This is a genomic window from Streptomyces sp. NPDC006332 (assembly GCF_040612855.1).
GTDB lineage: Bacteria > Actinomycetota > Actinomycetes > Streptomycetales > Streptomycetaceae > Streptomyces.
Window position 1 is genome coordinate 1 of the sequence record NZ_JBEXRA010000067.1, and the last position, 44,053, is coordinate 44,053.

Annotated in this window: 38 protein-coding genes, 7 tRNA genes and 1 pseudogene; 33 read left to right on the plus strand and 13 right to left on the minus strand. The window is 70.2% G+C overall.

Translation table 11 applies throughout. The features are described 5' to 3' along the window. Positions 1 to 118: 118 nt before the first annotated feature. From ABZ027_RS37675 to ABZ027_RS37695, 5 genes are all read right to left on the minus strand, one after another. Positions 119 to 190, minus strand: a tRNA-Val gene (locus tag ABZ027_RS37675). A gap of 54 nt (positions 191 to 244) precedes the next feature. Further along, positions 245 to 316 (minus strand) — tRNA-Val (locus ABZ027_RS37680). 18 nt (positions 317 to 334) lie between these two features. Beyond that, positions 335 to 406, minus strand: a tRNA-Val gene (locus ABZ027_RS37685). A gap of 1 nt (position 407) precedes the next feature. Continuing rightward, positions 408 to 481, minus strand: a tRNA-Cys gene (locus ABZ027_RS37690). A gap of 38 nt (positions 482 to 519) precedes the next feature. Further along, positions 520 to 592, minus strand: a tRNA-Gly gene (locus ABZ027_RS37695). Between the two features lie 178 nt (positions 593 to 770). Between ABZ027_RS37695 and ABZ027_RS37700 the strand changes: the two genes are divergently transcribed. The 3 genes from ABZ027_RS37700 (at position 771) to ABZ027_RS37710 (ending at position 3,534) form a co-directional block, all read left to right on the plus strand. Further along, positions 771 to 1,814 (plus strand): chorismate-binding protein, encoded by a 1,044-nt coding sequence (locus tag ABZ027_RS37700; RefSeq protein ID WP_356776569.1) that lies wholly within the window; start codon positions 771 to 773, stop codon positions 1,812 to 1,814. Continuing rightward, positions 1,811 to 2,632: an aminodeoxychorismate lyase gene (locus tag ABZ027_RS37705; RefSeq protein WP_356776571.1), complete on the plus strand. Its 822-nt coding sequence runs from the start codon at positions 1,811 to 1,813 to the stop codon at positions 2,630 to 2,632. The genes ABZ027_RS37700 and ABZ027_RS37705 overlap by 4 nt, the downstream gene beginning before the upstream one ends. Before the next feature lie 77 nt (positions 2,633 to 2,709). Continuing rightward, entirely contained in the window at positions 2,710 to 3,534 is an 825-nt protein-coding gene (locus ABZ027_RS37710) for a GNAT family N-acetyltransferase (protein ID WP_356776573.1), read from the plus strand. A gap of 3 nt (positions 3,535 to 3,537) precedes the next feature. Here ABZ027_RS37710 and ABZ027_RS37715 read toward each other — a convergent pair whose 3' ends face one another. Next, on the minus strand, positions 3,538 to 4,086 hold the full coding sequence (locus tag ABZ027_RS37715) for a DsbA family protein (protein WP_356776575.1): 549 nt from the start codon (positions 4,084 to 4,086) through the stop codon (positions 3,538 to 3,540). Positions 4,087 to 4,413: 327 nt separating this feature from the next. On the opposite strand from ABZ027_RS37715, the gene ABZ027_RS37720 reads away from it, so the two are divergent. Together ABZ027_RS37720 and ABZ027_RS37725 are read left to right on the plus strand one after the other, a co-directional pair. Further along, a complete protein-coding gene (locus ABZ027_RS37720; protein WP_356776577.1) occupies positions 4,414 to 4,863 on the plus strand; it encodes a hypothetical protein in 450 nt (149 codons plus the stop codon). 191 nt (positions 4,864 to 5,054) lie between these two features. Then, positions 5,055 to 5,207: a hypothetical protein gene (locus ABZ027_RS37725; RefSeq protein ID WP_020138043.1), complete on the plus strand. Its 153-nt coding sequence runs from the start codon at positions 5,055 to 5,057 to the stop codon at positions 5,205 to 5,207. Between the two features lie 117 nt (positions 5,208 to 5,324). On the opposite strand, the gene ABZ027_RS37730 is transcribed toward ABZ027_RS37725, so the two are convergent. Both ABZ027_RS37730 and ABZ027_RS37735 read right to left on the minus strand, forming a co-directional pair. Then, positions 5,325 to 5,885, minus strand: a complete 561-nt coding sequence (locus ABZ027_RS37730) for a CGNR zinc finger domain-containing protein (protein WP_356776579.1) — start codon at positions 5,883 to 5,885, stop codon at positions 5,325 to 5,327. A gap of 303 nt (positions 5,886 to 6,188) precedes the next feature. Further along, positions 6,189 to 6,602, minus strand: a complete 414-nt coding sequence (locus tag ABZ027_RS37735; protein ID WP_004002642.1) for an SsgA family sporulation/cell division regulator — start codon at positions 6,600 to 6,602, stop codon at positions 6,189 to 6,191. Positions 6,603 to 6,793: 191 nt separating this feature from the next. On the opposite strand from ABZ027_RS37735, the gene ABZ027_RS37740 reads away from it, so the two are divergent. The 7 genes from ABZ027_RS37740 (at position 6,794) to ABZ027_RS37770 (ending at position 14,534) form a co-directional block, all read left to right on the plus strand. Next, complete coding sequence (locus ABZ027_RS37740; protein WP_356776581.1) at positions 6,794 to 7,246, plus strand: TIGR02611 family protein; 453 nt, start codon at positions 6,794 to 6,796, stop codon at positions 7,244 to 7,246. A 77-nt stretch (positions 7,247 to 7,323) separates the two neighbouring features. Then, positions 7,324 to 7,395, plus strand: a tRNA-Val gene (locus ABZ027_RS37745). 508 nt (positions 7,396 to 7,903) lie between these two features. Further along, positions 7,904 to 9,193 (plus strand): extracellular solute-binding protein, encoded by a 1,290-nt coding sequence (locus ABZ027_RS37750; protein ID WP_356776583.1) that lies wholly within the window; start codon positions 7,904 to 7,906, stop codon positions 9,191 to 9,193. Further along, positions 9,193 to 10,194, plus strand: a complete 1,002-nt coding sequence (locus ABZ027_RS37755; protein ID WP_356776585.1) for a sugar ABC transporter permease — start codon at positions 9,193 to 9,195, stop codon at positions 10,192 to 10,194. The genes ABZ027_RS37750 and ABZ027_RS37755 overlap by 1 nt, the downstream gene beginning before the upstream one ends. After that, on the plus strand, positions 10,191 to 11,087 hold the full coding sequence (locus tag ABZ027_RS37760; protein ID WP_356776587.1) for a carbohydrate ABC transporter permease: 897 nt from the start codon (positions 10,191 to 10,193) through the stop codon (positions 11,085 to 11,087). Before ABZ027_RS37755 ends, ABZ027_RS37760 begins: the two co-directional genes overlap by 4 nt. A gap of 6 nt (positions 11,088 to 11,093) precedes the next feature. Continuing rightward, complete coding sequence (locus ABZ027_RS37765) at positions 11,094 to 11,693, plus strand: hypothetical protein (protein WP_356776589.1); 600 nt, start codon at positions 11,094 to 11,096, stop codon at positions 11,691 to 11,693. 105 nt (positions 11,694 to 11,798) lie between these two features. After that, positions 11,799 to 14,534 carry a Tat pathway signal sequence domain protein gene (locus ABZ027_RS37770; protein WP_356776591.1) on the plus strand — a complete coding sequence of 912 codons (2,736 nt, stop codon included), beginning with the start codon at positions 11,799 to 11,801 and terminating at the stop codon, positions 14,532 to 14,534. Between the two features lie 19 nt (positions 14,535 to 14,553). Here the strand turns inward: ABZ027_RS37770 and ABZ027_RS37775 are convergent. Continuing rightward, positions 14,554 to 16,940: pseudogene (locus ABZ027_RS37775) on the minus strand (hypothetical protein). 101 nt (positions 16,941 to 17,041) lie between these two features. Here ABZ027_RS37775 and ABZ027_RS37780 point away from each other — a divergent pair. Both ABZ027_RS37780 and ABZ027_RS37785 read left to right on the plus strand, forming a co-directional pair. Beyond that, on the plus strand, positions 17,042 to 17,488 hold the full coding sequence (locus ABZ027_RS37780; protein WP_356776593.1) for an SRPBCC family protein: 447 nt from the start codon (positions 17,042 to 17,044) through the stop codon (positions 17,486 to 17,488). 39 nt (positions 17,489 to 17,527) lie between these two features. Continuing rightward, positions 17,528 to 17,599 (plus strand) — tRNA-Val (locus ABZ027_RS37785). Positions 17,600 to 17,638: 39 nt separating this feature from the next. Here the strand turns inward: ABZ027_RS37785 and ABZ027_RS37790 are convergent. Further along, positions 17,639 to 18,364, minus strand: coding sequence for a 3'-5' exonuclease (locus ABZ027_RS37790; protein ID WP_356776595.1), 726 nt, complete (start codon positions 18,362 to 18,364; stop codon positions 17,639 to 17,641). Between the two features lie 191 nt (positions 18,365 to 18,555). Between ABZ027_RS37790 and ABZ027_RS37795 the strand changes: the two genes are divergently transcribed. The 3 genes from ABZ027_RS37795 (at position 18,556) to thrS (ending at position 22,466) form a co-directional block, all read left to right on the plus strand. Continuing rightward, positions 18,556 to 19,122, plus strand: coding sequence for a DUF4365 domain-containing protein (locus ABZ027_RS37795; RefSeq protein WP_356776597.1), 567 nt, complete (start codon positions 18,556 to 18,558; stop codon positions 19,120 to 19,122). Next, positions 19,119 to 20,399 carry a hypothetical protein gene (locus tag ABZ027_RS37800; RefSeq protein WP_356776599.1) on the plus strand — a complete coding sequence of 427 codons (1,281 nt, stop codon included), beginning with the start codon at positions 19,119 to 19,121 and terminating at the stop codon, positions 20,397 to 20,399. Before ABZ027_RS37795 ends, ABZ027_RS37800 begins: the two co-directional genes overlap by 4 nt. A 90-nt stretch (positions 20,400 to 20,489) precedes the next feature. Continuing rightward, on the plus strand, positions 20,490 to 22,466 hold the full coding sequence (gene thrS / locus ABZ027_RS37805; RefSeq protein ID WP_356776601.1) for a threonine--tRNA ligase: 1,977 nt from the start codon (positions 20,490 to 20,492) through the stop codon (positions 22,464 to 22,466). Positions 22,467 to 22,495: 29 nt separating this feature from the next. Here thrS and ABZ027_RS37810 read toward each other — a convergent pair whose 3' ends face one another. Next, positions 22,496 to 23,158, minus strand: coding sequence for an ion channel (locus ABZ027_RS37810; protein ID WP_356776603.1), 663 nt, complete (start codon positions 23,156 to 23,158; stop codon positions 22,496 to 22,498). Between the two features lie 66 nt (positions 23,159 to 23,224). Between ABZ027_RS37810 and ABZ027_RS37815 the strand changes: the two genes are divergently transcribed. Further along, on the plus strand, positions 23,225 to 23,785 hold the full coding sequence (locus ABZ027_RS37815) for an HIT domain-containing protein (RefSeq protein ID WP_356776605.1): 561 nt from the start codon (positions 23,225 to 23,227) through the stop codon (positions 23,783 to 23,785). 78 nt (positions 23,786 to 23,863) lie between these two features. Here ABZ027_RS37815 and ABZ027_RS37820 read toward each other — a convergent pair whose 3' ends face one another. Both ABZ027_RS37820 and ABZ027_RS37825 read right to left on the minus strand, forming a co-directional pair. Beyond that, positions 23,864 to 25,522, minus strand: coding sequence for a hypothetical protein (locus ABZ027_RS37820; protein ID WP_356776607.1), 1,659 nt, complete (start codon positions 25,520 to 25,522; stop codon positions 23,864 to 23,866). Between the two features lie 198 nt (positions 25,523 to 25,720). Then, the gene (locus tag ABZ027_RS37825; RefSeq protein WP_356776639.1) at positions 25,721 to 27,919 is read right to left on the minus strand and encodes an elongation factor G-like protein EF-G2; all 2,199 of its coding nucleotides are present in this window, start codon (positions 27,917 to 27,919) and stop codon (positions 25,721 to 25,723) included. 378 nt (positions 27,920 to 28,297) lie between these two features. Here ABZ027_RS37825 and pgsA point away from each other — a divergent pair, with 378 nt between their 5' ends. From pgsA to ABZ027_RS37900, 15 genes are all read left to right on the plus strand, one after another. Then, a complete protein-coding gene (gene pgsA / locus ABZ027_RS37830; RefSeq protein ID WP_356776609.1) occupies positions 28,298 to 29,044 on the plus strand; it encodes a phosphatidylinositol phosphate synthase in 747 nt (248 codons plus the stop codon). Further along, positions 29,041 to 30,045 carry a phosphatidylinositol mannoside acyltransferase gene (locus ABZ027_RS37835; protein ID WP_356776611.1) on the plus strand — a complete coding sequence of 335 codons (1,005 nt, stop codon included), beginning with the start codon at positions 29,041 to 29,043 and terminating at the stop codon, positions 30,043 to 30,045. Before pgsA ends, ABZ027_RS37835 begins: the two co-directional genes overlap by 4 nt. Beyond that, a complete protein-coding gene (locus ABZ027_RS37840) occupies positions 30,042 to 31,211 on the plus strand; it encodes a glycosyltransferase family 4 protein (RefSeq protein ID WP_356776613.1) in 1,170 nt (389 codons plus the stop codon). The genes ABZ027_RS37835 and ABZ027_RS37840 overlap by 4 nt, the downstream gene beginning before the upstream one ends. 195 nt (positions 31,212 to 31,406) lie before the next feature. Next, on the plus strand, positions 31,407 to 31,949 hold the full coding sequence (locus ABZ027_RS37845; RefSeq protein ID WP_356776615.1) for a hypothetical protein: 543 nt from the start codon (positions 31,407 to 31,409) through the stop codon (positions 31,947 to 31,949). Positions 31,950 to 32,072: 123 nt separating this feature from the next. Further along, positions 32,073 to 32,984 carry a pyridoxal 5'-phosphate synthase lyase subunit PdxS gene (gene pdxS, locus ABZ027_RS37850; RefSeq protein WP_356776617.1) on the plus strand — a complete coding sequence of 304 codons (912 nt, stop codon included), beginning with the start codon at positions 32,073 to 32,075 and terminating at the stop codon, positions 32,982 to 32,984. Between the two features lie 6 nt (positions 32,985 to 32,990). Beyond that, positions 32,991 to 33,599 carry a pyridoxal 5'-phosphate synthase glutaminase subunit PdxT gene (pdxT, locus tag ABZ027_RS37855; RefSeq protein WP_356776619.1) on the plus strand — a complete coding sequence of 203 codons (609 nt, stop codon included), beginning with the start codon at positions 32,991 to 32,993 and terminating at the stop codon, positions 33,597 to 33,599. A 48-nt stretch (positions 33,600 to 33,647) separates the two neighbouring features. After that, entirely contained in the window at positions 33,648 to 34,400 is a 753-nt protein-coding gene (locus ABZ027_RS37860; RefSeq protein WP_356776621.1) for a YebC/PmpR family DNA-binding transcriptional regulator, read from the plus strand. 200 nt (positions 34,401 to 34,600) lie between these two features. Then, entirely contained in the window at positions 34,601 to 35,167 is a 567-nt protein-coding gene (ruvC, locus tag ABZ027_RS37865) for a crossover junction endodeoxyribonuclease RuvC (RefSeq protein WP_356776623.1), read from the plus strand. Continuing rightward, positions 35,164 to 35,769 carry a Holliday junction branch migration protein RuvA gene (gene ruvA / locus ABZ027_RS37870; RefSeq protein WP_356776625.1) on the plus strand — a complete coding sequence of 202 codons (606 nt, stop codon included), beginning with the start codon at positions 35,164 to 35,166 and terminating at the stop codon, positions 35,767 to 35,769. The genes ruvC and ruvA overlap by 4 nt, the downstream gene beginning before the upstream one ends. Positions 35,770 to 35,801: 32 nt before the next feature. Then, positions 35,802 to 36,872 (plus strand): Holliday junction branch migration DNA helicase RuvB, encoded by a 1,071-nt coding sequence (gene ruvB / locus ABZ027_RS37875; protein ID WP_356776627.1) that lies wholly within the window; start codon positions 35,802 to 35,804, stop codon positions 36,870 to 36,872. Positions 36,873 to 37,046: 174 nt separating this feature from the next. Then, on the plus strand, positions 37,047 to 37,586 hold the full coding sequence (yajC, locus tag ABZ027_RS37880; RefSeq protein ID WP_356776629.1) for a preprotein translocase subunit YajC: 540 nt from the start codon (positions 37,047 to 37,049) through the stop codon (positions 37,584 to 37,586). Positions 37,587 to 37,716: 130 nt separating this feature from the next. Continuing rightward, positions 37,717 to 39,492 carry a protein translocase subunit SecD gene (secD, locus tag ABZ027_RS37885; RefSeq protein WP_356776631.1) on the plus strand — a complete coding sequence of 592 codons (1,776 nt, stop codon included), beginning with the start codon at positions 37,717 to 37,719 and terminating at the stop codon, positions 39,490 to 39,492. Between the two features lies 1 nt (position 39,493). Further along, positions 39,494 to 40,618 (plus strand): protein translocase subunit SecF, encoded by a 1,125-nt coding sequence (gene secF / locus ABZ027_RS37890; RefSeq protein ID WP_356776633.1) that lies wholly within the window; start codon positions 39,494 to 39,496, stop codon positions 40,616 to 40,618. Further along, positions 40,615 to 41,154 (plus strand): adenine phosphoribosyltransferase, encoded by a 540-nt coding sequence (locus ABZ027_RS37895; protein ID WP_356776635.1) that lies wholly within the window; start codon positions 40,615 to 40,617, stop codon positions 41,152 to 41,154. Before secF ends, ABZ027_RS37895 begins: the two co-directional genes overlap by 4 nt. A gap of 205 nt (positions 41,155 to 41,359) precedes the next feature. Then, complete coding sequence (locus ABZ027_RS37900; RefSeq protein WP_356776637.1) at positions 41,360 to 43,903, plus strand: RelA/SpoT family protein; 2,544 nt, start codon at positions 41,360 to 41,362, stop codon at positions 43,901 to 43,903. Positions 43,904 to 44,053 lie beyond the last annotated feature (150 nt).

Genomic DNA, 44,053 nt, shown 5'->3' on the forward strand with positions numbered 1-44,053 from the left:
GTGCCTCGAAGAACCTGGCCTTCAGCACCTCAAAATCCACGATCCCCGCAACTCCCTGAACTCCAGGGTGTTGCGGGGATCAGTAGAACCCGCCTGAGGCCGGGGGCTTCTTCGTGTGTGGACGATACTGGGATTGAACCAGTGACCTCTTCCGTGTCAGGGAAGCGCTCTCCCGCTGAGCTAATCGTCCTCGGGACCATGAACGTCTTCCTCGCGGAGAGGAGTGTGGATCATGGGCGTTGCGTGCGCGATACTGGGATTGAACCAGTGACCTCTTCCGTGTCAGGGAAGCGCTCTCCCGCTGAGCTAATCGCGCGGGGATCCGGGGATCCAGTGGACGATACTGGGATTGAACCAGTGACCTCTTCCGTGTCAGGGAAGCGCTCTCCCGCTGAGCTAATCGTCCTTGGAGGTGGAGACGGGATTTGAACCCGTGTAGACGGCTTTGCAGGCCGTTGCCTCGCCTCTCGGCCACTCCACCAGGAGTGTGGGGGTCGGGAAGATCCCTCACTTCCTGCGAGCGGACGACCAGGTTCGAACTGGCGACCTCAACCTTGGCAAGGTTGCGCTCTACCAACTGAGCTACGTCCGCTTGTCGTTTCCGCTCGGCTTGCGCGTCGCGGTGACGAGTTGAACTCTAGCGGATTCCGGGGCCAGCACAAAAACGCGTTTGTGCAGCGTGCTGGCCTGCGCCTACGGGAACACGTGGTCAGGGCACCCGCGGGACATGACCGGGCAACCTGTGAGACACCCGCCATAGACTCGACGACGTGCCCGACCTCGCTCCTCTCGCCCGTTTCGGCGTCCGTGTCGCCACCGGGCTCCTGGATGTCACCAGCGATCCCGCGGCCCTGGACTCCACTGGATTCTGGGCGGTGGCGGCCGACTTCGAAGGCCGTCTGACCTGCGCGCGCTTCCGCGACGTACGACACGAACCGGTCCCGGCACCCACGCCCGGCGCCTGGTGCGGCCCCGCGACCGACGCCTGGATCTCCTCCCTCGACCGCACCGCCTACACCGCGGGCGTCCGCCGTATCAGGGAGCACATCGCCGCCGGCGAGGTCTACCAGGCCAACCTCTGCCGCGTCCTGTCCGCACCCGTCGCCCCGGCCGCCGACCTGGACGCCCTCACCGCACTGCTGGCGCGCGACAACCCGGCACCGTACGCGGGAACGATTCGGCTGCCCGGTCACGGGGTGGAGATCGCCACCGCTTCCCCGGAGCTCTTCCTGCGCCGCGACGGCCGAAGGGTGCTCTCCGGGCCGATCAAGGGCACCGGGCGTACCGAGGCGGACCTGCTGGACAAGGACTACGCCGAGAACGTGATGATCGTGGACCTGGTCCGCAACGACCTGGGCCGGGTCTGCGCCACCGGCAGTGTGAGCGTGCCCGGCCTGTGTGTGGTGGAGAAGCATCCCGGGCTGGTGCACCTGGTGTCGACGGTGCGCGGCGAGCTGAGCGCCGACCTCGGCTGGCCCGAACTGCTGGCGGCGTCCTTCCCGCCCGGCTCGGTCACCGGGGCGCCCAAGTCGAGCGCGTTGCGGATCATTGAGACACTGGAGACCACGACGCGCGGCCCCTACTGCGGCGGGATCGGCTGGGTGGACGCCGATCGGGGTACCGGTGAGCTGGCCGTCGGCATCCGTACCTTCTGGATCGACCGCGCGGACGGCGTACTGCGCTTCGGCACCGGCGCCGGCATCACCTGGGGTTCCGACCCCGAGACCGAATGGCAGGAGACCGAACTCAAGGCCTCCCGGCTCCTCGCGGTAGCGTCGGGAGAGTACGAGGCAAGTGGAGAGGGACCGACGTGAAGATCTGGCTCGACGGCGGGCTGCAGGACATCGAGTCCGCCCGTGTCTCCGCCCTCGACCACGGACTGACCGTGGGTGACGGCATCTTCGAGACCGTGAAGGCGCTCGACGGGAAGCCGTTCGCGCTCACCCGCCATCTCGACCGACTGACCCGTTCCGCACGTGGCCTCGGCCTGCCCGATCCCGACCTCGACGAGGTCCGCCGCGCCTGCGCCGCCGTCCTGGAGGCCTCCCCGGTACCGCTCGGTCGGCTGCGCATCACCTACACCGGCGGCCGCGGCCCTCTCGGCTCCGATCGCGGCGAGCACGGCCCGACTCTCCTGGTCGCGCTCGGGGAGTCCGTCCGCCGCCCCGACTCGACGGCCGTGATCACCGTCCCCTGGACCCGCAACGAACGCGGCGCGCTCGCCGGACTCAAGACGACGTCGTACGCCGAGAACGTCGTCGCCCTGGCCAGGGCCCGCGAGGACGGTGCCTCCGAGGCGCTCTTCGGCAACACCGTCGGACAGCTCTGCGAGGGCACCGGGTCGAACGTCTTCGTCGTCCTCGACGGTGAGATCCACACCCCGCCGCTCGCCTCCGGCTGTCTCGCGGGCATCACCCGAGCCCTGACGGTCGACTGGACCGGAGCCAAGGAGACGGTTCTGCCGCTGGACGTCCTGGAATGGGCGGACGAGGTCTTCGTGACCTCGACGCTGAGGGACGTCCAGGCCGTGCACCGGGTGGACCGGCGCGAACTGCCGGGCGCGCCGGGCCCGGTGACCGCCAAGGCCATGCGGATCTTCGACGAGCGGTCCGGGCACGACCAGGATCCATAAAGGCTTGGGCTCGGGCTCGGGCAAGAGCCTGGGAAAATAAGCTGACTTGGGTGTTCGTGGCGGGTACAACTCCCCTGATGACCACGACTCTGCGGCCGATCGAGCCGCTTCAGCACGCGGCCGACGGGACGCGTTCACGCCGCTTCCAGGTGTGCGTGAACAGCCGTCCCGTCGGCGGGATACACCTCTCCACCTCTCCCTCCTTCGGAGCCGGGGTGGCCCGGATCCTGGACCTGCACATCGATGAGCCGGACCGTCGGCGCGGACGGGGGACGGTGGCGGCGCTCGCGGCGGAGGAGGTGGCGCGCGGCTGGGGCTGCAAGCGGGTCGAGGCGTCGGTGCCCGCCGAGGCCGAGGCGGCGCTGAGGGCGGCGACCGCGCTCGGATACGTCGTACGCAACCGGCAGATGGGCAAGACACTCGACTCCACCCCGCCGCAGCTGCCCGACGGAAGCCGGGGCCGGGCCCTGACCCCGGCGGAGTTCGACGACTGGCAGGAGCACCAGAAGGCCGCGTACGCCGAGAGCTGGATCTCCACCGGAGTCCCCGAAGCCCAGGCGTGGGCCAAGGCCGAGAAGGACTACGCCACACTCCTGCCCGACGGCGCGGTCACCGACGGCATGATCTTGAGTGTCCTGGAGCACGAGGGGGCCCGGGTCGGCACGGTGTGGGTGGGCGCCCGTGAGGACCGGGCCTTCGTCTACGACGTCGAGACCGACGTGCGGCACCGGGGCCAAGGCCACGGCCGGACGCTGATGCTGCTGGCCGAGGCACAGTCCCTCGCTGCCGGATGGACCGGCATCCGTCTGAACGTCTTCGCGGGCAACGTCCCGGCTGAGCGGCTCTACGAGTCACTCGGCTACGAGACGCTCACCTACCACCTGAGCAAGGACCTGCTCTGAGACTCACGCGCCCTCGGCCAGCAGCCGGTCCGCGATCTCCTCGACGCGCTCCCGCAGCCCTTCCTGGCTCTTGCCGCCGTCGAGGCGCTCGCCGCCGATGACGTAGGTGGGGGTGCCGGTGACGCCGATCGCCTTGCCCTCCGCCTGGTCGGCGTCCACGATCAGGATGTGCCGGCCGTCGATCAGCGCGGTGTCGAACTCCTCCGCGTCCAGGCCGAGTTCGCGGGCGATCTCGACCAGGAAGGGTTCACCCTGGCGGTCCAGTTCCTCCACCCGGCCGAGCAGCGCTTCGACATACGGCCAGCCCTGCCCCTGCTCGGCGGCCTCCTCGGCGGCCTGGGCGGCGGCGAAGGCGTGCTTGTGCTTCTCCAGCGGGAAGTGCCGCAGCCGCAGTTCCAGCCGGTCGCCGTAGCGGGCGCGCAGGGCCCGGAGGTCTTCCAGGGCGCTGCGGCAGTCCGGGCACTGGAGGTCGCACCAGACGTCGAGAACGGGGGCGGCGGTGCCTGAGGGGCCTGCGGGGTCTGCGGTGCCTGCGGGGGACGAGTCGCTCATGGCCACAGTCTCCCAGCCCGACCTCCGGCGACCGAATCGGACCTCGGCTGTCATCCGCGGTGGTACGGGGCGGGCCGCCGACTGCGGTGACACGGCTTCGGCTGCCACCTGCGGTCGTACGGCTCCGGCCGGTGTCGGCCGCCCCTGCGGTCGTACAGGCTCGGCGGCCGTCCTCGAGCGGACGACTGGGACCGGCACCTGCGGAGGAGCCGATCCCGGAGATGTCCCTGATGTCCGGCCGGAGCATGGCCGGGTGGGGTGCGGCGGGTGCACGATGGAAGGGACGAAAGCGGGCCCTGCCCGACCGAAGCCTGCTTGGAGGACCGGATGATTGCCGAGACCGTCTGTTCCGCCGTCTCCGCGGCCGGCCTGGGCATCGCGGCGGTCACGGCGTACCGCAAGCGTTTTCTCACGGCCACCCGCATCGCCGCGTACTCCCTCGTTCCCATCGGCCTGGTGATGACCGGTGTCGTCGAGTGGCTGGCGGACACCGCCTTCAGTCCGACGGCCTGGGCGGGCTTCGGGGTGCTCGGCGTCGCCTGGCTGCTGTTCGCGACCACGCGCGCGGTGGAGCGCCGCCGAGGCGGCACCCGCAAGGAGCGCAGGGCGGCGGCCAAGGAGGCGGCCGGGCGCGAGCCGGTGGCCCCGACGGACTCGGCGCCCTCCCTGGGCCAGGCCACCCGCCCGGCGCCCCAGCCGGCGAACCGGCCGCGCGGTCAGTCCGCGTCGGAGGACTTCAGCGACATCGAGGCCATCCTGAAGAAGCACGGCATATGAACCGCGCGTCCGGCGGCATATGACGTCCGCATGCGCGCTGGACGTCAGTGAGCTGAAACGTCACAGAGAGGTCGCGCGCGTCCGGAAGTGATCACGACCCGAACCGGTCAGCACGGAATACGGCGAACACCCGCTCATTACGAGCGTGTTGATCGCGCGGTGCCCGCCGACTGCGTCATAGTCACCGCGAGATGCTGGACACGACACAGAGCGATGCCGCGCCGCCGCAGGACGAGCCGCGCGGATGCCTCTTCGCCCTTTCCCAGCCACCGCTGATGATCTTCCTTGCGGTGATCGGGTGTCTGCTGCTCATGGCTGCGCTGCACGACCTGCTGCTGCTCTGAGCCGTACCCGCGGTTCCCGGCGTCACCCGTCGGGAACCGCGTCGACACCGTCGTGTCGTATCGTCTCGTGCCGGTTCCTGTCGTCCTGCCGCCTGGTGTCGTCGCGCCGCTGGGGGGTCAGCCCGCCGCTTCCTTGCGGCGCGCCCGGTATGCCGCCACGTGCAGCCGGTTTCCGCAGGTCCGGCTGTCGCAGTAGCGCCGCGAGCGGTTCCTGGAGAGGTCCACGAAGGCGCGTCGGCAGTCGGGTGCCTCGCAGCGACGCAGTCGTTCCTGCTCACCGGCCACCACGAAGAACGCCAGCGCCATCCCGCAGTCCGCCGCCAGGTGGTCGGCGACGGAGGCGCCGGGCGCGAAGTAGTGCACATGCCAGTCGTAGCCGTCGTGGTCCGTGAGGCGCGGGGTGGTGCCCGCCCCGGCGACCAGCTCGTTGATCAGGTTGGCGGCGGCCCGAGCGTCAGGAGCGGCGAAGACCGATGCGAACCGGCCGCGGATCCTGCGTACCGCTGAGAGATCGAACTCGGAGAGGACCCCGACATCGCTGATCTCGTGGCTCTCCACGAAATCCACCAGGGCCGCGACATCCCGCAGGCCGTCCGGTGTCGTGTCCTCCTCCGGCGCGGTGTTGACCAGATCCACCACGGTGTCGAGGGCACACCGGGTGTCGTGGGTGATCAGCACGTTTCGCTCCCTGGCCTGGAGGGCGGGCGCACGCCCGCCGATGCTGGCCGATGGTAACGGCTCACACGGAGAGTGACTATCTTCCCCTTCACGATTGTCCGCGTCGACGGAGCGCCACTGGTCTCTGAGGTCCAGAGCTCCCGGTGGCGGGGCCCACGCGCCCCGGCACCGGGACGCACGCGCATCGGCGCCACCCCGCGGGGTTCCGCGGTGACGGCGCCGGTACGTGCCCTGTGCGGTTGTTCTCGCCCGAGCCGTCTCCCCGAGTTGGACGGCGCCGGGCGGCTCTGTGGGGCCTGGCCGCTAGCTTTCCGCAAGAATGTGCGAGAGTTCCTGATCGAGATCGAAGTGCCGGTGTTCCGTGCCGGGCGGCACGGCGGCGTCTGTGCGCTTCAGGAAGGACTCCAGGGCCCTCGCCGGGGCCTCCAGCAGGGCTTCGCCCTCCGGAGAGCTCAGGGCGATGCAGACGACGCCCTGGCCATGGCTGCGCGACGGCCAGACGCGGACGTCGCCGGTTCCGGTGGGCCGGTGGAGGCCCTCCGCGAGAAGATCGCGGGCGAACACCCACTCGACGGTTTCCTCGGCTCCGGTGTGGAAGGTGGCGTGCACGGCGTAGGGGTCGGCCGTGTCGTACCGCAGGCCTGCGGGGACAGGCAGGGAGGACTCGCTCGACACAACGAGGCGCAGGTGCAGCTCGCAGCTGACCGTGGTGTTCATAAGCGCCAAGGCCTTTCGCTCAGTGTGCGCTCGGGGATTCGCACGTCGGCGAAATCGACATGCCACCTACGGTGCCGTTGTAAACCCCTCTGAGCGTTTTGCGTGCCTTTACGTAACTCTTCCGGCCGAGCGGCTGTTCGCACCGTACGCCCATTCCGGTGACGGGTTTCTGTCCGGTAGGGTTTGGCTGTATGAATACGGGGAGTGACGAGCCTGGCGAGGTTGCCGTGGCGGCGGACGGGACGAAGGCGGACGGGGCGACGGGTGAGCAGGGGCTCGGCTCCAAGGCGCCCGAATTCGTCAAGGCGCGCCGCATGCTGCACCTGAGCTGGCAGGTGGGGATCTTCATCATCGGGCTCGCGGTCGTGGTCGTGGGCATCATCATGCTGCCGTTGCCCGGGCCGGGCTGGGTGGTGATCTTCGGCGGCATGGCGATCTGGGCGACCGAGTTCGTCTGGGCCCAGCTGGTGCTTCGCTGGACCAAGCGCAAGGTCACCGAGGCGGCCCAGCGGGCGCTGGATCCCGCGGTGCGCCGGCGCAACATCGTCCTGACCTCGATCGGTCTGGTGATCATCGGCGCCCTGGTGGGCGTGTACCTGTGGAAGTTCGGCTTCGAGATGCCCTGGAAGATCAAGGATCAGTGATCCTGGAGGGGGTGCGCGGGCCGGCTCGTGCGAGTCACCCGCACCCCCTGACATGGGGTAATGTTCTCCCTGCGCCCGGGCGATTAGCTCAGTGGGAGAGCGCTTCGTTCACACCGAAGAGGTCACTGGTTCGAACCCAGTATCGCCCACCCGGGTACGACGGCCCGTCTGCGAGAGAGCAGACGGGCCGTCGTCGTCTGCGCTCGTCGGGCTTGGGCGAGTTCTGCGTCTGAGGGCGGGTCCGGTCGGCCCACCGCCTGCCCGCCCGCATTCCGCGTCGCGGGGCTGTCCAGCTACCCGTTCGCGTTCCGTTCCCGGGGTGGCCCGACTGCCCGGTTCGCGTCCCGTTCCGGCGTCCCGGTCGGGCTCCGTGCCCCCGGCGAGTCCCGCGACCGAGGGCGAGTTCCGGCCCATCAACATCCAAACCACGACGGGCAGTTCACGTTCGGCCCGTCGATCGCGCGGGCCTCACCTGCGGCATCACCGCCCTCCTGTCCGACCGCGGGGTCCGCGGGTCGTCAAACCGCAGCGGCGGTCCGTGAGAAATTCCTGTCCGAATCATTGACGCACCCCGAGCCCCTCCGTAGCTTGTGCCAGCAAGCGCTTACTTGAAACGATTCATGCAGGCGGCAACGACGCTGCGGGGAGGGCCCGACTGTGGGAACCAGCAGGAGTGTTGAGAGGCGAACGATCCTCAAGGCCGCGGGGGCTACGGCGGCCACGCTGGGCCTGGCCGCGACCACGGGGTGCGGCGGAGACAGCGGGACGTCCGCGGACGGCACGGTGACGATCCGTTACGCGTGGTGGGGTGCCGACGACCGCGCCCAGCGCATCAACAAGACGATCGCGCTGTTCGAGAAGAAGTACCCGAAGATCAAGGTGAAAACGGACTTCCAGCCCTATCTCGACTTCTGGAAGAAGTTCAACACCCAGGCCTCCGGTGGCAATCCGCCGGACGTCTTCCAGAATGCCATCGGATTCCTGCGGAAATACGACGCGAAGAACGTGCTGCTCGATCTCAGCGCGCAGGTCAAGGCGGGCCATCTCTCCATGGACGGCTTCCGGGCCGGGCTGGAGAAGTTCGGCGAGATCGACGGCAAGCTCCTCGGTGTTCCGGTCGGCTCCAACTCGATGGCCCTGGTCATCGACAAGCCCGTCTACACCAGAGCCGGCGTGACGCCGAAGCAGGGCTGGACCTGGGACGACTTCGACGCGGCGATGAAGAAGATCCACGACAAGGCAGGACGCGCCGGCGACAGCGGCATGTACGGCGTCATGTACCTCTACGACCTCTACCTGCGCCAGAACGGCAAGGCGTTCTTCACCAAGGACGGGCTCGGCTTCACCGAGGCGGATCTGACGGACTGGTGGACGAAGGCCAAGAAGGGCATCCAGGAGGGCGTCTTCGCCAACGCCAAGAAGGTCGCCCAGGTCAAGCCCAAGTCGGCGGTCTCCGCGGAACTCGCCGCCAGTGAATTCACCTGGGACAACTTCACTGTGCGCTACACCTCCGAAGGCAAGAGCGAGTATGGTCTGGCGCCCATTCCGACCACGGACGGCAAGAAGACCGGCCAGTACCTCGGCTCCCTGATGCTCAGCGGCTCCAAGAGGACGCAACACCCCAAGGAAGTCGCCCAGTTCATCAACTTCATGGTGCACGACCCCGAGGTCGCCAAGATCATGGGCTATGACCGCGGAGTGCCCGCGACGCAGGCCCAGTACGACGCCTTCAAGCCGACCGACGAGGTCAACAAGGCGATCGCCGCCTACGAGGAGTCCCTCGTCTCCGCCGGTGTCCTGGAGCCGATCACCCCGCACCCGAACGGCGCCGACATCTGCGAGGCCGCCTTCCTGCGCATTGCCGAGGAGCTCGCCCTGGGTACGCGTTCGGTCGCCGACGCCGTCAAGCAGTTCTTCACCGAGTCGAAGACGGCGCTCGTCGTCTGATGGGAACCACCGTGACACACGCCCCTGCGATGGAGGGCCTGTCCAAGGACTCCGAGCCGCGGCACGGTCCGGTGAACTCCTCGCGCCCCGCCGCCCTCAAGCGGCGGGGCCGCCGGGAGACCCTGGCCGGCTATCTCTTCATGTCCCCCTGGATCGCCGGATTCCTGCTGCTGACAGCGGGCCCGATGGCCGCCTCGCTCTACTTCGCCTTCACCGACTACAACCTGTTCGACACACCCAAGTGGATCGGGCTCGGCAACTTCTCCGAGATGTTCGGCGACCCGCGCTGGCGTCACTCGGTGAAGGTGACGATGTGGTACGTCGTCGTCGGTACGCCGCTCAAGCTGCTCCTGGCTCTCGGAGTGGCGCTGCTGCTCGCCCAGAAGCGTCGCGGCCAGGCCTTCTACCGGGCAGCCTTCTACGCCCCGTCGCTGATCGGGGCGAGCGTCTCCGTGGCCATCGTCTGGAAGGCGATCTTCTCGGACGACGCCGCCGTCGACCGAACGCAGAAGCTCTTCGGGATCGACGTCGGCGGCTGGACCGGCGACCCGGAGATGATCATCTACAGCCTGGTGGCGCTCACCGTCTGGCAGTTCGGTGCCCCCATGATCATCTTCCTGGCCGGTCTCAAGCAGGTCCCGCGCGAACTGTACGAGGCGGCCGAGGTCGACGGGGCGGGCAAGCTGCGCCGGTTCTGGAACATCACGCTGCCGATGATCTCCCCGGTTCTCTTCTTCAACGTCCTGCTGGAGACGATCCACTCCTTCCAGATCTTCAGCTCGGCGTACATCGTCGGCGGCGGCGCCGGAAGCAACGCCTGTGGTCCCGCGGACGGTTCGATGGTCTACACCTGCTACCTGTACGTCCAAGGCTTCGAGAACAGCCGGATGGGCCTGGCCTCCGCCATGGCCTGGATGCTGCTCGTCGCGGTCGCCCTGGTGACGGCGGTGCTGTTCTGGTCCCAGAAGCGCTGGGTGCACTACGAGGAGGGCGCCCGATGAGCGCACAAGCCACCGACATCGCGCCGAGCCCGCCCGCGAAAGCCGGCGGCTCCCTGCGGCGCGGGCTGCCCGGTTCCCTCGCCTGGCACATCGGATCTCTCGCGATCCTCGCCGTGATTCTCTATCCGGTGCTCTGGGTCATCGGCGGCTCCTTCAAGAAGAGCGAGGACATCGTCGGCAGCCTGGATCTCTTCCCGGGCGACCCGATCACCTCCAATTACACGAGTCTCGCCGACGGCATCGCGGACATCTCGATCTCCACGTTCTTCCTCAACTCGCTCTTCCTCGCGGTCGGTTCGGTGATCGGGATTCTGGTGTCCTGCTCGCTGACGGCGTACGCCTTCGCGAAGATCAAGTTCGCGGGCCGGAATCTGCTGTTCACGCTGATGATCGGCACGCTCCTGCTGCCGTATCACGTGTTGTTGATCCCGCAGTACGTGCTCTTCCGCAACATGGGCCTGATCAACACGTACACCCCGCTCCTGCTCGGGAAGTACCTCGCCACGGAGGCGTTCTTCGTCTTCTTGATGGTGCAGTTCATGCGCAACCTGCCCAAGGAGCTCGACGAGGCGGCCCGCCTCGACGGCTGCGGACACCTGCGCGTCTACTGGTCCATCGTGCTTCCGCTGTGCAGGCCGGCCCTGATCACCAGCGCGATCTTCACCTTCATCAACTCGTGGAACGACTTCATGGGGCCGCTGATCTACCTCAACGAGCCCGACAAGTACACGGTCTCCCTCGGCCTGAAGATGTTCGTGGACCAGGAAGGTCTGGCCAACTACGGCGGCATGATCGCCATGTCGCTGGTCGCGCTGCTGCCGGTGCTGGCGTTCTTCCTCGCCTTCCAGCGCTATCTGATCGACGGCATGGCGACCTCCGGGCTGAAGGGCTGAGCCGGTATGGCCGAGGCACACGTCAAGGCGAAGGCCCCGCGCGGGGAGTCCGTGCTCGCCGAACGGTTCGCCGTGTTCGCCGAGTGTCTGCTCACCGGGGTGTGGATCGCGGTGGCCTGCCTGGGGGTGGTCACCTACCCGGCCGCCTTCGCCGCCGGGGCGCGACACCTGCGCCGCCGTACGGCCCATGAGGTCGGTGGGTGGCGGGAGTTCGTCGCCGACTTCCGGGCCGCGGTGCGCGGCGGCTGGGCTGCCGGGCTGGCCGGATGGGCGGCGGCCGCCGCGGTCTGGGTGGACGTCCAGGCCGCGCGGGCCGGGATTCCGGGCGGGCCGCTCGTCGGGGCCATCGGGGTCCTCGCGCTGATCGGGCTCGCCGTGGCCGGGCTGCGCGCGGCGGCGGTGTGGACGCCGGGTGCCGCGTGGCGGGTTCTGCTGGCGGGGGCGGGCCGCCGTACCGTACTCGACCCCGCCGGATCCTTCCTGCTCGTCGCCGGACTGGCGGTCGTGGTGTGTTCGGCCTGGTTCGTCGCCCCGCTGGCGGTCCCCGTCCTGGGAGCCGTGGCGGCGGCCGCCGTCGCCGTGGAGGAGCGCTACCGGCGCCGCTGACGGGCGGTGCCCTTTCACCAGGTCGGCGCCCCGGGCGCCGTACCTCTCTCTGTCATGCCCCTGACTATCTCTTCGCACCCGCACGGAAAGGAAAGGCTGCATCGCATGTCTCCCATCCCCCGCAGGTCACTCCTCAAGGCGGCGGCCGTCGCCGGCGCCGCCGCGCAGTTCAGCTGGGCCCTAGGAGCGAAGGACGCACAGGCCGCGCCGAGAGCCGCGGACGCCGATGACGCCCCCGTGACCCTCGACTGGCTGGAGGACGGCGGCCTGGGCGCCGCGCCCGGCTCCACCGTCGGCGTCCCCTGGCCGAAGGGCGTGTACCGGCAGGGCCAGAAGTTCGCGGTGACCGACGCGGACGGCAAGTCCGTTCCCGTGCAGTCCTGGCCGACCGCCTACTGGCCGGACGGCTCCCTCAAGTGGACCGCGCACGCGGTCAGTTCGGGCACCGGCAAGCTCACCCTCGGCGCCGGTACCCCGTCCGCCCCGAGCAAGAAGGTCACCGTCGACAAGAGCGGCGGCACGATCGCGGTCTCCACCGGGGTCATCACCGCGAGGATCGCCAAGTCCGGCGCCACGCTGATCAAGTCGGTCACCCGTGGCTCGACGGAGATCGCCAAGAACGGCCGGCTCGTCCTGATCCGGCAGCCCGAGATCGAGGACGAGGACCAGGGCTCGGTGAGGACCGAGCGCTTCGAGGGAGCCATCGCCTCGGTCACCGTCGAGCAGGACGGCCCGGTTCGCGCGGTGGTCCGTATCGACGGCAAGCACCGCAAGGGCAGCCGGAGTTGGCTGCCGTTCTCGATCCGCCTGTACTTCTACGCGGGCGCCGACTCCTTCCGCATGGTGCACACCATCACCTTCGACGGCACGCAGGAGCCGGGCAAGGCGAGCGGTGACTTCATCCGCGGTCTCGGCGTCCGCTTCACCGTGCCGATGCGCGACCAGTCCTACGACCGCCACATCCGCATCGGCGGCGACGGCACCGGTCTGCTGCGCGAGGCCGTCAAGGGCATCACCGGACTGCGCCGCGACCCCGGCATCGCCGTGCAGGAGGCCCAGTACGCGGGCAAGAAGCTGCCCGACCCCGCCACCTGGGACCAGCGGGTCACCACGCGGCTGCAGTACATCCCCGAGTGGGGCGACTACACCCTCTCCCAGCTCTCGGCCGACGGCTTCACGCTGCGCAAGCGCACCAAGAAGGGGCACGGCTGGATCGGAGCCGGTGGCGGCAAGCGGGCCTCCGGCTTCGGGTACGTCGGCGGCGCGAGCGGGGGATTCTCGTTCGGGCTGCGGGACTTCTGGGAGAAGTTCCCCGCGCAGCTCGACATCCGCGACGCCCAGACCGAGGAGGCCGAGGTCACCCTCTGGCTCTGGTCGCCCGAGGCGCAGCCCATGGACCTGCGCTTCTACCACGACGGCATGGGCCAGGACACGTTCGCCGAGCAGCTCGAAGGCCTCAACATCACCTACGAGGACTACGAGCCCGAGTTCGGCACGCCCTACGGCATCGCCCGCACCTCGGAACTCCTCTTCTGGGCCAACGAGTCCACGCCGACCGCCGAGGCGCTCGCCGAACAGGTCGAGGCCGTCAGGGTGTTGCCGCAGCTGGCCGCCCCGCCCAAGCAGCTCATCAAGGCCAAGGTCTTCGGCCCGGGACTGTACTCCGAGCCGGACCGCTCGACGCCGGCCAAGGCGAAGATCGAGGACCACCTCGACTTCCTCTTCACCTACTACAAGGACCAGGTGGAGCAACGCCGTTGGTACGGCTTCTGGGACTACGGCGACATCATGCACACCTACGACACGGTGCGGCACCAGTGGCGGTACGACATCGGCGGTTACGCCTGGGACAACTCTGAGCTGTCGCCCGACCTGTGGCTCTGGTTCGCGTACCTCCGCTCCGGGCGGTCGGACATCTTCCGGTTCGCCGAGGCGATGACCCGGCACACCGGGGAGGTCGACGTGTACCACCTGGGCAAGTGGGCCGGGCTCGGCACCCGGCACGGCGTGCAGCACTTCGCGGACAGCGCCAAGCAGCAGCGGATCGCCAACACCACCTACCGGCGCTACTACTACTTCCTCACCGCCGACGAACGGGTCGGCGACCTCATGCACGCCAACGTGGACTCCGACGAGACGTTCCTGGTCCTCGACCCGCTGCGCAAGGTCCGCACCGACCCCTACACCCCCGACCGGCACGCGTTGTCGGTCGGTTTCGGTACGGACTGGAGCGGCCTGGTGTCGGCCTGGCTGACCGAGTGGGAGCGCAAGGGCCCCAAGTGGGAGAAGGCCAAGGCGCGCGTGCTGTCGACGATGGAGGGCATCGCCGCCCAGCCCAACGGCTTCGTGCAGGGCAGTGGCCTGTACGACCTGGACACGGGCAAGTTCGCGGTTGCCCCGGCACCCGTCGTGAGCGTCTCGCACCTGTCCGCCGTCTTCGGCCTGAACGAACTGTGCGCCGAACTCATCGACCTCGTCGACATGCCGAAGTTCAACGAGGCCTACTTCGACTACTGCCGCTACTTCAACGCCACCAAGGCGGAACAGGCGGCCCGCTACGGCACCAACTTCGGCTCCCTGCTGCTGTTCCAGGGCCACTCGCGCCTGGACGCGTACGCCGCCGTCAAGACCGGTGACGCGAAGCTCGCCAAGCGGGCCTGGGAGAAGTTCTACGACTCCGACGGTTACCTGGAGTCGGACCCGTGGAAGACGGAGAAGCTGAGCGGTCCTACCACTCTGGTGCCGGGCAGTGAGGCCGCGTGGGTGTCCACGAACACCACCGCGCTCTACGGCCTCGCGGCCATCGAGAACCTGGCACTGCTGGGCGACAAGATGCCCTAGCGGGGCTTAGGAGCGCCCGCTAGCTCATCCTCCCCAGCACCTCCCGCACCCGCCGGACGTCCCGGATGCGCTGCTCGTACGTCGCCCCGAGTGCGAGCAGCAGCAGGCCGGCGAGGGCGGGGGGTACCCAGCGGGGGAGCAGCCCGGTCATCTGCACGAGGTACGGGGCGAGTTCGTGCAGGGCGACCAGGGCGAGCACCGACCCGCCGAGCATGAGCGGTGCCCCGAGGCGGTGCCGGGCGCCCAGCAGGGTGACCAGCACCGCCGCCGTGCCGAGCAGCAGGGGGCGCGTCCAGGACGCGTCGCCCCAGGCCGCGACCAGGCTCGGGAGCAGGGTCGCGGCGAGTCCGGGGCCGTACGCGGTCCAGGACGAGGTCCGCGGGTCGCGGTGCCGGCGCAGCGCGCCCACGAGCAGCGCGGGGACGGTGACCGGGAGGGTGTACGCCTCGGGGGTCCCGACGTCCCAGGAGGTCAGGCGGACCCAGGTGGCGAGCACGAAGAGGGCGGTGGCCGCGTAGCCGAGGGCGCGACGGTCCGGGCGTACGGCCGTGCCCGCCGTGATCACCGCGCACAGGGCCAGGACCAGGGCGAGCAGGGGCGGTTCGGTGCGGGCGAGGGCCACGGCGAGCAGCCCTGCGGTGGCGCCGGTCGCGCAGGCCAGCGCGGCGGCGTACGCCACGGCGGTCGGCGTGGTGATGGGGGCGAGGCGCGGCTGACGGGAGGCGGCCGTGAACAGCGCGGTCAGGGCGGCCAGCACGACCAACGTCGCGGTCCGCGTGGCCAGGGCGAGGAAGGCGAGGTCGAGCGAGGCGACCAGGGCGAGGACCGTGGCGGCGATCTGGGCTGGCGCGAATCGCGCGCCGGGCGGCACCGGGGCGACCGTTGGCGCGGGGCCGTCCGGGTCCGTTGGCGGCGGCCCTTCGGGCGCGGTCGAGGGCGGGCCGCTCGCCGCCGGGTCCTGCCGGTTCGGTGTCGCCCGGGGCGTACGGCTCCCGCCGCGGCGAGGGTCGCGGGGATCGTGGCTCCGAGGACCGCCAGGCCGACCACGTAGGGAAGTGCGAGGACCGCCGGAAGGGTCGCGACCGTGGCCCAGAGCAACCCGGACGCGACGGTCAGGGCCCGTGGCCGCCACCTGGTGCCCCGAACCGCCAGGCCCAGCACGCCCGCCACGGCCACCAGGACCACCGGGACCGTCACCGCGTGCGGCGGCCAGGGCACGCCGGCGGTTGCCGAGGCCCGGGCGTCGGACGGAGCGCCGGTCCACACGTGCGCGACCCGGCCGACCGGGCCCAGCAGCGTGACGGTGAGGACGGGCAGCGTCCACAGCACGGCCAGTGCCTGTACGGCGCCGGAGGCCCAGGCGAGGCCGTGCCGCACCGCGTCCGGCAGCCGCCCGGGCCGCACCACGGCCAACAGGGCGATCCCGCACGCCAGATGGGCCGGCACCGTCCACGCCTGCGGCAGCGAGGGGCGCAGTACTCCGCCGAACGCGGCGACCACGAGCAGACCCGAGACGATGCTGAGGCCGACGGTCCGCTTCTCGCTCTTGCTCCACCAGGCGGCGCCCAGCGCGATCGCGGCCGCCAGGAGAAGGAGCGCCGCCGCACGGGCGACAGCGCTCGGACCGGTGGCCGTCCAGGACAGCCAACCGGCGGCCAGTACCCCACAGGCGCCCGTGCCGTACGCCCCGACGGCGGCGACGACCCGCACGGACCGGGTGCTCGTCCGCAGCGCCACAGCGGCGTTCGCCCCGGCCGTCACCAGCAGCGCGGCCGTGATCCCGTAGGGACCGGCGTCCGCGGCGATCGCCCAGAGCAGCAGCGGCAGCTGGGCCGCGGTCAGGGCGGCTGGAACGGGCAGCCGCAGCGCGGCGGTGATCGGTGGCAAACCGTACGTGGCCCACATGCCCGCCAGGACCGCCGATGCGGCCGCCGCGTACCCGGTGCCGTCGGTTCCCGCGAGGGCGGTTTCGTGCAGGGCGTAGGCGTCCAGCACCGTCAGCGCGAGCCCCAGACCCGCCACCGACTCGGCCGTGGAGCGCAACCCCCGCCGCAACAGCACCGCCGGTCCGGCGAGCGCCGCCACGGTGATCGCGCCCAGCACCAGGGCCCGCCCGGCGATCCCCAGATGCCCCCAGCTGACCAGCGTGAACACCATCGCGGCGATGGTGAGCAGGACACCGCCGAGCAGGAGAAGAAGGTTCTGCACGCCGGAGGCGGAGGTCTCCGGGCGGGGCGCGGGCGCGGCGACAGGCGTCTGCGCACGATGGGGCTGGGCCTGCGGCTGCCGCAGGGCGGCTACCAGCCAGGCGCGACGGGACAGCAACTGGGCCCGGCGGGCGTCCAGTTGCCACAGCTCGGCGTCGAGGAGGCGAAGCTCCTCGGCGGGCGGTGGGATGGGCGTCATGAGCCGAGTGTGTTCCGCGTCACGTCGCAGGGCATGAGTGTGCGTACTCAGTCCGTACTCAGATACGCCTCACCCATCCGCGTACCGGGCAGGATCCGCTCATGGACTGGACCCGTTATCGCTTCCGCAGCGAGTGGCCCCTGCCCGCCGATCCCGCCGTCGTGTACGAGGTGCTGGAGCGGGTCGAGGACTATCCCCGCTGGTGGCGCCAGGTGCGTGAGGTGAGGCGGATCGACGGGACCAGGGGAGTGGTCACGATCCGCTCCCTCCTGCCGTACGGCCTGACCTTCACCGCCCGTGAGGTGCGTCGCGATCCGGCGGCCGGGGTCCTGGAGATCGCCATGTCCGGCGACCTCGACGGCTGGGCCCGCTGGACGGTCAGCGCGGACGGCACGGGCAGCCTGGCCCGCTACGAGCAGCTGGTCGACGTCAACAAGCCGCTGCTCAGGCGGTTCGCCGTACCGGGGCGGCCGGTCTTCCGCGCGAATCACCGGCTGATGATGCGGGCCGGGCGGCGCGGCCTGGTCGGCTACCTGGGAACGGTTTGAAGGAAACCCGCGAGGACCTGTATTGTTCAGTGCGTTCCCGGGCGATTAGCTCAGTGGGAGAGCGCTTCGTTCACACCGAAGAGGTCACTGGTTCGAACCCAGTATCGCCCACCGGGAAAGGCCGGTCCGCCTCAGGCGGACCGGCCTTCTTCATGCCGCCGCCGGCAGATCCGGACGCAGCGGCCACGCCGGATCCACCGTCTCCTCGGTGCCGCTGCGGGCGAACCAGGCCTGCAGGCCCCGGGCCTGCGCCGCGTGCCACACCGCCTGGAGCGTGTGCAGTTCGGCCGCGCTCAGCCGCTCCAGCCGCGCCGCGAACCGGCGCCCGACGGCCCGTACGACCTCCAGCGCGGCCAGCGCGTCGGCGCCCGCGTCGTGCGCGCCCTCCAGTGAGACCTCGTAGTGCGCGCACAGGTCGGTCAGGGTGCGCCGGCCCTTGCGGTAGCGGTCCAGGTGCTTGTCGAGGACCCGGGGGTCGAGCACCAGCAGCGGCGACGACTCGAACCAGCGATCCAGGGACGACGCCCGGTGCCGGCGCAACTCCCGGTCCAGGATCGTCAGGTCGAACGGCGCGTTCATGACCACCAACGGGCGTCCCACCACGGCTTGTTCGGCGAGAGCGTCGGCTATCTCGTACATCACCGGCGCCGGCCAGCGCCCGTTGCGCTGCAGATGCTCCTGCGTCAGTCCGTGCACCTCCGTCGCCCCGGGCGGCACCGGGACGCCCGGGTTCACCAGCCACCGCCTCACCCGCGGCCGGGCGCCCGGCCCGTCCTGGACGACGACGGCGGCCGACACGATCCGGTCGGTCTCCACGTCCACGCCCGTGGTCTCCGTGTCGAAAGCGGCCAGGGGCCCTTCGTACCAGCAAGCCATAGCAACACAACCCCTCGTTCACCCACGGCAGCTGACGCCCCGTCGTCTGCCCCGTTTGGTGATACCCGGGCTGTTTGCGACGTACGCCGGAAGGACACAACAGGAATACGGGTCCTTGCAGTTCAGCGGCCCGGCGCGGAACTTCTTCGGCCCGGTGCGGGCATGTCACTTGTGCGGGAAGGCTGTTGGCCATGGCGATAGCGCAGCCCGAGCGGGGCGGGCTGCTGCCCGAACGGGCGGGACCCCATCGCGGCACCCTCGCCACCACGGCCTGCATGGAGACACTGCAGGTGGGTTACTTGCACGCGGTCTCGGCCGCGGCCGGCTGCTCGTTGTCCCAGCCGTTTCCGGACAACGGCATCGACTGGCACGTCAGTCACAGCGCCCCCGGACACACCGTCGACGACGAGGTCACCATCAAGGTGCAGCTCAAGGCCACGTACCAGATCCCGCCGAACCCTCCCGGCCGCGCCTTCTCGTTCACGCTCGACAACGCACACCTGCGCAAGCTCGCCCGTACCCCGGTCTCGGTGCACAAGATCCTCGTCGTGATGCTCGTCCCGAGATCCCAGGACGACTGGCTGCGCGCCAGTCACGACCGGCTCGACCTCAGACACTGCTGCTACTGGGTCAACCTCGCCGGACACCCCATCACCGGCCGGACCCGGACCACCGTGCGGATACCGACCTCGCGCATCTTCGACGACCGGGCGCTCTGCGAGATCATGACGCGCGTCGGGACGGGAGGCAGACCATGACGTACCGCCCGCCGGGAGAGCCCCTGCGGTCCGTACGACCCCGGCCCCTGAACCAGGGGGAACAGGGGGACCCAGGGGACCAGAGGGGGCAGGGCGCCCAGGGGGCCGTCGCCTGGAACCGTCCACCCGACCCCGCTGAGGTCGACCCCGCCGTCCTCAGCGCCCTGCTGCGGCGGCACGGCTGGCAGCGGCGCGGGGGAGCGGCCGGACGCTACGGCCGCTGGACCCCGCCCGGGCCGGGCGGCGGCGGGACGAGTCTGCTGGTGCCGGAGAGCCGGGCCTTCCCCGACAGCGACGACCTGCTCGGCGAGGCGCTGACCGCCCTGTCCCGCAGTGCGGCGCCCTCCGCGCGCGAGGTGCTGGTCTCCCTGGCCGTGCCGAGCGACGAGATCCGCTGGTGGCGCGACGCCCCGGCCGGCCCGGCAGGCGCCGTCCCCTGGATCGTCGAGGAACAGCTGCGTGCGGCCGCCCGCCAGATGCTGCTCGCCGGGGCGCTCGCCACCCGCGCGCGGGCGGGCTACTACGGCGCCCGGTACCGGCGCACCGCCGCCGCCTCCCTGGAGAACGTCCTCGTCGGCTCCACGTCCGAGGGCCGCCGGCTGACCGCGTTCGTGCCGGTCGGCACCGGCCGCCCGCTCGCCGTACGCCTGCACCACGCCCTGTACGCCGCCCGCGAGGCCATCGACTACCAGCGGGCCACCGGCGGCATGGACGCCTTCGACGGCGCGGTCCGGGCGGGCGTCAGCCGCGAGCTCACCGAGTCGCTGATCACCCTCGTGCGCGGTACGGAAGGCGCCCGCGTCGCCGTCGAGTGGGCACCGGCGGCCGGTGTCCCCGAGGGGTGCGCGGCACCCGTGGAGACCGTCGAGTTCTCGCCGGGGGACCTGCCCGTGCTGCGGGAGGCCGGCGCCCGCTACCTGCGCGAGGAGCCCTCGGTGCCGGTGCGGATCACCGGAGCGGTGGTCCGGATGCGCAGGTCGGGCCCGCGTGGCGAGGGAACGGTACGACTGCGGGTGATCGCGGGCGTGGAGGTCCCGCACGTCCGGCTGACGCTGGACGAGGAGTCGTACCGGATCGCCGGGCACGCTCACCTCGTCGGGATGCCGGTCCGGGTGCTCGGGCGGTTGGAGAGCCGGGGCGGGTTCCGGCGGCTCACCGACGCGTCCGAGGTCGTACCGGTGCAGGTGGACGAGGCCGAACGGGACCGGCTGATGAAGTCGCTGCAGGAGACCGCCGAGATCACCGCCTTCTTCGAGGAGGCCTGCGGCGGGGACTGACTTCGCTAAGGGCGGGCCCGGGTCGGTACGATCGCCTCTTGCGCGTGTCTCGGTACGGCACCCGCATCCGCCTTCAGTCAGGAGAGACCGGTGTCAGACGTCCGTGTGATCATCCAACGCGATTCCGAGCGGGACGAACGCGTGGTGACGACGGGCACTACGGCCGCCGAGCTCTTCGCCGGCGAGCGCTCGGTCATCGCCGCGCGGGTCGGCGGCGAGCTCAAGGACCTGGCGTACGCGCCCGCCGAGGGCGAGGTCGTGGAGCCCGTGGAGATCTCCTCCGAGGACGGCCTGAACATCCTGCGCCACTCCACCGCGCACGTGATGGCACAGGCCGTGCAGGAGCTCTTCCCCGAGGCCAAGCTGGGCATCGGCCCGCCGGTCAAGGACGGCTTCTACTACGACTTCGACGTCGAGAAGCCCTTCACGCCCGAGGACCTCAAGGCCGTCGAGAAGAAGATGCAGGAGATCCAGAAGCGGGGCCAGAAGTTCGCCCGCCGGGTGGTCACCGACGAGGCCGCCCGCGAGGAGCTCGCGGACGAGCCGTACAAGCTGGAGCTGATCGGCCTCAAGGGCTCCGCCTCCACGGACGACGGCGCCGATGTCGAGGTCGGCGCCGGTGAGCTGACGATCTACGACAACCTGGACGCCAAGACCGGCGACCTGTGCTGGAAGGACCTCTGCCGCGGTCCGCACCTGCCGTCGACCCGCAACATCCCGGCGTTCAAGCTGATGCGCAACGCGGCCGCCTACTGGCGCGGCAGCGAGAAGAACCCGATGCTCCAGCGCATCTACGGCACCGCCTGGCCGACCAAGGACGAGCTGAAGGCCCACCTCGACTTCCTCGCCGAGGCCGAGAAGCGCGACCACCGCAAGCTGGGCTCCGAACTCGACCTGTTCTCCATCCCGGAGCAGATCGGTTCCGGCCTCGCGGTCTTCCACCCCAAGGGCGGCATCGTCCGCCGGGTCATGGAGGACTACTCGCGCCGCCGCCACGAGGAGGAGGGCTACGAGTTCGTCTACACCCCGCACGCGACGAAGGGGAAGCTCTTCGAGACGTCCGGGCACCTCGACTGGTACGCCGACGGCATGTACCCGCCCATGCAGCTCGACGAGGGCGTGGACTACTACCTGAAGCCCATGAACTGCCCGATGCACAACCTGATCTTCGACGCGCGTGGCCGCTCCTACCGTGAACTGCCGCTGCGCCTCTTCGAGTTCGGGACCGTGTACCGCTACGAGAAGTCGGGCGTCGTGCACGGCCTGACCCGGGCCCGCGGCTTCACCCAGGACGACGCGCACATCTACTGCACCCGCGAGCAGATGTCCGAGGAGCTCGACAAGACGCTCACCTTCGTCCTCGGCCTGCTGCGGGACTACGGTCTGACCGACTTCTACCTGGAGCTGTCGACCAAGGACCCGGAGAAGTTCGTCGGCTCGGACGAGGTCTGGGAAGAGGCCACGGAAACGCTGCGTGAGGTCGCCGAGAAGCAGGGCCTGCCCCTGGTCCCCGACCCGGGCGGCGCCGCCTTCTACGGCCCGAAGATCTCCGTCCAGACCAAGGACGCCATCGGCCGCACCTGGCAGATGTCGACGATCCAGCTCGACTTCAACCTGCCCGAGCGCTTCGAGCTGGAGTACACCTCGCCCGACGGCTCCAAGCAGCGTCCGGTCATGATCCACCGGGCTCTGTTCGGCTCCATCGAGCGGTTCTTCGCGGTGCTCCTGGAGCACTACGCGGGCGCCTTCCCGGCGTGGCTGGCCCCGGTCCAGGCGGTCGGCATCCCGATCGGGGACGCGCACGTGGAGTACCTGGAGAAGTTCGCGGCCGCGGCCAAGAAGCAGGGCCTGCGGGTCGAGGTCGACTCCTCGTCCGACCGTATGCAGAAGAAGATCCGCAACGCCCAGAAGCAGAAGGTGCCCTTCATGGTCATCGCGGGCGACGAGGACATGTCGAACGGCTCGGTGTCCTTCCGCTACCGCGACGGCTCGCAGGAGAACGGCATCCCCTTCGACGAGGCCATCGCGAAGATCGCGAAGATCGTCGAGGAGCGGGTGCAGGTCTGACCCGCACCTGCCGTGGGGCCCCTGGGACGTCAGCGTCCCGGGGGCCCCGCGTCGTCCCCGGCACGTGCGAACCGCTGCATCAGATACGACGAGAACGAACCCGTCACCGCACCCAGCAGGGCGAGGCCGCAGCCCATCAGCAGCGTCGCGATCAGCCGCCCGATCGCCGTCACCGGGACGGCGTCGCCGTAGCCCACGGTCGACAGTGTGGCGACCGCCCACCACAGCGCGTCACCGAACGTGCGGATCGACGCCCCCGGGGCGGCGTGCTCGTAGTGGTACACGGCGAGGGCGGCGGACAGCCCGAGCAAGGTGGACGACAGGCCCGCGTAGAGCATGACCCGTGCCTGAAGGGTCAGCCGGGGCTCCCCCTGGCGGCGGCCCTGCATGGCGTCGTAGGCCCGCGCGACACGCACCGGCCGCAGCAGGGGCAGCACGACGACCAGCGAGTCCAGCCAGTGCCGGTGCACAAAACCCGGCCCCTCGCCGCTCAGCCGCCAGCGCACCAGGTAGTCCACGATGAACAGCGCCCAGGAACCGTACAGGACCGCCAGAGCCAGATCGAGGACGACCTCGGGCAGCCCCGCTCCCAGAACCCGCACCCCGTACGAGCCGAGAAAGAGCAGCGAGGCAACCCCGAGCGGAATCCCCGCCCGCCGTTCCCAGCGGGCCGTCCGGTTGTCGTCGTCCATCGGCCCAGCTTGGCCGGGACGCCGTTCCCGTAACCCCGACGACACGCCGTGAACGGGCGAAGCAATATGCTGCATTGCATGACGAGTGAGCCGGAGCAGCAGTGGGGCGTGGGGACCCAGGACGCCTTTCAGCGTCTGTGGACGCCCCATCGGATGGCATACATCCAGGGCGAGAACAAGCCGACCGGCCCGGGTGCCGACGACGGCTGCCCCTTCTGCTCGATCCCGGCCAAGTCCGACGAGGACGGACTGGTCGTCCGGCGCGGTGAGCAGGTCTACGCCGTGCTCAATCTGTACCCGTACAACGGCGGCCACCTGATGGTCGTGCCCTACCGTCATGTCGCCGACTACACGGACCTCACGGACCTGGAGACGGCCGAGCTGGCCGCGCTGACCAAGCAGGCGATGACCGCTCTGCGGACCGCTTCCGGCGCCCACGGCTTCAACATCGGCATGAACCAGGGGACCGTGGCCGGTGCCGGTATCGCCGCCCATCTCCACCAGCACATCGTCCCGCGGTGGGGCGGCGACACGAACTTCATGCCGGTGGTCGGCCACACCAGGGTGCTGCCGCAGCTGCTGGCGGACACTCGGAAGATGCTGGCGGAGGCCTGGCCGACGGCCTGACCCCGAGGACGGACGAGTGAGGGGCCGCTCCCGGCTTTTCGGGAGCGGCCCCTCGTGTCTGTGTCCGTGCCGGCGTGCCTAGGCGTCGTACAGGTCCGCCTTGCGCGGTGACGCGTCCTGGACCGCCGTACTCAGGAACGCCGACCGGGTGCCGAACTGCTCCGTGTCCACGCCGTTCTCGGTCAGGACCCGGATCGCCGCCGAGTGCACCACCCTCAGCACCGGCGTCGCCGCCCGCAGCGCGTCGTCAGCCATGAAGCGGTGCCGCCACGGCTTGTCCGCCCAGGCGTGCCGCAGTCCGAAGGGCTCGGGCAGGGCCAGGCTGCCGCCGAGCCAGTTGAGCAGCGGCGGATACCAGGTCAGCGGTGCCCGGGCCGTCAGCCGGACCACCTCGTCCGCGTCGACCAGCGGAAGCTGCACCTTCCGGGTCTCCCAGAACTTCACCGACTTCTGGACTTCCTTCTCCTTGGCGGCCGGCTTCGAGGTGAACAGCCCGTGCACCGGCCCCAGCGCGTGCCCGGTCACCTCGATGCGCAGGGTCTCGTGCAGCACCGTCACCGTGATCAGCATGGTGATGACCAGCTGACCTTCCCACAGCGTCCACTGCACGCCCAGGTAGTGCCGGTCGCCCGCGCCGAACTGCTGCTTGTTGCAGATGTCCTGGATGGCGTGCGACTTGACCTGGTACGCCTCCACGTCCGTGCCCCCGGGCCGGGACACCTCCTTCGCGTTCTCCGCGATGGGGGTGACGACCCAGTGCCGTATCGACGGCTTCGGGAAACCGCCGGTGTTCAGCGGGCCGCGCTCCAGCATCCGCAGCTGGTCGTGAATCGAGCGTATGACGTCCCAGCTGCGGAAGGGGTGGATCTCACGGGTGGGATCGGCGGCCACCAGGTCCTCGGCGAGCTGCCAGCTGCCCCACCGGGTGCCCATGCCGAGTATCCCCTTGGGCCCGGCGTAGAACACGGAGTTGGACTGCTGCTCCGCGCTCAAGTGGGCGAGGGACTGGCGCAGTTGCTCGGCGGCGGTCTCACGCGGGCCGGTCGGTACCGCCTCCGGCACCTTCGCCCCGACGCTGCTGCCGGACAGCAGGCTGTCCCAGCGCCCCCGCAGGTCCTTCGCCGTGCGCTCGCAGATCTGCTTGGCCCAGAACCAGCCGACCACCGGCAGGACCACCGCAGCGCGCGCGTACCAGCCCCAGAAGCCCGTGAACGGCATCTTGACCAGGAAGAGCACGGCGAGGGCGGCCACCGCCACGAGCAGCGCGGTGGCCAGCGCGCCGGCCCTGCCCTCCTGTTTCGCGATGGTGGTACGGATCTGGAAGACCAGCAGCCAGACCAACAGACCGGGCAGGAACAGCAGCCCGCACAGCACCATGACGATGGTGAGCAGGTTGTCCCGGTCCCGGCGGATGTTGTTCGCCGCGAGGCAGTGCTCGACCACGACCTGCGGCTCGGCGCCGAAGGACTGGATGAGCGGCTTGCGGCCCGCGCCGAGCATGCGGGCGACCACGGCGGTGGAGAACGCCTCGCCCAGGTTGGGGCGCAGGATCTTCGCCCACTTGCGGCCGCCGTTGACGGCCGATTGGTGCCACTCGTTGTTGGCCTTGAGGATCTCCTCCACCGGACTGTCCCGATAGGCCGCCGACGCCAACGCGAACGTCGACGTCTGGCCTCCGTCGCCCGTGCGCGGCACCTGCGGACCGAAGATGTCCGCGTAACCGCCGTCAACGGTCATTCCCGCCCCCGATCGCCGCCGCTCCCTGCACCTGCGGCCTTCCCGACTTCCGTGCTCCGCACACCTGTTGATCAGGTCATCAGCGTATCCGCAGGTGCCGACATTCGGTGGGCAAGGGCCCATATCCGTCAGCGGACGGCCGAAGCCGCCCGCCTACACGGAAGGGAACGTTCCACAAAAGGCCCGGTCCCTCGCCGACTACGAGGCGCTGCCCACCTCTTCACGGATCCTCTCGGCGATCTGCGCGGGCATCGGCTCGTGCCGCGCGTACGTACGGCTGAACCGGGCCGTGCCGTGGGACAGGGAGCGCAGATCGACCGCGTACCGGCCGATCTCGATCTCCGGCACCTCGGCCCTGACCAAGGTCCGTCCCCCGCTGGTCTGTTCGGTGCCGAGCACCCGGCCGCGCCGCCCCGACAGGTCACTCATCACCGCGCCCACGTAGTCGTCGCCGACCAGCACGCTCACCTCGGCGACCGGTTCCAGCAGATGGATTGTCGCGTCGGCCGCGGCCTCCCGCAGGGCCAGCGCGCCCGCCGTCTGGAACGCGGCGTCGGAGGAGTCCACGGAGTGCGCCTTGCCGTCCAGCAGGGTGACCCGGACGTCGATGAGCGGGTGGGACGCCGCGACTCCCTTGGCGGCCTGGGCCCTGATGCCCTTCTCCACGGACGGGATGAACTGGCGCGGCACCGCCCCGCCGACCACCTTGTCCACGAACTCGATGCCGGAACCGCCCGGCAGCGGTTCCACCTCGATCTCGCAGATCGCGAACTGACCGTGCCCGCCGGACTGCTTGACGTGCCTGCCGCGCCCCGCCGACCTGCCCGCGAACGTCTCCCGCAGCGAGACCTTGTGCGGGACGACGTCGACCTGGACGCCGTAGCGGGTGCGCAGCCGCTCCAGCGCGACATCGGCGTGCGCCTCTCCCAGGCACCACAGCACCACCTGGTGGGTGTCCTGGTTGTGTTCCAACCGCATGGTCGGGTCCTCGGCGACCAGCCGGGACAGGCCCTGCGAGAGCTTGTCCTCGTCCGCCTTGCTGTGCGCCTGGATGGCGAGCGGCAGCAGCGGGTCCGGCATCTCCCAGGGCTCCATGAGCAGCGGATCGTCCTTGGCGGAGAGGGTGTCCCCGGTCTCCGCGCGGCTCAGCTTCGCCACGCACGCGAGATCACCCGCGATGCAGTGGGTCAGCGCCCGCTGCTGTTTCCCGAACGGTGCGGACAGGGCGCCGATCCGCTCGTCGACGTCGTGGTCCTCGTGCCCGCGGTCGGCGAGTCCGTGTCCGGAGACATGGACCGTCTCGTCCGGACGCAGCGTGCCCGAGAAGACCCGCACCAGCGAGACCCGGCCGACGTAGGGGTCGGACGAGGTCTTCACGACCTCCGCGACCAGCGGCCCGTCCGGATCGCACAGCTTCAGCTCGCGCGGCTCGCCGTCCACCGTGGTGACCCGGGGGGCCTGCCGCTCCAGCGGCGTCGGGAAGCCGCCGGTGATCAGTTCCAGCAGCTCGACGGTGCCGAGGCCCGCCCGGGCGCCCTCGGCCGCGGGGGCGGCGGCCAGGACCGGGAAGAAGACGCCGCGTGCGACGGCCCGCTCCAGGTCCTCGATCAGCGTCCCGACCTCGACCTGCTCGCCGCCGAGGTAGCGGTCCATGAGGGTCTCGTCCTCGCTCTCCGAGATGATCCCCTCGATCAGCCGGTTGCGGGCCTCCTCGATCAGCGGCAGCTGCCCTTCGACCGGCTCGGACGCCTCGCGCTCCCCGGAGGCGTAGTCGAACAGCTTCTGCGACAGCAGCCCGATCAGCCCGGTCACCGGCGCGTGCCCGTCCGGGGTCTGCGGGCCGCGCAGCGGCAGGTACAGCGGCAGTACGGCGTCGGGGTCGTCGCCGCCGAAGGCCTGCGCGCAGATCCGGGTCATCTCCTCGAAGTCCGCCCGGGCCGACTCCAGATGCGTGACCACGATCGCCCGCGGCATCCCGACGGCCGCGCACTCGTCCCACACCATGCGGGTGGAGCCGTCCACCCCGTCCGAGGCGGAGACGACGAAAAGGGCCGCGTCCGCCGCTCGCAGACCGGCCCTGAGTTCCCCGACGAAGTCGGCGTATCCGGGTGTGTCGAGGAGGTTGATCTTGTATCCGCCCCATTCGACGGGTACCAGGGAGAGCTGCACCGAGCGCTGCTGCCGATGCTCGATCTCGTCGTAGTCGGAGACGGTGCCGCCGTCCTCCACACGGCCCGCCCGGTTCACCGCTCCCGCTGTCAGCGCGAGAGCCTCCACCAATGTCGTCTTGCCCGAACCGGAGTGGCCGACCAGCACCACATTCCGTACGGACGCGGGTTGGTCGGCCGCTGTCGCCCTGCCGGCGGCTCCGGAGTGTGCGTTCGCCTTGTCGCCCATGGCCTTGCCTCCCGTGCACGGTGAGGTCACTGTGGGCGCGGACACGCGGGATCCTCCCCCAGACTCCGTCCGGGGGCACCCCCAGCGGTGGCGGCTCCGGCGACGCCCGCGGTGTCCTTCGAGCTTTCCACTCCCGTCACGGTGCGTCCATACGGCGGACCGATCGCGCGGGGGCGTGCGGCGCGCGGGCGGGCGGGGAGTCGTGGGGGACCGGACCGCATCCAGGACGGGGCCGGTTTGATCCCACCGTGCCCCGCTGCCGGCCTCGGGTGACACGGGACCGACAGTGCCCGCCCGTCACTCGTGCGCGCGCGTGGCTACGATGGGCCAGCCGGTGGCCAGCAGGGGCCGCTCGGCCACACGACCGTCGGGAAGGCCATGCTGAACAAGTACGCGCGTGCATTCTTCACGCGTGTCCTCACGCCGTTCGCCGCGTTTCTCATCCGGCGGGGCGTCAGCCCCGACACGGTCACACTTCTCGGCACGGCCGGGGTGGTCGCGGGTGCGCTGGTCTTCTACCCCAGGGGTGAGCTCTTCTGGGGCACGATCGTGATCACGCTCTTCGTGTTCTCGGACCTCGTCGACGGAAACATGGCCCGCCAGCTCGGCCGCTCCAGCCGCTGGGGCGCCTTCCTGGACTCCACGCTGGACCGGGTCGCCGACAGCGCGATCTTCGGCGGCTTCGCGCTCTGGTACGCCGGGGGCGGCGACGACAACGTCCTGTGCGCGGTCTCGATCTTCTGCCTGGCGAGCGGCCAGGTGGTCTCGTACACCAAGGCACGGGGCGAGTCCATCGGCCTGCCGGTCGCCGTGAACGGGCTCGTCGAGCGGGCCGAACGGCTGGTGATCTCCCTGGTCGCGGCCGGTCTCGCGGGTCTGCACGCGTTCGGCGTGCCGGGCATCCAGTACCTGCTGCCCGTCGCCCTGTGGATCGTGGCCGTCGGCAGCCTGGTCACGCTGATCCAGCGGGTCGTCACGGTGCGCAGGGAGTCCGCCGAGGCGGAGGAGGCGGCGGGCAACGAGCAGGGGGCGCAGGGGGCCCAGGGGACACCCGGGACACCCGAGAAGCCGGGGGCGCAGCAGAACCGGGGGACGCGGACGCAGGGGAGCGAGGCGGCGAAGTGAGCGCGCAGGAGCGGGTCACCGACGCGCTGTACGGCCTCGGCTGGGGAGTGGTCAAGAAACTCCCCGAGCCGGTCGCCGTGCGTCTGGGCCAGACCATCGCCGACCTGGTGTGGAAGCGGCGGGGCAAGGGCGTGCTGCGCCTGGAGAGCAACTACGCGCGGGTGGTGCCCGACGCGAGCCCCGAGCGCCTGGCCGAGCTGTCCCGCGCGGGCATGCGCTCCTACCTGCGCTACTGGATGGAGTCCTTCCGGCTGCCCGCCTGGAGCGCCGAACGCGTCAAGAACGGCTTCGACCCCCAGGACGTGCACCACCTCACCGACGGACTCGCCTCCGGCCGGGGCGTCATCCTCGCGCTGCCGCACATGGCCAACTGGGACCTCGCCGGCGCCTGGGTCACCACCAAGCTCAAGACCCCCTTCACCACCGTGGCCGAACGACTCAAGCCGGAGACGCTGTACGACCGTTTCGTCGCCTATCGCGAGGGCCTCGGCATGGAGGTCCTGCCGCACAGCGGCGGCACCGCCTTCGGCATGCTGGCCCGGCGGCTGCGGGACGGCGGCCTGGTCTGCCTGGTCGCCGAGCGGGACCTGTCGTCCTCCGGCGTCGAGGTCGAGTTCTTCGGCGAGACCACCCGCATCCCGGCGGGCCCGGCGCTGCTCGCCCAGCAGACGGGCGCGCTGCTGCTGCCGGTGACGCTCTGGTACGACGACTCTCCGGTCATGCGGGGCCGGGTGCATCCCCCGGTCGAGGTACCCGGGACAGGTACCCGGGCCAAGAAGACGTCTGTCATGGCACAGGCGCTGGCTGACGCGTTCGCCGGCGGGATCGCCGACCATCCGGAGGACTGGCACATGCTCCAGCGGCTGTGGCTCGCTGATCTCGACCCCGCGAGGGAACCCTCCGCCGGGCGCCCGACCGGCCCGTCCGCGGATCCGGTCGCCGGGGGTTCCGGCGCGGATGCCGCGGCCGGCCCCTCGGCTCCCGAGAAGGGGACCCCGTGAGAATCGGCATCGTCTGCCCGTACTCCTGGGACGTGCCAGGTGGCGTCCAGTTCCACATCCGCGATCTCGCCGAGTACTTCATCCGTCTCGGCCACGGGGTGTCCGTCCTCGCCCCGGCCGACGACGACACCCCGCTGCCGCCGTACGTCGTCTCGGCCGGGCGCGCGGTGCCGGTGCCGTACAACGGCTCGGTGGCCCGGCTGAACTTCGGTTTCCTGTCGGCGGCCCGGGTGCGGCGCTGGCTGCACGACGGCCGGTTCGACGTCATCCACATCCACGAGCCCACCTCGCCCTCACTCGGCCTGCTGGCCTGCTGGGCCGCGCAGGGCCCGATCGTCGCCACCTTCCACACCTCCAACCCCCGCTCCCGGGCGATGATCGCCGCGTACTCGATCCTGCAGGCCGCGCTGGAGAAGATCAGCGCCCGGATCGCGGTGAGCGAGTACGCCCGCCGCACGCTGGTCGAGCATCTCGGCGGCGACGCGGTGGTGATCCCCAACGGCGTCGACGTCGACTACTTCGCCCGGGCCGAGCCCAGGCCCGAATGGCAGGGCGACACGCTCGGTTTCATGGGCCGCATCGACGAGCCCCGCAAGGGCCTGCCGGTACTGATGAAGGCGCTGCCGCGGATCCTCGCCGAGCGCCCGGCGACCCGGCTGCTGGTCGCCGGGCGCGGTGACGAGGAGGAGGCGGTCAGGTCGCTGCCCGCCGAACTGCGCTCACGCGTGGAGTTCCTCGGCATGGTCAGCGACGAGGACAAGGCCCGTTTCCTGCGCAGCGTCGACGTGTACGTCGCTCCCAACACCGGCGGCGAGAGCTTCGGCATCATCCTGGTCGAGGCGATGTCGGCGGGCGCCCCGGTGCTGGCCTCGGACCTGGACGCCTTCAGCCAGGTGCTGGACCAGGGCGCGGCGGGCGAGCTGTTCGCCAACGAGGACGCGGACGCGCTCGCCCGGGCAGCCGTACGACTCCTGGGCGACCCGCGACGTCGGACCGAGCTGAGCGAGCGGGGGAGCGCGCATGTGCGGCGGTTCGACTGGTCGACGGTCGGCGCGGACATCCTCTCCGTGTACGAGACGGTGACGGCCGGGGCGGCGGCGGTCGCCGCGGAGGACGACGAACGGGGCCCGGGCCTGCGGGCGCGGCTCGGACTGGCACGGGACTGAGGTGCGGGTGAGGCGGGGCTAAGGAGCGGCTGTACGGGCTTGGGGCGGGGTGGGCGCGGAGGTGTGCTCGGCCGATGTGCCGGGCCCCTGGTCGTGCCGTGTGGGCCGCCTGCGGGGCCGTGTGCGTCGCCCGCCCGTTGACCCCGGTTCCGGCTCGGCGCGAGGTGTTGCCGGGCACGGGTAGCCTTGCGGCCCGTGACGTCGACACTCATCTGGATCGCGGTAGCCCTCTTCGCCATCGGGCTCTATCTGAGCTGGACCGCGGGCCGTCTCGACCGGCTGCACGCCCGGATCGACGCGGCACGCGCCGCGCTCGACGCCCAGCTGCTGCGCCGCGCCTCGGTGACCCAGGAGCTGGCCACTTCCGGAGTGCTCGATCCGGCCGCGTCGATCCTCCTGTACGAGGCGGCGCACGCCGCCCGGCAGGCCGAGGAGGAACAACGGGAGGTCGCCGAGAGCGAGCTCAGCCAGGCGCTGCGGGCCGTGTTCGCCGAGACACCGCAGGTGGACGCGGTCCGTGAGGCACCAGGCGGAGAGGAGGCCGCACGGGAACTCACCGAGGCGGTACGCCGGGTGCCGATGGCCCGGCGCTTCCACAACGACGCCGTACGCGCGGCCCGGGCCCTGCGACGGCACCGCAAGGTGCGCTGGTTCCGGCTGGCGGGACACGCGCCGTTCCCGATGGCGTTCGAGATGGACGACGAGTCGCCCGCGGCGCTGGCCGACCGGCCTTCCTAGGCCACCGCGGCCCACCCCGGCCGGAAAACGATCCACCGCCTTCCCATTGGCCCTTGCTGTGGCCTGGTCCGCTCACGTTTCCTCGGTGCTGCAGAAATCCTCTTTCACCGAGTGAGGTCACCCGTGTCCACCACGCTTTCCGACAACCAGGCTCCCGAGACCGGCACCGCGCGCGTGAAGCGCGGCATGGCCGAGCAGCTCAAGGGCGGCGTCATCATGGACGTCGTCACCCCGGAGCAGGCGAAGATCGCCGAGGACGCGGGCGCCGTCGCCGTCATGGCCCTGGAGCGGGTCCCCGCCGACATCCGCAAGGACGGCGGCGTCGCCCGGATGTCCGACCCGGACATGATCGAGGGCATCATCGAAGCCGTCTCCATCCCGGTCATGGCCAAGTCCCGCATCGGCCACTTCGTCGAGGCCCAGGTGCTGCAGTCCCTCGGCGTCGACTACATCGACGAGTCCGAGGTCCTCACCCCGGCCGACGAGGTCAACCACTCCGACAAGTTCGCGTTCACCACCCCCTTCGTCTGTGGTGCCACCAACCTGGGCGAGGCCCTGCGCCGCATCGCCGAGGGCGCCGCGATGATCCGCTCCAAGGGCGAGGCCGGCACCGGCAACGTCGTCGAGGCCGTCCGCCACCTGCGCCAGATCAAGAACGAGATCGCCCGGCTGCGCGGCTACGACAACAACGAGCTGTACGCCGCCGCCAAGGACCTGCGCGCCCCGTACGAGCTCGTCAAGGAGGTCGCCCAGCTCGGCAAGCTCCCGGTGGTGCTGTTCTCCGCCGGCGGCGTCGCCACCCCGGCCGACGCCGCGCTCATGCGCCAGCTCGGCGCCGAGGGCGTGTTCGTCGGCTCCGGCATCTTCAAGTCCGGCGACCCGGCCAAGCGCGCCGCCGCCATCGTCAAGGCGACCACGTTCTACGACGACCCGAAGATCATCGCGGACGCGTCCCGCAACCTCGGCGAGGCCATGGTCGGCATCAACTGCGACACGCTCCCCGAGTCCGAGCGCTACGCCAATCGCGGCTGGTAACCACTCATGACCCACGCACCTGTCATAGGCGTCCTGGCACTCCAGGGCGATGTGCGGGAGCACCTCATCGCCCTGGCCGCGGCCGACGCCGTGGCCCGGCCGGTGCGGCGCCCCGAGGAGATCGCCGAGGTGGACGGCCTGGTCATCCCCGGCGGTGAGTCCACCACCATCTCCAAGCTGGCCGCCCTGTTCGGCGTGCTGGAGCCGCTCCGCGGCCGCGTACGGGACGGCCTGCCCGTCTACGGCACCTGCGCCGGCATGATCATGCTCGCCGACAAGATCCTCGACCCACGCTCGGGCCAGGAGACGATCGGCGGCATCGACATGATCGTCCGCCGCAACGCCTTCGGACGTCAGAACGAGTCCTTCGAGGCGGCTGTCGACGTCCGGGGAATCTCAGGCCATCCTGTGGAGGGCGTCTTCATCCGTGCCCCCTGGGTGGAGTCCGTCGGCGCCGAGGCCGAGGTGCTCGCCGAGCACGGCGGTCACATCGTCGCGGTACGCCAGGGCAACGCGCTGGCCACGTCGTTCCACCCGGAACTGACCGGCGACCACCGTGTGCACTCCCTGTTCGTCGACATGGTCCGCGCCAACCGGGCAGCGGAGTCCTTGTAGGATCTCTGGCGTTCGTATCTGGATGGGTTACGCGAAGGAGACAGGCAGATGTCCGGCCACTCTAAATGGGCCACGACGAAGCACAAGAAGGCCGTGATCGACGCCAAGCGCGGCAAGCTCTTCGCGAAGCTGATCAAGAACATCGAGGTCGCGGCGCGGATGGGCGGTGTGGACCTCGAGGGCAACCCGACGCTGTACGACGCCGTGCAGAAGGCGAAGAAGTCGTCCGTTCCGAACAAGAACATCGACTCCGCCATCAAGCGTGGCGGTGGCCTCGAGGCCGGCGGCGCCGACTACGAGACCATCATGTACGAGGGCTACGGCCCGAACGGTGTCGCCGTGCTCATCGAGTGCCTCACCGACAACCGCAACCGCGCCGCCTCCGACGTGCGTGTCGCCATGACCCGCAACGGCGGTTCCATGGCCGACCCCGGCTCGGTGTCGTACCTCTTCAACCGCAAGGGCGTCGTCATCGTCCCCAAGGGCGAGCTGACCGAGGACGACGTCCTCACCGCCGTCCTGGACGCGGGCGCCGAGGAGGTCAACGACCTCGGTGAGTCCTTCGAGGTGCTCAGCGAGGCCACCGACCTGGTCGCGGTCCGCACCGCCCTCCAGGACGCCGGGATCGACTACGACTCCGCCGACGCCAACTTCGTCCCGACCATGCAGGTCGAGCTGGACGAGGAGGGCGCCAAGAAGATCTTCAAGCTGATCGACGCGCTCGAGGACAGCGACGACGTGCAGAACGTGTTCGCCAACTTCGACGTCAGCGACGAGGTCATGGAGAAGGTCGACGCGTAACGCCGCCGCGGGCGGAGCGAGATCAGCGGGCTGGTGGGTCCCGACCCGCCGGCCCGCCGTCGTTGTCGGTGGCAAGGGATAGCCTGGCGGCAGTCAAAGATCACCGCCCGCGGACCCGACCATCCACGGAGGAACCCCGGCGGTGCTCAGCCAGGTCCGCGAGAGCGGCGGCGGTTCAGCCGCAAGGAGGGGAGGGGCGGGTGCGCGTACTGGGGGTCGACCCGGGGCTGACCCGATGCGGTGTCGGTGTGGTGGAGGGCGTTGCCGGACGACCGCTGACCATGCTCGGCGTCGGAGTGGTACGGACCCCGGCCGACGCCGAGTTGGGGCAGCGGCTCGTCGCCGTCGAGCAGGGCATCGAGCGCTGGCTGGACGAGCACCGGCCCGAATTCGTCGCCGTGGAGCGGGTGTTCAGTCAGCACAACGTCCGGACCGTGATGGGCACCGCCCAGGCCAGCGCCGTCGCCATGCTGTGCGCCGCCCGCCGCGGGATCCCCGTCGCCCTGCACACGCCCAGCGAGGTCAAGGCCGCCGTCACCGGCAGCGGGCGCGCCGACAAGGCGCAGGTCGGCGCGATGGTCACGCGTCTGCTGCGGCTCGACGCACCACCCAGACCGGCCGACGCCGCGGACGCCCTCGCGCTCGCGATCTGCCACATCTGGCGGGCCCCCGCCCAGAACCGACTCCAGCAGGCCGTCGCCCTGCACGCCACCAGAGCACCGGCCGCCCACAGGTCCCCGCTCCCGTCGAAAGGCCGCACGCCATGATCGCCTTCGTCAGCGGCACGGTCGCCGCACTCGCTCCCGACGCGGCCGTGGTCGAGGTGGGCGGCGTCGGCATGGCGGTCCAGTGCACGCCGAACACGCTCTCCACGCTTCGGCTCGGCCAGCCGGCCAAGCTCGCCACCTCCCTTGTCGTACGGGAGGACTCGCTGACCCTGTACGGCTTCGCGGACGACGACGAGCGCCAGACCTTCGAACTGCTGCAGACCGCGAGCGGGGTGGGACCGAGGCTCGCCCAGGCGATGCTCGCCGTGCACTCGCCGGACGCCCTGCGCCGGGCGGTCGCGACCGGAGACGAGAAGTCACTGACCGCCGTCCCCGGCATCGGCAAGAAGGGGGCCCAGAAGCTCCTGCTGGAGCTCAAGGACCGCCTCGGCGAACCCCTCGGCGCTCCCGCCGTCGGTACGGCGGTCACCACCGGTTGGCGGGACCAGCTGCACGCCGCTCTGATCGGCCTCGGCTACGCGACCCGCGAGGCCGACGAGGCCGTGTCCGCGGTGGCGCCCCAGGCCGAGGCCACCGAGGGCACACCCGAGGTCGGACAGCTGCTGAGGGCCGCCCTGCAGACCCTGAACCGAGCTCGCTGAACCACCCGCGCCCGTACGAGACCGAGGGACACATGAACTGGGACGACACGACCGATGAGACCGCCTCCGAGCGGCTGGTGGGGTCTGTCGCCGACCGTGAGGACCAGGCCGTCGAGGCCGCCCTGCGCCCCAAGGACCTGGACGAGTTCATCGGCCAGGAGAAGGTCCGCGAGCAGCTCGACCTCGTCCTGCGCGCCGCCCGCGCGCGCGGCGCCACCGCCGACCACGTGCTCCTCTCCGGCGCCCCCGGCCTCGGCAAGACCACCCTGTCGATGATCATCGCGGCCGAGATGGGCGCCCCCATCCGCATCACCTCAGGTCCGGCGATCCAGCACGCCGGCGACCTGGCCGCGATCCTCTCCTCCCTCCAGGAGGGCGAGGTCCTCTTCCTCGACGAGATCCACCGCATGTCCCGGCCCGCCGAGGAGATGCTCTACATGGCGATGGAGGACTTCCGCGTCGACGTCATCGTCGGCAAGGGCCCCGGCGCCACCGCGATCCCCCTCGAACTGCCGCCCTTCACCCTGGTCGGCGCCACCACCCGCGCGGGCCTGCTGCCGCCCCCGCTGCGTGACCGCTTCGGCTTCACCGCACACATGGAGTTCTACGAACCCGTCGAACTGGAGCGCGTCATCCACCGCTCGGCGGGCCTGCTCGACCTGGAGATCGGGGCCGACGGCGCCGCCGAGATCGCCGGCCGCTCCCGCGGCACCCCCCGCATCGCCAACCGGCTGCTGCGCCGGGTCCGGGACTACGCCCAGGTCAAGGCCGACGGGATCATCACGCGCGACATCGCGGCGGCCGCGCTGAAGGTGTACGAGGTCGACGTCCGCGGCCTCGACCGTCTCGACCGCGCGGTCCTGCAGGCCCTGCTCAAGCTGTTCGGCGGCGGGCCCGTCGGCCTGTCCACGCTGGCCGTCGCGGTGGGGGAGGAGCGCGAGACCGTGGAGGAGGTCGCCGAACCCTTCCTGGTCCGTGAGGGACTGCTCGCCCGCACCCCGCGCGGCCGGGTCGCCACGCCCGCCGCATGGGAGCATCTCGGTCTCACCCCGCCCCGCCAGGCAGGCACAGGAAACGGACAACAGGACTTGTTCGGGACGTGATGGCGCGGTCACGGCGCGCACATTGGCCCGAGCAGGAACCCCGGTGCCATGCTGAGCGTTGTTCCTTGCGCGCGGACTCGCTTAGACTCCGCCGATGCCGCCTTTGTCGACGGCGCACACACCCCCAACCATCAGGCCGCTCACATCGCGGTCGCGTGAAGGAAGTACCGACCCGTGAGTCTCGTGACCCTCCTCCCGTTCATCGTGCTCATCGGGGCCATGTTCCTGATGACCCGTTCCGCCAAGAAGAAGCAGCAGGCGGCCGCGAACATGCGGAACGATATGCAGCCCGGCAGTGGCGTCCGCACCATCGGGGGTATGTACGCAACGGTGAAGGAGGTCAACGAGGACACGGTCCTCCTCGACGCCGGTCCGGGCGTCGACCTCCTCTTCGCGAAGAACTCGATCGGCGCCGTGCTGACCGACGACGAGTACAACCGCATCGTCCACGGCATCGAGCACGACCTGAAGTCCGACCCCGACCTCGTGCCGGACGACGCCTCCTCCCTCACCGAGAGCGACGAGTCCGCCGACGACGCCGCCGCCTCCGACGACAAGTCCGTCGACCTCGGCAAGAAGGACACGGCCGCGGAGCCCGCCGACGCTCCGGCCGACACCGAGACCGAGGACGGCACCAAGGCCGAGACCGAGGCCGCCGAGGCGAAGACGGACGGGGAGCCGAAGAAGACCGGCGGCGACTCCGAGGCGAAGTAGGCGCATCCGAGGCGCGCGGGGCCGCCTCGCACGCCCGGACCTGCGCGGCTCGCACGGGAATCCCGACACCATGCCATGGCCGCTCGCCCGCTGATCCGGCGCGAGGCGGCCCGAGAGGGAGTACGAGAAGGTGGCAGCACCCAAAAGGGGCCGCAACGCGAGTGCCCAGAGCAAGCCAGGGCGCTCGCTGGCCCTGATCCTGATCGCCATCGTGGCGCTCACCGGAGGAATGTTCTGGTCCGGGCACACCACCCCGCGGCTCGGCATCGACCTCGCCGGGGGAACGAGCATCACTCTGCGGGCGGAAGCCGAGCCCGGTCAGGGATCCGCGATCAACAAGACCAACATGGACACCGCGGTCGACATCATGAACCGCCGTGTCAATGGTCTTGGTGTCTCGGAGGCCGAGGTTCAGACCCAGGGCAACTCGAACATCATCGTCAACATCCCCAAGGGCACGAACTCCAAGGAAGCCCGGGATCAGGTCGGCACCACCGCCAAGCTCTACTTCCGGCCGGTCCTCACCACCGAGGTCTCCGGCGCCCCCGGCACGGCCAGCCCGTCGCCGAGCCCGTCCGGCAGCGCCTCGGGCGGCGACAAGGCCACTGACAAGGCGACGGACAAGGCAACGGACAAGTCCGGCAGCTCCGCCTCCCCGTCCGGGAGCCCCACCTCGCAGGGCCGTGCGGTCAGCGACGCTCTGAAGGCCGACGCCACCCCGTCGGGCAGCGCCTCGGGGTCCCCGAGCGCGTCCCCGTCGGCGAGCGGCGGCGCCTCCGACGCCTCCAGCAAGCTCCAGGCGCAGTACGCCGCGCTCGACTGCACCGACAAGAAGGTCCGCGCCGCCGTCGCCAAGGGCACCCGGCCCACCGACCCGATCGTGGCCTGCGGCCAGAACTCGGGTGGCCAGTGGCAGAAGTACGTTCTCGGCCCCGCCGAGGTCGACGGCACCGACGTGGACAAGGCCCAGGCCGTCCTGAACACGACGACCGGTGCCGGCTGGACCGTCACCATGGACTTCACGGGCAAGGGAGCCAAGAAGTTCGGTGACATCACCGGCAAGCTGGCCCAGAACCAGCCCCCGCAGAACCAGTTCGCGATCGTCCTGGACGGCGACGTCGTCTCCGACCCGTCCGTCAGCCAGGCGCTGACCAGCGGCAGCGCGGAGATCTCCGGCAACTTCAACCAGGAGTCGGCCCAGAGCCTGGCCAACATGCTGTCGTACGGCGCGCTGCCGCTGACCTTCAAGGAGGACAGCGTCACCACGGTGACCGCCGCGCTCGGTGGCGAGCAGCTGCACGCCGGTCTGATCGCCGGCGCCATCGGTCTCGCGCTGGTCGTCATCTACCTGCTGATCTTCTACCGGGGGCTGTCGGTCATCGCGATTCCCTCGCTGCTGGTCTCCGCCGTACTGACGTACGTGATCATGGCGCTGCTCGGCCCGACCATCAACTTCGCGCTGAACCTGCCGGCCGTGTGTGGTGCCATCGTCGCGATCGGTATCACCGCGGACTCGTTCATCGTGTACTTCGAACGCGTCCGTGACGAGATCCGCGAGGGCCGTACGCTTCGTCCCGCCGTCGAGCGGGCCTGGCCACGCGCCCGGCGCACCATCCTGGTCTCCGACTTCGTGTCCTTCCTGGCCGCCGCGGTGCTGTTCATCGTCACGGTCGGCAAGGTCCAGGGCTTCGCCTTCACGCTCGGTCTGACGACCGTCCTCGACGTGGTGGTCGTCTTCCTCTTCACCAAGCCGCTGATGACGATCCTCGCCCGCAGGAAGTTCTTCGCGAACGGCCACAAGTGGTCCGGCCTCGACCCGAAGGCACTGGGGGCCAAGCCACCGCTGCGCCGCACACGCCGTCCCTCTTCCCCCGCCGCCGGCCCTGTCGACCCGAAGGAGGCGTGAGATGTCGAAGCTCGGCAACCTCGGCGCCCGACTGCACCGTGGCGAGGTCGGCTACGACTTCGTCGGCAACCGCAAGATCTGGTACGGCATCTCGATCCTGATCACCATCACGGCCATCGTCGGCCTCGGGGTGCGCGGCCTGAACATGGGCATCGAGTTCCAGGGCGGCGCCGTCTTCACCACCCCGAAGCACACGACCGTCTCGGTCGCCCAGGCCGAGACGTTCGCGGAGGAGGCGTCCGGTCACGACGCCATCGTCCAGAAGCTCGGCAGCGGCAGCCTGCGGATCCAGGTCGCGGGCATCGACACCGACAAGGCCGACCAGGTCTCGGCGGAACTGGCCCGCGAGATGAACGTCTCGGAGAACGACGTCACCGCTGAGCTGGTCGGACCCAGCTGGGGCGAACAGATCGCCAACAAGGCCTGGCAGGGCCTCGGCATCTTCCTGGTGCTGGTCGTGATCTATCTGGCGATCGCCTTCGAATGGCGCATGGCGGTCGCCGCGTTCGTCGCGCTGATCCACGACATCACCATCACCGTCGGCATCTACGCCCTCGTCGGCTTCGAGGTCACGCCGGGGACCGTGATCGGTCTGCTGACGATCCTGGGTTATTCGCTCTACGACACGGTCGTCGTCTTCGACAGTCTCAAGGAGCAGACCAAGGACATCACCAAGCAGACCCGCTGGACCTACAGCGACATCGCCAACCGCTCGATCAACAGCACCCTGGTCCGCTCCATCAACACCACGGTGGTGGCCCTGCTGCCGGTGGGCGGCCTGCTGTTCATCGGCGGCGGCTTCCTCGGCGCCGGCATGCTGAACGACATCTCGCTGTCGCTGTTCGTCGGCCTCGCGGCCGGCGCGTACTCCTCGATCTTCATCGCCACGCCGCTCGTCGCCGACCTCAAGGAGCGCGAGCCGAAGATCAAGGCCCTCAAGAAGCGTGTCCTCGCCAAGCGCGCCCAGGCCGTCGCGCAGGGCGAGCCGGCCGGCGACCGGGTCACCGACGAGCCGCTCGTCGACGAGCCGGAGGACGGCGACGCCGCTCACGCGGTGGTCGGCCCCCGTAACCAGCCCGCGTCCCGCAGCCGAGGCCGCGGCCGTCCGTCAGGGAAGCGCCGGTGACCGATATCAAGGAGCTCCTGCTCAGCCGCATCCGTGACGTGGCCGACTACCCGGAGCCGGGCGTGATGTTCAAGGACATCACCCCGCTCCTGGCGGACCCGGCGGCGTTCACCGCGCTCACCGACGCCCTCGCCGAGATCGCCGTGAACACCGGCGCCTCGAAGATCGTCGGTCTGGAGGCCCGTGGCTTCATCCTGGGCGCCCCGGTCGCCGTCCGCTCCGGTCTCGGCTTCGTCCCCGTCCGCAAGGCGGGCAAGCTCCCCGGGGCGACCCTCAGCCAGGCGTACGACCTGGAGTACGGCTCCGCCGAGATCGAGGTGCACGCGGAGGACCTCTCCTCGGACGATCGTGTTCTGGTGGTCGACGACGTCCTCGCCACCGGTGGCACCGCCGAGGCGTCGATCCAGCTCATCCGACGCGCGGGCGCCGAGGTCGCGGGCCTCGCCGTCCTGATGGAGCTGGGTTTCCTGGGCGGCCGAGCCCGCCTGGAACCGGCTCTGGCCGGTGCCTCGCTGGAGGCGCTGCTCAAGGTGTGAGGCACCGCGGGCACCGGGGGGACATCCCGGAGCCGCCCGCCGCTCATCGCAAGGGACGGGCCCGGAGGAATCCGGCGCCCGTCCCTCGCGTTACACGGGTAGACGGTCCTCACAGTGGCCTGAAGGCGATCCTGAGGCACGGGATCGCTACCATGGGGTCTCCGGAGCCTGACCGGGGGACCCGGATCGCGCACGAGGAGTCCTCTTGCCAGACGAGGCCCAGCCCCTTATCGCCGCCAAGCCCGAGCCCGGCTCGGCGCCCGCGGCGAAGCCCGCCCCGCACGGGACGAACGCTCCCGGGGCGACGAACGACAGCCGCGGGCCGGTCCAGCACGCCCAGGCCGCGCCCGTCGAGAAGCCTGCCGAGGAGCCACGCCCCAAGCCGGCCGAGTCCCAGCGCCCCGTGAACACGCCCGCTGTCCGCCAGGCCGCGGGCCAGCCCGCCCGCTCCGGTTCCTCCAACCGCGTCCGCGCCCGCCTCGCCCGACTCGGTGTCCAGCGGTCCAATCCGTACAACCCGGTCCTGGAGCCGCTGCTGCGGATAGTGCGCAGCAACGACCCGAAGATCGAGACCTCGACGCTGCGCCAGATCGAGAAGGCCTATCAGGTGGCGGAGCGCTGGCACCGCGGCCAGAAGCGCAAGAGCGGCGACCCGTACATCACGCACCCGCTCGCGGTGACCACGATCCTCGCCGAGCTGGGGATGGATCCGGCCACCCTCATGGCCGGCCTGCTGCACGACACCGTCGAGGACACCGAGTACGGCCTCGACCAGCTCCGGCGCGACTTCGGTGACTCGGTCGCCCTGCTCGTCGACGGCGTCACCAAGCTGGACAAGGTCAAGTTCGGCGAGGCCGCGCAGGCCGAGACCGTGCGCAAGATGGTCGTCGCCATGGCCAAGGACCCGCGCGTCCTGGTCATCAAGCTCGCCGACCGCCTGCACAACATGCGCACCATGCGCTACCTCAAGCGCGAGAAGCAGGAGAAGAAGGCGCGCGAGACGCTGGAGATCTACGCGCCGCTCGCTCATCGCCTGGGCATGAACACCATCAAGTGGGAACTGGAGGACCTCGCCTTCGCGATCCTCTACCCCAAGATGTACGACGAGATCGTACGGCTGGTGGCCGAGCGGGCACCGAAACGTGACGAGTACCTGGCCGTCGTGACCGACGAGGTCCAGGCCGATCTGCGTTCCGCCCGCATCAAGGCGACCGTCACCGGCCGACCCAAGCACTACTACAGCGTCTACCAGAAGATGATCGTCCGCGGCCGTGACTTCGCGGAGATCTACGACCTGGTGGGTATTCGGGTACTTGTCGACACGGTCCGCGACTGCTACGCGGCCCTCGGCACCGTGCACGCGCGATGGAACCCGGTCCCCGGCCGGTTCAAGGACTACATCGCGATGCCCAAGTTCAACATGTACCAGTCGCTGCACACGACGGTCATCGGCCCCAACGGCAAGCCGGTCGAACTGCAGATCCGCACGTTCGACATGCACCGCCGCGCCGAGTACGGCATCGCCGCGCACTGGAAGTACAAGCAGGAGGCCGTCGCCGGCACCTCCAAAGTGCGCTCGGACCAGCCCAGGACCACCGGCAAGGACGACCACCTCAACGACATGGCGTGGCTGCGCCAGCTCCTCGACTGGCAGAAGGAGACCGAGGATCCCGGCGAGTTCCTGGAGTCCCTGCGCTTCGACCTGTCGCGCAACGAGGTCTTCGTCTTCACGCCCAAGGGCGACGTGATAGCGCTGCCGGCCGGTGCCACGCCGGTGGACTTCTCGTACGCGGTGCACACCGAGGTGGGCCACCGCACCATAGGAGCCCGCGTCAACGGACGCCTCGTACCGCTGGAATCGACCCTGGACAACGGCGACCTGGTGGAGGTCTTCACGTCCAAGGCCGCCGGGGCGGGCCCGTCCCGGGACTGGCTGAACTTCGTGAAGTCGCCGCGGGCCCGCAACAAGATCCGGGCGTGGTTCTCCAAGGAGCGCCGCGACGAGGCGATCGAACAGGGCAAGGACGCCATCGTCCGCGCGATGCGCAAGCAGAACCTGCCGATCCAGCGGATCCTGACCGGCGACTCCCTCGTGACGCTCGCCCACGAGATGCGCTACCCGGACATCTCCGCGCTGTACGCGGCGATCGGTGAGGGCCATGTCTCCGCGCAGAACGTCGTGCAGAAGCTCGTCCAGGCGCTCGGCGGCGAGGAGGCGGCCACCGAGGAGATCGACGAGTCGGTCCCGCCGTCCCGCGGCCGCGGTCGCAAGCGGCGCAGCAACAACGACCCGGGCGTGGTGGTCAAGGGCGTAGACGACGTGTGGGTCAAGCTCGCCCGCTGTTGTACGCCGGTGCCCGGCGACCCGATCATCGGCTTCGTCACCCGGGGTAGTGGCGTATCGGTTCACCGCAGCGACTGTGTGAACGTGGAGTCACTGTCCCGCGAGCCCGAGCGGATCCTCGACGTGGAGTGGGCGCCCACCCAGTCCTCGGTCTTCCTGGTCGCCATCCAGGTCGAGGCCCTGGACCGCTCCCGGCTCCTCTCCGACGTCACCCGCGTCCTGTCCGACCAGCACGTCAACATCCTCTCCGCGGCCGTGCAGACCTCCCGCGACCGCGTCGCCACCTCCCGCTTCACCTTCGAGATGGGCGACCCCAAGCACCTCGGGCACGTCCTGAAGGCGGTCAGGGGCGTAGAGGGCGTGTACGACGTGTACCGGGTGACATCGGCGCGCAGCCGGTCGTAGGAGACGCGTCCCGCGGGGCTACGCGTCCCGCAGGGCTAGGCGTCCCGCAGTGCCACGAGAAGGGGCTCCCGTACCGAAGTACGGGTCCCCCTCTGTTGCCGCGTGGTGCTCCCCGCCCTCGAAATCCCCGATTACCCGTTTGCTGGAGAC

Excerpts from the sequence above, each read along its gene's own strand:
- ABZ027_RS37710 (WP_356776573.1), top strand. The coding sequence starts at position 2,710 with ATGACCACGACTCTGCGGCCGATCGAGCCGCTTCAGCACGCGGCCGAC.
- ABZ027_RS37715 (WP_356776575.1), bottom strand. The coding sequence starts at position 4,086 with ATGAGCGACTCGTCCCCCGCAGGCACCGCAGACCCCGCAGGCCCCTCA.
- ABZ027_RS37720 (WP_356776577.1), top strand. The coding sequence starts at position 4,414 with ATGATTGCCGAGACCGTCTGTTCCGCCGTCTCCGCGGCCGGCCTGGGC.
- ABZ027_RS37725 (WP_020138043.1), top strand. The coding sequence starts at position 5,055 with ATGCTGGACACGACACAGAGCGATGCCGCGCCGCCGCAGGACGAGCCG.
- ABZ027_RS37735 (WP_004002642.1), bottom strand. The coding sequence starts at position 6,602 with ATGAACACCACGGTCAGCTGCGAGCTGCACCTGCGCCTCGTTGTGTCG.
- ABZ027_RS37740 (WP_356776581.1), top strand. The coding sequence starts at position 6,794 with ATGAATACGGGGAGTGACGAGCCTGGCGAGGTTGCCGTGGCGGCGGAC.
- ABZ027_RS37755 (WP_356776585.1), top strand. The coding sequence starts at position 9,193 with ATGGGAACCACCGTGACACACGCCCCTGCGATGGAGGGCCTGTCCAAG.
- ABZ027_RS37760 (WP_356776587.1), top strand. The coding sequence starts at position 10,191 with ATGAGCGCACAAGCCACCGACATCGCGCCGAGCCCGCCCGCGAAAGCC.
- ABZ027_RS37765 (WP_356776589.1), top strand. The coding sequence starts at position 11,094 with ATGGCCGAGGCACACGTCAAGGCGAAGGCCCCGCGCGGGGAGTCCGTG.
- ABZ027_RS37770 (WP_356776591.1), top strand. The coding sequence starts at position 11,799 with ATGTCTCCCATCCCCCGCAGGTCACTCCTCAAGGCGGCGGCCGTCGCC.
- ABZ027_RS37780 (WP_356776593.1), top strand. The coding sequence starts at position 17,042 with ATGGACTGGACCCGTTATCGCTTCCGCAGCGAGTGGCCCCTGCCCGCC.
- ABZ027_RS37790 (WP_356776595.1), bottom strand. The coding sequence starts at position 18,364 with ATGGCTTGCTGGTACGAAGGGCCCCTGGCCGCTTTCGACACGGAGACC.
- ABZ027_RS37795 (WP_356776597.1), top strand. The coding sequence starts at position 18,556 with ATGGCGATAGCGCAGCCCGAGCGGGGCGGGCTGCTGCCCGAACGGGCG.
- ABZ027_RS37800 (WP_356776599.1), top strand. The coding sequence starts at position 19,119 with ATGACGTACCGCCCGCCGGGAGAGCCCCTGCGGTCCGTACGACCCCGG.
- ABZ027_RS37810 (WP_356776603.1), bottom strand. The coding sequence starts at position 23,158 with ATGGACGACGACAACCGGACGGCCCGCTGGGAACGGCGGGCGGGGATT.
- ABZ027_RS37815 (WP_356776605.1), top strand. The coding sequence starts at position 23,225 with ATGCTGCATTGCATGACGAGTGAGCCGGAGCAGCAGTGGGGCGTGGGG.
- ABZ027_RS37820 (WP_356776607.1), bottom strand. The coding sequence starts at position 25,522 with ATGACCGTTGACGGCGGTTACGCGGACATCTTCGGTCCGCAGGTGCCG.
- ABZ027_RS37825 (WP_356776639.1), bottom strand. The coding sequence starts at position 27,919 with ATGGGCGACAAGGCGAACGCACACTCCGGAGCCGCCGGCAGGGCGACA.
- pgsA (WP_356776609.1), top strand. The coding sequence starts at position 28,298 with ATGCTGAACAAGTACGCGCGTGCATTCTTCACGCGTGTCCTCACGCCG.
- pdxT (WP_356776619.1), top strand. The coding sequence starts at position 32,991 with ATGACCCACGCACCTGTCATAGGCGTCCTGGCACTCCAGGGCGATGTG.
- ABZ027_RS37860 (WP_356776621.1), top strand. The coding sequence starts at position 33,648 with ATGTCCGGCCACTCTAAATGGGCCACGACGAAGCACAAGAAGGCCGTG.
- ruvA (WP_356776625.1), top strand. The coding sequence starts at position 35,164 with ATGATCGCCTTCGTCAGCGGCACGGTCGCCGCACTCGCTCCCGACGCG.
- ruvB (WP_356776627.1), top strand. The coding sequence starts at position 35,802 with ATGAACTGGGACGACACGACCGATGAGACCGCCTCCGAGCGGCTGGTG.
- secF (WP_356776633.1), top strand. The coding sequence starts at position 39,494 with ATGTCGAAGCTCGGCAACCTCGGCGCCCGACTGCACCGTGGCGAGGTC.